44 protein-coding genes and 2 riboswitches (2 of these 46 cut by a window edge) are annotated in these 57671 nt (G+C 63.2%); of the genes, 15 read left to right on the top strand and 29 right to left on the bottom strand.

The features are described from left to right. The 9 genes from FME97_RS08785 to FME97_RS08825 form a co-directional block, all read right to left on the bottom strand. Positions 1-495 carry the 5' portion of a TonB-dependent receptor gene (locus tag FME97_RS08785; protein ID WP_141429066.1) on the bottom strand. It extends 2331 nt beyond the left edge of the window, so only the first 495 of its 2826 coding nucleotides appear in the window; its start codon is at positions 493-495; its stop codon lies beyond the left edge, outside the window. A 267-nt stretch (positions 496-762) separates the two neighbouring features. Continuing rightward, entirely contained in the window at positions 763-2823 is a 2061-nt protein-coding gene (locus tag FME97_RS08790) for an SUMF1/EgtB/PvdO family nonheme iron enzyme (protein WP_162502071.1), read from the bottom strand. 112 nt (positions 2824-2935) lie between these two features. After that, on the bottom strand, positions 2936-5113 hold the full coding sequence (locus tag FME97_RS08795) for an SUMF1/EgtB/PvdO family nonheme iron enzyme (protein ID WP_141429069.1): 2178 nt from the start codon (positions 5111-5113) through the stop codon (positions 2936-2938). Positions 5114-5165: 52 nt separating this feature from the next. Next, on the bottom strand, positions 5166-6509 hold the full coding sequence (locus FME97_RS08800; protein WP_141429071.1) for a DUF4302 domain-containing protein: 1344 nt from the start codon (positions 6507-6509) through the stop codon (positions 5166-5168). Between the two features lie 20 nt (positions 6510-6529). Further along, positions 6530-7432 carry a zinc-binding metallopeptidase gene (locus tag FME97_RS08805; protein WP_141429073.1) on the bottom strand — a complete coding sequence of 301 codons (903 nt, stop codon included), beginning with the start codon at positions 7430-7432 and terminating at the stop codon, positions 6530-6532. A gap of 19 nt (positions 7433-7451) precedes the next feature. Then, positions 7452-9137 (bottom strand): RagB/SusD family nutrient uptake outer membrane protein, encoded by a 1686-nt coding sequence (locus tag FME97_RS08810; RefSeq protein WP_141429076.1) that lies wholly within the window; start codon positions 9135-9137, stop codon positions 7452-7454. Between the two features lie 20 nt (positions 9138-9157). After that, positions 9158-12490 (bottom strand): SusC/RagA family TonB-linked outer membrane protein, encoded by a 3333-nt coding sequence (locus FME97_RS08815; protein ID WP_141429077.1) that lies wholly within the window; start codon positions 12488-12490, stop codon positions 9158-9160. 698 nt (positions 12491-13188) lie between these two features. Then, a complete protein-coding gene (locus FME97_RS08820) occupies positions 13189-14541 on the bottom strand; it encodes a TrpB-like pyridoxal phosphate-dependent enzyme (protein WP_141429080.1) in 1353 nt (450 codons plus the stop codon). 301 nt (positions 14542-14842) lie between these two features. Then, positions 14843-15415 (bottom strand): DUF2284 domain-containing protein, encoded by a 573-nt coding sequence (locus tag FME97_RS08825; RefSeq protein ID WP_141429082.1) that lies wholly within the window; start codon positions 15413-15415, stop codon positions 14843-14845. Positions 15416-15501: 86 nt separating this feature from the next. After that, positions 15502-15698, top strand: a riboswitch (cobalamin riboswitch). Between the two features lie 435 nt (positions 15699-16133). Between FME97_RS08825 and FME97_RS08830 the strand changes: the two genes are divergently transcribed. Then, the gene (locus FME97_RS08830; protein ID WP_141429084.1) at positions 16134-16505 is read left to right on the top strand and encodes a hypothetical protein; all 372 of its coding nucleotides are present in this window, start codon (positions 16134-16136) and stop codon (positions 16503-16505) included. Further along, a complete protein-coding gene (locus FME97_RS08835; RefSeq protein WP_141429086.1) occupies positions 16502-17038 on the top strand; it encodes a cob(I)yrinic acid a,c-diamide adenosyltransferase in 537 nt (178 codons plus the stop codon). The genes FME97_RS08830 and FME97_RS08835 overlap by 4 nt, the downstream gene beginning before the upstream one ends. Before the next feature lie 11 nt (positions 17039-17049). Here FME97_RS08835 and FME97_RS08840 read toward each other — a convergent pair whose 3' ends face one another. Genes FME97_RS08840 through FME97_RS08855 form a run of 4 tightly spaced genes read right to left on the bottom strand, consistent with a single transcriptional unit; the run spans position 17050 to position 22099 of the window. After that, entirely contained in the window at positions 17050-17760 is a 711-nt protein-coding gene (locus FME97_RS08840; RefSeq protein WP_141429088.1) for an adenine nucleotide alpha hydrolase, read from the bottom strand. A gap of 12 nt (positions 17761-17772) precedes the next feature. Further along, complete coding sequence (locus FME97_RS08845; protein WP_141429090.1) at positions 17773-18924, bottom strand: ABC transporter substrate-binding protein; 1152 nt, start codon at positions 18922-18924, stop codon at positions 17773-17775. Further along, positions 18921-21017 carry a TonB-dependent receptor gene (locus FME97_RS08850; protein WP_141429091.1) on the bottom strand — a complete coding sequence of 699 codons (2097 nt, stop codon included), beginning with the start codon at positions 21015-21017 and terminating at the stop codon, positions 18921-18923. Before FME97_RS08850 ends, FME97_RS08845 begins: the two co-directional genes overlap by 4 nt. Before the next feature lie 14 nt (positions 21018-21031). Continuing rightward, positions 21032-22099, bottom strand: a complete 1068-nt coding sequence (locus FME97_RS08855) for a DUF5074 domain-containing protein (RefSeq protein ID WP_141429093.1) — start codon at positions 22097-22099, stop codon at positions 21032-21034. Positions 22100-22217: 118 nt separating this feature from the next. Then, a riboswitch (cobalamin riboswitch) is annotated at positions 22218-22429 on the bottom strand. Positions 22430-22447: 18 nt separating this feature from the next. Here FME97_RS08855 and FME97_RS08860 point away from each other — a divergent pair. Together FME97_RS08860 and FME97_RS08865 are read left to right on the top strand one after the other, a co-directional pair. Further along, positions 22448-24202: an ArnT family glycosyltransferase gene (locus FME97_RS08860; protein ID WP_232522861.1), complete on the top strand. Its 1755-nt coding sequence runs from the start codon at positions 22448-22450 to the stop codon at positions 24200-24202. Between the two features lie 74 nt (positions 24203-24276). Beyond that, positions 24277-24648 carry a GtrA family protein gene (locus FME97_RS08865; protein WP_141429095.1) on the top strand — a complete coding sequence of 124 codons (372 nt, stop codon included), beginning with the start codon at positions 24277-24279 and terminating at the stop codon, positions 24646-24648. Between the two features lie 10 nt (positions 24649-24658). Here FME97_RS08865 and FME97_RS08870 read toward each other — a convergent pair whose 3' ends face one another. Genes FME97_RS08870 through FME97_RS08880 form a run of 3 tightly spaced genes read right to left on the bottom strand, consistent with a single transcriptional unit; the run spans position 24659 to position 27030 of the window. Beyond that, on the bottom strand, positions 24659-25384 hold the full coding sequence (locus FME97_RS08870; protein WP_141429096.1) for a polyprenol monophosphomannose synthase: 726 nt from the start codon (positions 25382-25384) through the stop codon (positions 24659-24661). 37 nt (positions 25385-25421) lie between these two features. Next, positions 25422-26132, bottom strand: coding sequence for a DNA alkylation repair protein (locus FME97_RS08875; RefSeq protein ID WP_141429098.1), 711 nt, complete (start codon positions 26130-26132; stop codon positions 25422-25424). A 13-nt stretch (positions 26133-26145) separates the two neighbouring features. Beyond that, entirely contained in the window at positions 26146-27030 is an 885-nt protein-coding gene (locus tag FME97_RS08880; protein ID WP_141429100.1) for a hypothetical protein, read from the bottom strand. 167 nt (positions 27031-27197) lie between these two features. Here FME97_RS08880 and FME97_RS08885 point away from each other — a divergent pair, with 167 nt between their 5' ends. Continuing rightward, positions 27198-27782 (top strand): GNAT family N-acetyltransferase, encoded by a 585-nt coding sequence (locus FME97_RS08885; RefSeq protein ID WP_141429103.1) that lies wholly within the window; start codon positions 27198-27200, stop codon positions 27780-27782. A 3-nt stretch (positions 27783-27785) separates the two neighbouring features. Continuing rightward, the gene (locus FME97_RS12465; protein WP_179954803.1) at positions 27786-28703 is read left to right on the top strand and encodes a LysO family transporter; all 918 of its coding nucleotides are present in this window, start codon (positions 27786-27788) and stop codon (positions 28701-28703) included. A 5-nt stretch (positions 28704-28708) separates the two neighbouring features. On the opposite strand, the gene FME97_RS08895 is transcribed toward FME97_RS12465, so the two are convergent. The 5 genes from FME97_RS08895 to FME97_RS08915 all read right to left on the bottom strand — a co-directional run bounded on the left by FME97_RS08895 (position 28709) and on the right by FME97_RS08915 (position 31185). Beyond that, positions 28709-28993, bottom strand: a complete 285-nt coding sequence (locus FME97_RS08895) for a winged helix-turn-helix domain-containing protein (RefSeq protein ID WP_141429105.1) — start codon at positions 28991-28993, stop codon at positions 28709-28711. Between the two features lie 79 nt (positions 28994-29072). Then, positions 29073-29663: a hypothetical protein gene (locus FME97_RS08900; RefSeq protein WP_141429106.1), complete on the bottom strand. Its 591-nt coding sequence runs from the start codon at positions 29661-29663 to the stop codon at positions 29073-29075. 33 nt (positions 29664-29696) lie between these two features. Then, entirely contained in the window at positions 29697-30155 is a 459-nt protein-coding gene (locus tag FME97_RS08905) for a DUF2141 domain-containing protein (RefSeq protein ID WP_141429108.1), read from the bottom strand. A gap of 12 nt (positions 30156-30167) precedes the next feature. Then, positions 30168-30407, bottom strand: coding sequence for a 2TM domain-containing protein (locus tag FME97_RS08910; protein ID WP_141429110.1), 240 nt, complete (start codon positions 30405-30407; stop codon positions 30168-30170). 478 nt (positions 30408-30885) lie between these two features. Then, entirely contained in the window at positions 30886-31185 is a 300-nt protein-coding gene (locus FME97_RS08915) for a GNAT family N-acetyltransferase (protein WP_141429111.1), read from the bottom strand. A gap of 70 nt (positions 31186-31255) precedes the next feature. On the opposite strand from FME97_RS08915, the gene mutY reads away from it, so the two are divergent. Then, positions 31256-32308: an A/G-specific adenine glycosylase gene (gene mutY, locus FME97_RS08920; RefSeq protein WP_141429113.1), complete on the top strand. Its 1053-nt coding sequence runs from the start codon at positions 31256-31258 to the stop codon at positions 32306-32308. Here the strand turns inward: mutY and FME97_RS08925 are convergent. The 8 genes from FME97_RS08925 to FME97_RS08960 all read right to left on the bottom strand — a co-directional run bounded on the left by FME97_RS08925 (position 32284) and on the right by FME97_RS08960 (position 44009). After that, a complete protein-coding gene (locus FME97_RS08925) occupies positions 32284-33237 on the bottom strand; it encodes a calcium/sodium antiporter (protein WP_141429115.1) in 954 nt (317 codons plus the stop codon). The genes mutY and FME97_RS08925 overlap by 25 nt on opposite strands. Before the next feature lie 51 nt (positions 33238-33288). Continuing rightward, the gene (zupT, locus tag FME97_RS08930; protein WP_141429117.1) at positions 33289-34089 is read right to left on the bottom strand and encodes a zinc transporter ZupT; all 801 of its coding nucleotides are present in this window, start codon (positions 34087-34089) and stop codon (positions 33289-33291) included. Between the two features lie 164 nt (positions 34090-34253). Then, a complete protein-coding gene (locus FME97_RS08935) occupies positions 34254-35120 on the bottom strand; it encodes an HAD-IIA family hydrolase (RefSeq protein WP_141429118.1) in 867 nt (288 codons plus the stop codon). Beyond that, the gene (locus FME97_RS08940; protein ID WP_141429120.1) at positions 35117-36052 is read right to left on the bottom strand and encodes a glycerophosphodiester phosphodiesterase family protein; all 936 of its coding nucleotides are present in this window, start codon (positions 36050-36052) and stop codon (positions 35117-35119) included. The genes FME97_RS08935 and FME97_RS08940 overlap by 4 nt, the downstream gene beginning before the upstream one ends. A 13-nt stretch (positions 36053-36065) precedes the next feature. Next, positions 36066-37274: a purple acid phosphatase family protein gene (locus FME97_RS08945; protein ID WP_141429122.1), complete on the bottom strand. Its 1209-nt coding sequence runs from the start codon at positions 37272-37274 to the stop codon at positions 36066-36068. Between the two features lie 53 nt (positions 37275-37327). Then, on the bottom strand, positions 37328-38893 hold the full coding sequence (locus tag FME97_RS08950; RefSeq protein ID WP_141429124.1) for a calcineurin-like phosphoesterase C-terminal domain-containing protein: 1566 nt from the start codon (positions 38891-38893) through the stop codon (positions 37328-37330). A 21-nt stretch (positions 38894-38914) separates the two neighbouring features. Continuing rightward, positions 38915-40687: a RagB/SusD family nutrient uptake outer membrane protein gene (locus FME97_RS08955; RefSeq protein ID WP_141429125.1), complete on the bottom strand. Its 1773-nt coding sequence runs from the start codon at positions 40685-40687 to the stop codon at positions 38915-38917. Positions 40688-40700: 13 nt separating this feature from the next. Next, a complete protein-coding gene (locus FME97_RS08960; RefSeq protein ID WP_141429127.1) occupies positions 40701-44009 on the bottom strand; it encodes a SusC/RagA family TonB-linked outer membrane protein in 3309 nt (1102 codons plus the stop codon). A 573-nt stretch (positions 44010-44582) separates the two neighbouring features. Between FME97_RS08960 and FME97_RS08965 the strand changes: the two genes are divergently transcribed. The 8 genes from FME97_RS08965 to FME97_RS09000 form a co-directional block, all read left to right on the top strand. Further along, on the top strand, positions 44583-47525 hold the full coding sequence (locus FME97_RS08965) for a fibronectin type III domain-containing protein (protein WP_162502072.1): 2943 nt from the start codon (positions 44583-44585) through the stop codon (positions 47523-47525). 123 nt (positions 47526-47648) lie between these two features. Continuing rightward, positions 47649-48989 (top strand): sn-glycerol-1-phosphate dehydrogenase, encoded by a 1341-nt coding sequence (locus FME97_RS08970; RefSeq protein WP_141429131.1) that lies wholly within the window; start codon positions 47649-47651, stop codon positions 48987-48989. Positions 48990-49095: 106 nt separating this feature from the next. Then, positions 49096-50457, top strand: a complete 1362-nt coding sequence (locus tag FME97_RS08975; RefSeq protein WP_141429132.1) for an MFS transporter — start codon at positions 49096-49098, stop codon at positions 50455-50457. Positions 50458-50506: 49 nt separating this feature from the next. Further along, entirely contained in the window at positions 50507-51280 is a 774-nt protein-coding gene (locus FME97_RS08980) for a DeoR/GlpR family DNA-binding transcription regulator (RefSeq protein WP_141429134.1), read from the top strand. Positions 51281-51577: 297 nt separating this feature from the next. Further along, positions 51578-52840, top strand: a complete 1263-nt coding sequence (locus FME97_RS08985; protein WP_141429136.1) for a dihydroorotase — start codon at positions 51578-51580, stop codon at positions 52838-52840. 122 nt (positions 52841-52962) lie between these two features. Further along, the gene (gene carA, locus FME97_RS08990) at positions 52963-54054 is read left to right on the top strand and encodes a glutamine-hydrolyzing carbamoyl-phosphate synthase small subunit (RefSeq protein WP_141429138.1); all 1092 of its coding nucleotides are present in this window, start codon (positions 52963-52965) and stop codon (positions 54052-54054) included. Further along, positions 54047-57229, top strand: coding sequence for a carbamoyl-phosphate synthase large subunit (gene carB / locus FME97_RS08995; protein ID WP_141429140.1), 3183 nt, complete (start codon positions 54047-54049; stop codon positions 57227-57229). Before carA ends, carB begins: the two co-directional genes overlap by 8 nt. A 177-nt stretch (positions 57230-57406) precedes the next feature. Beyond that, positions 57407-57671: the start of a dihydroorotate dehydrogenase electron transfer subunit gene (locus FME97_RS09000; RefSeq protein WP_141429142.1), read on the top strand. It continues 476 nt past the right edge of the window; 265 of the gene's 741 nt are visible here — the first part of the coding sequence; its start codon is at positions 57407-57409; its stop codon lies beyond the right edge, outside the window.

The following is a 57671-nucleotide window of genomic DNA, read 5'->3' on the forward strand; positions in this document are numbered from 1 at the left end:
CGGATCCGACGCCCTTCCGCCGGGGAGCAGTTCGAGCAGGTCCTCGAAGCTCGACGGCTGGAGGTGTTGCATCGCCTCGCGGCCGATGTGCACGGCCGAGACGGGTCCCCGGACTTCGGTGGCCGTGATGACCACGTCGCGGATTTCCGTCGATACGGCCCGAAGCCTTACGACCCGGTAGATCGCGCTTCCGGACGGGACGGTGAGCGTCGTGCGCTGCGTGGCGTATCCGATGTAGGAGACCGTGACCTCGTAGCTTCCGGCGGGGAGCGCGAAACCGCATTTGCCGGCCGCGTCGGTCGTGGCGGCGTAAGGCGGCTTTCCCGCATCGGGAACGGCCTTCAGCGCCACGGTGGCGTACTGGAGCGGATTTTTCAGCGAATCGGTTACCTCGAACGTGATTCCCGCGTCATTGGCCGGGCGCCGCTGCGCTCCGGCGGCGAGGGAAAGGAAGAGGCCCGGAAGGATCAGTAGATATTTCGTCTTGCACCACATAATTCCGAGCACAAAGGTAGAGGGAGGCCGAAAAAGCGGCAATCCCCAATAATAGGTAATTTGCGTCGGAAACCTACTCCGAAAGAGGGAGCCGTATTTTGGGATGCCCTTCCGGTTTTCCGGGGCGGGTGCTGTCCGTCCGCCGGTCCGTCCGTCGGTCCGGACCTTTCTCCGGAAACCTGTTCCGGACCCGGAAAGAGGCGGATACGAAAAATCCGGGATCCCCTCGGAAGGGAATCCCGGACGCCCGGTAAGAATGTGAACTTTTTATTTTTTGGTGAGGGCGATGCGGAATCCGATGCCGTCTCCTTTCGAATCCGGCGTATTGATACGGCTGTAGATGTAATAGATCGACGAGTCGGAGCATTTGAAGTCGCCGCCCCGCTGGTAGCGGTAGTCCTCCCACGAAGGAAGCCCTTCGGGACCCGGAGCTCCCGTGGGGTCCGTTTCCGGTCCGGTCGGTTCCTTTCCGTACGGCCATTTCCAGTCGTACACCCATTCATAGACGTTGCCGCTCATGTCGTGGATGCCCAGCTCGTTGGGTTGCTTGGTCCCCACGGGGTGCGGCTGCTCGTCCTTCGCGTTGTTCCGGTTCCAGGAGACTTCGTTGGCGTCGTCGCCGCCGGCATACACGTAGTTTTCCGACCTGTTGCCGCCGCGTGCCGCGAACTCCCATTCGGCGTCGGTCGGCAGACGGTAGCCCGCGGCCGAGGAGTGGTCGTAAACTACGACGGCCGAGGAGATGCGTCCGCTTCCCTGCTTGTAGGTGACCTGTTCGAACCGGTAGGCCGGTTCGAGCCCCTTGATTTCGCTCAGCCGGTTGCAGAACTCCGCAGCGTCGTACCACGTGACGCCGGTCACCGGAAGGTCGTCACCCATGACCGTCGATTCGTTGAATCCCATCACTTTGGAGAAAACGTCCTGCGTCATTTCGTATTTGCCGATGGCGAAATCTTTCGTCAGCGTCACTTCGTGCTTGTTCTCTTTGGGGGATTTCGGGTGATCGCCGAGGATGAAGCTGCCGGCCTCGACATCGACCGTCTCCACCTGTACGTCGGTCAGTTCGACTGCCGTGGCGGTGTATTCGACCGTGGTCTGGCCGTCCTCGGAGGTGACGGTGTATTTGACCGGCGAGGAGAAGTTCTGGGCCGTACCCGAGGCGGGCGTGAGTTCGGCGTTGGCCGAACAATTGATCGTCGGTGTGAGCGACGAGCGGTCGAGGTCCGGTCTGACGTAAATGGTGATCGTCTTGGCTTCGGCGTCGAGCAGGGCGCTGTAAACGCCCGGGGTCGGTGCGGAGGTCTCCGGGTCGAGGAAGAGCATCCGGGTGATCTCGGCATTCGGGTTGGGCAGCATTTCGGCCATGATCGTATAGGTCACCTGCGTTACGCCGTCTTCGGCCGTGATGGTGATGGTCGCCGGGTCCTTGAAGGAGCTGTCCCACGAATCCACGAACTGAATCTCTCCGGCGGAGGCCCCTTCGGAGATTTCGTATTCCTGATAGGTGTAATACCAGGGCCATTGGTCGGAGTAGGGGACTTTGAGCAGCACGGTGTGATTCTCCTCGTCGATGATGCCTTCGACCACCGGTTCGGTCGTCACCCTGAACGACAGCAGCCTGGCTTCGGAACTCTTGGCGACCGAAACGGTGACCGTGTATTCGCTCCGCGACTTTCCGTCCTCGGCCGTCACGGTGTACTTGACCGGCTGGGAGAAGTCCTGCTCGGCGCCGCTGGCGGGAGAGACGGTCGCGCCTTCCGATACCTCGATGGTCGGAACGAGCCTGGTGACGTCCGTGCCGCGGGTGACCGTGACGGCGATCGTCAGGGCCTCCTGGTCGATCGTCGCCGGGCCGCTCTGCTCCTCGAACGAGAAGGCCGTGATGGAGGAGGCGGTCAGCTTGGGCTGCGCCTTCTGTACGACCGTCAGCGAGACGGGCGTGACGTAGGTGGCGTCGGAGAACACCTCGACGTCGGCCGTGCGTTCGGTCTCCTTGTCGGTGTAGGGGTCGATCGCAAGGCGGAGCTTGCCGGCCTCCACCGAGGCCTTGCACCAGGCGGTTTCGCCCGTCCCGGAGACCTTCGCCGCCAGATTGAGGTTGCTGATCGCACCGCCCTCCTCGTCCGTGAGGCCGATCGAGACCGTCGCGCCGGAGGCGGTGACGGTGAGCTTGTTCTGAGAGAAGACGACGTTTTCGACACCGGAAAGCGGTGCGAATCCCAACGTCACGGGGTCGGGGGTGTCGGGGTCGTCGCTGCATGCGGCGAGGGCCGCCGCGGCGAAAATCCCCATGGCGAAGATTCGCCGGATATTGCGGAATTTTTTCATGGTCGTTTTTTTGATGGATGATGGGGAAGGGAGCGCCTCCTCGGCTGGAGGCGTGAAGAACGGAAGGGGCCGCATGGACCCGACCCCTTCCGTCGAGGGCCGGCAGGACGGATCAGCGGCGGATCACGACGCGGAATCCGATTCCCGACTGGCGGCACATGTTGTTGGGATTCATGTCGATACCGCCGGCTTGCAGACTCCAGTAGGTGATACGCAGGTTCCATTCGCTCGACGTGTCGTAGTCGCCGCCGCGGATAAATGCCAGGTCGTCCGCATCGCACGGCTCGTCAGGCCCGAACGGATCGGTCACCTCGTCGGTCGAGGGGAAGTCGCTCATGTAGGGGCGCTCGTACCAGTCGTGGTTCCACTCTCCGACGTTTCCGCACATGTCGTGGATTCCGATCGGATTGGCCGGTTTCTCGCCCACGGGGTGCGTCTTCTCGCCCTCGTTCTCGCGCCACCAGCCCATTTCGAGCGGGTTGTCGCCTCCGGCGTAGAGATAGCTGTATTGGGCGATTCCCTCTGCGCCGCCCTTGGCCGCATACTCCCATTCGGCCAGCGTCGGCAGGCGGTATCCCGTCGCGCTCATGTCGCAGTTGCGCGTGGCCGTGAGGATGCGGCCGCTGCCGTCCTGTCCGTACTGGATGTCGGAGAGGTTGTAGAAAGTCGTGTAGCCTTCGCGTTTGCTCAGTTCGTCGCAGAACTGCATGGCATCCCAGATGGAAACGCTTTCGACCGGGTGGGTGGCTCCTTCCTTCTTGAACTCCGAGGGGTTGAAGCCCATCACCTCCTCGAACTGCGCCTGCGTCACCTCGTATTTGCCGATCGAGAACGACGTGAGGTTGCAGTAGCGGGCGTTCCCGATGACGCTTGTCGGATCGGGGCTGTCGCCTTGCAGGAAACGGCCGCCCGGAACGTCTATGAGCTCGATGAGTTGCGCGCCGACCTTGGTTCCGTCCTGCGAGATGCCGACCGAGCCGCTGCCGAAAAGCTTGGCTCCCGAGTTGTCGGTGCACGATACGGCGATCGTGGCGCGGCGGGCGTTCTCATCGGTGTTGGGATCGACCGTGAAGGTGAATGCGCCGGACGCGTCCACCTGGCTGACCTTCACCCAGGCGGCCGCTGCGCCGGACTTGGCGTCGGTGGCCTCGACCGCGAAGGTGTAGCCCGTCAGGTCGGCGATCGGGCTGCCCGAATAGGTCAGCGATACCTTGACCGTCGTGGCCGCTGCGGCGCCTCCCGCCACGACCGTATAGTTGTTGCCCGAGAGGGTTACGCCTGCGGCGGGCTCTGCGGAGGTGTCGAGCACCACTTCGCCGCCGACGGTCAGCGTGACGGTGTATTCCCGGGTGGTTTTGCTGTCTTCGGCCGTCACGGTGTATTTCACCGGCTGGGAGAAGTCCTGCGTGCTGCCGCTGGCGGGGGATATCTTGGCGCCTTCCGAAACCTTGATGACCGGAGCCAGCGACGAGAGGTTCGTACCCGCCTTCATCACCGCCTTGACGGTGTTTTCGCCGATTTCGGCCTTGCCGATCTGTCCGGGAACCGTGAACTCGAGGATCTCGGCTTCATGGCTCTTCTCCTCCTCGACCACCACGGCGGCCTGGTATTCCTGCCTGGTGATTCCGTCTTCGGCCGTCACGGTGTATTTCACCGGCTGGGAGAAGTCCTGCGCCTCGCCGCTGGCCGGCGACACGCTGGCTCCGGCCGAAATCTCGATTTCGGGCGTCAGGGCCGTGACGTCGGTTCCGAACGGCACGTTCACCGTGATCGTCATCTTCTCGTAGTCGATTTCGGCGGGCTGGGTCTGCTCCGGGATCGAGAAGTCGAGGATGTGGGCTTCGGCGCTCTTGGGTGTGGGAGCCTGCACGACCTTGAAGGTGAACGGGTTGATCGAGACGCCGTTGCCCGATCCTGTGAGGCGCACGTCGATCGAACGGGCCGCTTCGCCGCCTTCGTAGGGCTGGACGGTGAATTGCAGCGCATTGTTCTTCGGTTCGATCTGGCACCACTCTTCGGAGGCGCTGTTGTTCGACAGTTCGACCTGGAGCGTTACGCCGCTCAGGGCCGAACCGTCGGCCTTCTTGACGGCGATCGAGGCCGAGGGATAGATGCCGTTATTGCTTACGTTGAGCGTGTTGGCCGAGAAGCTCACGCCTGTCAGAGAGGTCGAGGGGGAGAGAGTCACATCGGTCTTGACACCGTTTTCGCCGGTGTCGTCGTCGCTGCACGCCGCGAAGGAGCACGCCGCGAGCGCGAGGGCGAAGCCATACTGGAAGATACGTTTCATAATGCGATTGTTTTTAAGGGTTTTCGAATGGATGTGTCCGTTGGCCGGGGGCTCAGAGCAGGGCGCCGGGCATGTAGTTGGCCGGGTCCTTCGTGTCCGTGAGCGCGCCCATCCGGTAGGTTCCGAACGACTGCTTGAGCCAGGTCTTGCGGAAGGTCTTGCCCGTGAGGTAGTCGCAGAGCTTCTGTCCGCAGCCGTTGTCGAGCAGGGTCTGGGAATTTCCCACCGGATCGTAGTCCGTGTTGTAGCGGAGCAGTTTGGTCGTGCCGTTGGGATTTTCCAGGATGTCGAACGTGAAGACCGCCTGATAGAGGCCGAACTCCACCTCCATGTCGATATAGGGCCGGCCTTCGAGCTCGCCGAAGCGCATGTAGATATCGCCCAGCGTCATGCGGAACACGGTGGAGATCTCCTTGCCGAAATTGACGAGCTGCTGCGCGATCTCGCACGACGTGTCGCCGCCGTACATGGACAGACGCACGGCCAGCGCGGAGTATTTGTAGCCGCTGCCGGCGCCCAGCATCGCGTCGAGCCCGATGATGGCCTCGTCCTGCCGCTGCACGGGAATCTGCTGCGAGGAGACGGCCGTGTAGCTTTGCGTGGCGTCGTTCCAGAGGAATCCCGAGATGATCGACCCCTGCATGACGAGCGGCTCCTGCAGTACGATGTTGTGTTTCAGATCGACATAGGACGACGCGGTGGCCGAGATCACCGTGTTGGTGCCCTGCACGTAGCTCAGCGTGACGGAACGCAGGTCGAAATCCACGGCGACCTTCCCGCTGCTCAGCGCGACGTAGCAGTAGCCGTCGCGGTTGATGAATTGCTGGAGGTCCTCCTGCACCTGCATCAGCGCCCCCTGCTGCACGAGGTTCTTCTCTTCGGCCGAGGCTCTCGTCAGCGTGGCCTCGACGCGGTTGCGGCGGCCGAGCAGCGAGAAGGTGTCGCCGTCGAACGAGGCGATTTCGAACTCGAAGTCGGTTTCGAGGCCCTGGTTGTCCTCCGCGCTGCCGCCGCTGATGTCGGAGTTCGGGTCGTTGATGATGGCCAGGTAGCTGTACGTGTCGAAGATCAGCGTCGGACGCTGCAACCCCTGGATGCGGTAGCTGCTTTCGTCGGGCGTGGTCCGGAAGTCGGGGTACATCAGGTTGTCGGTGTACATCGTCACGCGATTGTCGTCGGTGAAATCCATCCAGAACCGGTAGATGCCCTTCGATGTGGGAATGTTGGCGATCCAGCCGTTTTCGGCCGCGGAGAGCTCCCCGTAGTAGGAGGAGATGGCCTCGTCGAGGCGCTGGTCCACGTCGCCCATCGTCGTTTCGTAGTCGTTGTCGTTGCAGGCGGTCGCAGCCAGCAGCACGACCGGGAGCAGGAATATGCGATAGAGGTGTTTTTTCATCTTTCTGCCGTGTTATAGGGTTATTGATTGTCCGCGACCACCTGGGCGATGGCCTCCTGTACGCAGGTCACCAGTCCTTTTTCGCCCGCCGTGTCGTAGAACTCGATGCCCCAGGTGTTTTTCAGGTAGTCGATCACGATCTGCTCCTTCTGCTGCAACAGGGCCGCGCCGGTCGTCCCGGCCTCGGTCAGCACCGTCTCTTCGTACCATTCGCGGCCGTAGACCATGATCATCGAGATCATCTCCACGAAATCCTCGTCCTTGCCCGACATGGCGTAGGGGGTGATGAAGCCCAGTTGGCGCGCCTCCGAATCCGAGACGCTCGTCCATCCCGAGGGAAGGTAGTTGCCGGCGCTGATCTTTTCGTAGTTCTTGTCGAAGAGCACCGTCTGGTGCAGAATGTGCGCGAACTCGTGCTCGATGGTGTGGAGGAATTCCTTGACGTTCGCGGCATCCGATGGGTCGAACCCGTTCACGTTGAGCAGCAGAATCTTGCGGCCGCCTTCGGCCTGTCCGAGCTTGATGGCTCCGAATTCGTACTCGGGACTGCCGACCAGCACGACCTTCTTGGGCGTGATCTCCTTGACGAAGTCGAGTCCGGCCGTCTGCTCGTAGGGCGAGAACCAGACGTCGTACATCACCTGCATGAACGGGATGACCAGCTCCTCATCGACGGGCACTAACTGCTTGTCGATCGAAGGCATCATGTCCGTGGCGTCCCACTTGTATTCGACGTCGATGTTGAACGGCACGACGTAGTTTTCGTAGAGCCACCGGTCGGTCTCCGTCTGGACGGTCTCTTCGCCGCCCAGGCCGGGAATGTCGGCGTTGGGGTCGATGGGGTCCTCCTCGTTGCAGGCCGTGAAGGCTGCTCCGGCCAGGAGCGCGAAGAGGCAGAATTGGATATGACGTAGTGTTTTCATCGTATTTTCAGCTTTTGAATTACCACGGATAGGGGATGTTTACCATGTCGTTGAGTTGAATGCCCGAGGCGGTCGCGATCTGCGGGATTTGCAGGATGCGGCGGTCGTCGTCGGGCGTGAGGGTGCTGGTGGCGCCGTCGATGGTCGTGTGCGTCACGGGAATGTTCCAGCGCAGCACGTCCCAGTAGCGTATGCCTTCGTAGAGGAACTCGATGCGGCGGAAGTCCAGTACGGTCAGGATGAGCGCCTTCTGCACGTTGCCCTCGTCGCCCGCCTTGAAACGGCCGGCGTTGTAGGCGCTGTTGATGAAGTGGTCCGGAGCATTGAGCTGGGCCGTGTAGTAGTCGGTCAGCTTGTCCTTGTAGAGGGTGTTCGGTCCGTAGGCGTAATCGTCTATGCGGCAGGCGGCGAACATGTTCAGATCGTCCAGCGCGCCGTCGTAGTTGCCCAGCATGGCGTAGGCTTCGGCGCGGGCGAGCAGCACCTCCTCCAGCCGCAGCAGCGCGCACTTCGAGTAGGGCACTCCGGTCTGCGCCACGGGATTGTCGATCTTGAAGTCCTCGTAGAACTTCGGCAGCCAGTAGGTGCGTCCGCCGTTCCACTGGTAGGCTACGTTCTGGAAGATCCACGGGTCGCCCGTGACGTTCTCGGTCAGCAGCGTCACCATGGCCGTGCGCTCCATCGCGTGACGGACGTAGGCCGTTCCGACCATCTCCCGGTAGGCCAGCGTCACGCACTCGGTGAGGAGCAGGTTGGCGTTGGCGCTGGCGCTGGTGAAGTCCGTGCCCATCTGGTCGGGATTGCCGCTCTTGATATAGGTGCGCCAGTCGTGGAGGTTGCTCCGCATGAACTGGTCGGCCGCGTCGTTCGGGTCCACGCCCTGTGCCGGCGACCCGTCGGCGTTCAGTACGGGCGTGTCGTCGGTGTAGGAGAGCGCGAAGTGCTGTGTCGGCGTGGGCAGCAGCATGTTGGCGTAACGGATCACGTCGTTGTAGTTGCGCGAGAAGAGAGCGATGCGGGCGCCGAGCGCTGCGGCGGCATCCCGCGTGAAGTGGAATTTGGGCTGGTCGTAGTCGCTGCTGCCGCCTACGAGCTGCATTCCCTCCTCGAGGTCCTTCAGGACGTGTTCGAGCGTCTGGGCGGCCGTTTCGCGGTCGTAATGCTTGATGACGACCGTCTCCGGTTCGGTTACATAGGGGATGCCCGGATTGGCCGCGAGGTTGTTCGTGTCGAAAAAGTCGGCGAAGAGGGTCAGCAGGCAGAAGTGCGCGTAGGCGCGGGCCAGCAGCGCTTCGCCCTTCTGCAAGGAGGCCGCACCGGGATCGGGCAGTTGTTCGATGGCTTCGAGCGCGTGGTTGGCCACGGCGATGGCGTTGTAGGCCGAGGTCCAGTACTGCTCGTTGGTGTCGTTGCCCGATTCCGAGCGGGTGAACTCGTCCCAGAGGAAGGCGCTCACGACGTTGTCGAACGCCGCGTCGGGCTGCATTCCCTGGAAGGTGCTGCCGAAATCGGTGTATCCGTCGCAGCGGTGCTCGATGAGTGTCATGTAGGTTCGGTCGGGGTAGGCCGTGGCGAGCAGTTGGCTGATCTTTTTCGGCGTGTCGATGGTGGTGCGGTTGTCGGGCACGGTGTCCAGGAACTCGCTGCATCCCGCCGACAGCGCCAGGCCCAGCGTTACGAGGAATATTTCGATGATTCTTTTCATGATTGCTTGCGTACTTTATGTTAGAAACCTAAATCGAGCGAGAGCACGAACTGCGTCTGGACGGGCATGGCCACGCCGCCCGTGTTGAAGAACTCGGGGTCCTGACCGTTGAGGGCCTTGTCCGAGTACATCAGCCAGAGGTCCTTGGCTGTCAGCCGCACGGCGGCGCGCTTGAACACGCGGCTCTTGCGGACGAGCGCCGAGGGCAGCTCGTAGTTGATCGAGAGCGATTTGAGGCGGATGAAGTCTCCCTTGGCCACGCGCGCCGACGAGTAGTTATAGTTGTTGTACGGGTAGGCGCTCGAGAGGTAGAGCTTCTGCATGAGGTTGTCGGCGATGGCCGGGATGTCGGTGCGCTGCTCGTCGCCGCTCATGATCCAGCGGTCCTTGAACTCGTTCGGGAGAGCCGTGATGTCGCTGTAGCTGGAGCTGAACACCGGGTTGAGCCGGATGACGTTGCCCGCCTGGAACGTGAAGAAGAGGTTCATCGAAAGACTCTTCCAGCGCAGCGTGGTGTTCAGTCCGCCCGTGTATTTGGGGTCGATCTGCCCCTCGTACTTCAGGAAGTCGGTCTCGATGCCCTGCATGTAGCAGTCGTATCCGATCTCGCCCTTCTCGTTGTAGAACATGGGGATGCCCGTCTCGGGATTCAGTCCCGCGAAGGGAATCGAGAAGAGGCTGTTCACCGGGTAGTTGTTCTTGTTGCCTCCTTCCTGGCGGACGAGCTCGAACACCTCCGGACTGTTCTTGGCGTTGCGGATGATGTTCTTCGAATAGCCGAAGGTGAAGTGCGCCGACCAGGTCCAGTCCTTGGTGCTTATCATCTTGCCGCCGAGCGTGATGTCCACGCCCTGCGAGTCGAGATCGGCGTAATTCGCGTTCTTCCACATGAAACCGCCGATACCCGCCACCTTGATCTGCGAGATCAGGTCGAAACCCTGCCGGTTGAAGTAATCCACGTTGAAGTCGAGCCGTCCGCCGAACAGCGTCAGGTCGAAGCCCACGTTGAGCTGGTAGTTCTTCTCCCACGTCAGCTCGGTGTTCTGCAAGTCGGCCAGCGTGATGCCCACCTCGGCGTTTCCGGGCCGGTAGAGCTCCTGGTTGTAGTAGAGCGCCATGGCGTTCGAGGCCGAAGGCGGGATGTTGGCCGTCAGTCCGTAGCTGGCGCGCAGGCTCATGAAATCGACGATGCGCGAGGCGTTCTCCATGAAGGCTTCGTTGGAGATGATCCACTTCCCGGCGAAGGTCCATGTGGGCAGCCACCGCTTCGCGGCGCCGCGTCCTAACTGGTTCGAACCGTCGTAACGCGCCGAGGCCGAGATCGAGTAGCGGCGGTCGAACGTGTAGTCGGCGTTGGCGTAGAAGGCCGCATTGCGCTCGTAGGTGTCCTCCATCATGTAGTAGGGCGACTGCCGGTAAACGAGCATCTCCATCAGTTTGGGATCGAGCGACACCACGCCGCCGCCGTCGTACTGGTAGCCGTATCCGGTCGTGGAATTGACGCGCCGGTCGGTGGAGCGGATTTCCATGCCGCCCAGCACGCTCAGCTCGTGCGTGCGGTCCGTATCCCAAACCTTTGTGTAGCTGAGCGAGTTGCGGACGACGTAGTTGAGCATCTTGTTGGTGGCCGTGTTGTAGAAGCCGCCGTAGGGGAGCACGACGACCGGTTCGGCCGAGAGGTCGTTCGGGTCGCGGTAGAGGAACGGGTTGAGGCTGCGGATGGTCGAGTTGCCCGCCGCGCGGTAGGCGTTGGCGGCGTTGGCGTGCTCGGTGATTTCATGCTCCTGCGTGGTCTGCACGTAGCGCAGCGCCCCGGTGAAGTTGTAGCGCAGTCCCGGGACGATCGTGTAGTTCAGCTCGCCCTGCAACTTCACGTCGGCCACCGTCAGGTGGAGCTGGTTGTTGCGCAGCTCCGAGAGGATGTTGAACGGGGCGTAGTTCATCGTGATGTACTCCAGGTTGCCCTCGTCGTCGTAGGGGCGCAGGGCGCGGCTGGTGTTGAGCGCGTAGCTGAAGGGGTTGATGTCGAAGTCGCGCGAGAAGCTGCCCGTCACCACGTCGGACTGGCGGGTGAACGAACCGGGGGCGTCCTGCTGGCGCAGCGATCCCACGACCTGAACCGACGTGCGGATTTTGCTGCTGACGTCGAAATCGTTGCGGAAATTGACCGTGTAGCGGTTCACCTTGTCCGCGATGCTCCAGCCGTTGTCGCCCAGGAAGCCGATCGAGGCGTAGGTGCGCGACTTCTCGGAGCCGGACGAGATGCTGAGCGAGTGCTCGTGCATGAGGTTGTAGGTGAACAGCTTGTCGAACCAGTCGGTGTTGGCCCTGGCGTACTTCATCAGGAAGTCGTGGCGCGCCTGCCGCGTGTTCTCCAGCCCGAATTTGCCGCTGCTGGCGTTGTAGGCGTTGATCTGGTTGTACATGATGCCGTAAACGCCCGAGTTCGCGGAGTTCACGATGTCGGGTCCGAGCAGCCCCTTGCGCTCCATTTCGGAGAAGACCGACATCTGGTCGTAGGAGTTCATGATGTTGTACTGCGAATAACGGGGCTTGGTCCGCAGCGTGAAGTTGCCGTTGTAGGTGATGATCGGGGCTCCCTGTTTTCCCCGCTTGGTGGTGATGACGATCACGCCGTTCATGGCGCGGGCGCCGTAGAGCGCCGTTGCGGCGGCGTCCTTCAGGATGTCGAAGGTCTCGATGTCCGAAGCGTTGATGCCCGCCACCGAGGAGCCGAGCAGCGTGGTGGGGTCGCCGCTCGAAAGCTGGTCGTTGGAGATGTCCACGACGTCCTCGAGCACCATGCCGTCCACTACCCACAGCGGCTTGTTGTCGCCGTTGATCGACGTGACGCCGCGGATGCGGACTTTGGGGGCCGCGCCGAACGTTCCCGAGACGTTCTGCACCGAGACGCCCGCCACCTTGCCTTCGAGCATGCGGCTCACGTCCGTCACGCCGGCCATGTTCAGGTCCTCGGTCTTGAGTTTGACGGACGATCCGGTGAAGGTTTGCTTCTTGATGTCCTGGAATCCGGTCACGACGACCGCGTCCATTTTGAGGGAGGATTTCTGAAGGGAGACGTCGATGTGCCGGCGCCCCTTGATCTCCACCTCCTGCGTGTCGTAGCCCACGTAGCTGACCACCAGCGTCGTCGCGCCTGCGGGCAGGGCGAGTGCGAATTTGCCTTGTGCGTCGGTCGCTATGCCGACGGTCGTGCCCTTGACGGCCACGCTCACGAAATCCAGCGGTTTGCCGTTCTCGGCATCCCTGACTACGCCGGAGAGTCTTGTCTGGGCGACGGCTGCTGCGAAGCCCGCACAAAAAAACAGAAACAGGAGTAGTGTTTTTTTCATTTCATAATGTGTTGGGTTAATAATTGATGAGGGTAGGGAGTTCGCGGTTTTCAGGGGCCCGGGCGCACAAAAAAGCCTGACATCCGGAGCGGATGCCAGACTTGACGGTATGATACGGGCGCAACGAAGGCTGCCTCCGAGTCCTTCTGGGGCACGGGGATCAGCGTCCATACATTGTTAAGCGTCTGATAGAAAATGCGTTCCGTGGATATGGAACGCCGGAGAACCTTACCGGAGTCCGTGTTTGAAAGTTCCCCCCCCCTTCTCGGTCCGGCGGCTTCCGCAGCGGCTCCCGCCGGGCGGGTGGTCCGTCCGGTGAGGCAGGGGATTATCGGCTGGCGTCGTGACATGCGTTCGGGTTTGCGGGTGCGTTTCGGGGGAGGTTCGGTAGGCGTATGTTACGGTTTGGTATTGTTTTCGGTGCGAAAAGCGTCGGGTTGTAATCCGTATTTCGTTTCTAAGTTGCGGTTATTAGTCTATTCTTGTTAAAAATACGACGATCTGAAATTTTGCATTGAATTAACTGGATGCAAGATATAAAAGATTTTTCGAAATTCATAATATTTTTTAATTTTTTAGCAGAAAAACGGATGGCTCTGTTTCCTATGTGATTCCGGATTGTAAGCGGAAACCCTGCGCAGGAGGGTGCAGGACCGTGAAACGGGGCATTTCCCTCCCGTTTCACGGCCTTTCCCCTGTCAGGCGATCCGGTCCAGCGAACGGCGTATCTCCGCATCGGTCGGGGTATAGTCCTTCAGCGCACCGGAGAGGTATTGTTCGTAGGCATAGAGGTCGATCACGCCGTTGCCCGAGAGGTTGAAGAGGATGGTCTTCTCGCGCCCCTCCTCCCGGGCTTGCAGGGCCTCGCGGACGGCGGCGGCGATGGCGTGCGTCGATTCCGGCGCGGGGATGATGCCTTCGGTCTTGGCGAACAGGATGCCGGCGCCGAGCGTCTCGGTCTGCGGAATGGCGCAGGCTTCGACGAACCCGTCCTTGAGCAACTGGCTGACGATGGCTCCCGCACCGTGGTAGCGCAGTCCGCCGGCGTGGATGTCCGAAGGCTGGAAGTCGTGCCCCAGCGTGTACATCGGGATCAGGGGGGTATATCCCGCCACGTCGCCGAAGTCGTACCGGAAGGCTCCCCGCGTGAGTTTCGGGCAACTGGCGGGTTCGACGGCCACGACGCGGACCGGGTTGCCGCCGGTCAGCCTCTTTCTCAGAAACGGGAAGGCCAGCCCTGCGAAGTTGCTGCCGCCGCCGAAGCAGCCGATCACCACGTCCGGCTCGGCATCGGCCATCTCCATCTGCGCGACGGCTTCCTGTCCGATGACGGTCTGGTGCAGCAGTACGTGGTTCAGTACGCTGCCCAGGCAGTAGCGCGTGTCTTCGGGGTGTTGCAGCGCCATCTCCACGGCCTCCGAGATCGCCAGTCCGAGGCTGCCCGAGCAGGCCGGGTCCTTCGCCAGCGCGGCGCGGCCCGAGGCGGTGCGGTCCGAGGGCGAGGGGAAGCACTGCGCGCCCCAGGTCTGCATCATCAGCCGCCGGTAGGGTTTCTGGTCGTAGCTCACGCGGACCATGTAAACCTCGACGTCGATGCCGAAGTGCCGTCCCGCGAAGGCGATGGCCGAACCCCATTGTCCGGCGCCCGTCTCGGTCGTGAGGCGGCGGATGCCCTGCTTGTAGTTGTAGTAGGCCTGCGGTACGGCCGTGTTGGGCTTGTGCGAGCCGGCGGGCGAGACGCTCTCGTTCTTGAAGTAGATTTTCGCCGGCGTGTCGAGCGCCTTCTCCAGTCCGGTGGCGCGTACCAGCGGCGTCGGCCTCCAGATGCGGTAGATCTCCTGTACCTCCTCGGGAATGTCGATGAACCGTTCGACGGACATTTCCTGTTCGATCAGCTCCTCGGCGAAAACGGCCGACAGTTGCTCCCGGGTGACGGGTTCCCGGGTGACGGGGTGCAGCGGCGGCAGCGGCCGGTTGGGCATGTCGGCTACGATGTTGTACCATTGGGCGGGCATCTGACGCTCGGTCAGGCAGAATTTCTTCGTTTTCATTTATCGTGGATTTTTAAGGGTTTTGTGCAAAAGAAAAGCCCGCTGTTCACTTTCGTAAACAACGGGCTTGTGGCTCGGGATTCCTGCTGACCTATACATACGCCGGACCGCACTCATTGTTCACGAGAGTCAATGAGCGCCACCACCAGGCCTGTATGTTCAGATTTCGGATCATGTTTTCGCAAATATAGGGAATCGGTTCCGGAAATGCAAATTTTCCGGCAGGATTTTCGCTGTTTTCTCCGAAAAGGGTTTCCCGGCGATTCCGGTTGCGCCGTGCGGCATTATATATAGGTGGCCGTCACTCCTTCCACGCGACATGCCCGGCGTCGTGGAAAAGACCGCATACGAGCGTCAGGTATTCGGGCAGCTTTCCCTCCGCGCCCCATTTCAGTTCGATGCCGAACAGTTCGGAGGTCGTGCGGCCGATGTCGAATCCGCACGCTTCGAGCGACGGCCTCACCCGGTCGGGATGGCGGCAGGGGAGCCCTTCCGGCCGGGTGCAGCTTCCTTCGGGGCAGTAGAGGCAGCTTCCGACGTAGGAGAATGCCCGTCCGCCGTAGCGGCGCTCCAGCGCGAGGAGCCTCCTTTCGATCTGGATGCGCTCGGGGCGGAGCAGCCTCCCGGCCTCGGCGAGGGGGAGTCCCTCTTCGCGGGGCGTGATCTTCGCGGCGACGAGCAGCGCCGTGCCGTACCGCAGCCACTCCTCCGCGGGGTCCTTCGCGAAGGGCGGGCAGCCCCAGCTGCGGCCGTAGTTGGGGCATCGGCGGCAATAGGCGGCGATGCGTTCCGCGTCGCGGAAGCGGGCGGCGTATTCGGCGGCGGGAAGCTCGACGGCGAATTCCTCGGCCGTATAGCGGACGGATGCGTTCATGCGGCAAAATTAGTCGTTTCCGCGGGCATCGGTGCGCGGAGCGAAAATTATTTTCCTGCCTTTTGCCTTTTTCGCGGGAAACCGCTATCTTTGTCTCCGGATCTGGTGTTCCGCTCCTCCTGCGGAGGACGGAATGAAAAGGGAATCGGGTGCAAATCCCGGACAGTCCCGCTGCTGTGATGCTCCGTGAGTTCCGAATATCTTCGGCCACTGACCCGCGAGGGGTCGGGAAGGCGTCGGGACGGGAGCGAGTCAGAAGACCTGCCAGATCGATTCGATGCCGGTCGCTCTCGTGGGTTAGGCCTCCGGTTTCGGCGAAGAATTGACATTCGTATGTGTTTCGTTCGGTCTTCGGACCGTCGGCCGCGGGTCGTGCCGATGCCCGTTTCGGGCGGTTATGTCCGGATCGCCTGCGGAGCGCCGGCCGCCGTCCTGCCGCTGCCGGCCCGACTGCTGCTCGCCGATCGGCGTGCTGTCCGGGTGTTTCGATCCGCCGGCACGGGCCTGTCCGACCGGGCGGACAGCCTCCGACGGAACGTGGGAGGACCGTGCCACGGTCTGCACGCTGGCCGGGTCCATCCGGGTGCAGGCGGCGCAGCTTTTGGTACTGGCTTCGGATGAACCCGAAAAGGCGCGGCGGGGGAAAACGGACGCGTTACTGCCATAACGGATCGGTTCGGGAGATTGGTCGCCGCGCCTTTTTTTAAATGCGATGATTATGAAGATCGTTTTCTATGGAATTCCCGAAGAGGAGGTCCGGCGTCTGGCCGGGCGGTACGGGTTCGGACTCTGCCGTTCGTTCGGGGAGTTTGTCGCGGGCGGCGGGCGGAAGATGCTGTTGCAGCCGCTTCTGCGCACCGACGGGGAGCGGCTGGACTTCTTCGGACGTATGGCGCGGTACGGGGCGTCGGTCGATGCCGTCGTGGTCTCCTGCGCCGACGATTTCAGCGCCGTGCACTACTGCTCGCAGCCCGGGAGGTTCTTCTCCGTGAGCGGCGAAGCCGGGGAGGAGGCATTGGAGTACGAACTGACCCGCATCGTCGAGACCCGCCTGGGACTCGTCTGCGCGCACGAAGGGGTGGAGCCATGACGCGGGGGCAGGTCCATGTCTATACGGGCGACGGAAAGGGGAAGACCACGGCGGCCTTCGGCCTTGCCGTGCGTGCCTTGTGTGCCGGGAAGAACGTGTATATCGGGCAGTTCGTCAAGTCGATGGCTTACAACGAGACGAAGATCGCACGGCTGTTCGACGGTACGGACTCCGCATGGGGGCGCGTGCGCATCGAGCGGTTCGGCCGCGGCTGTTTCATCGGCCGGCAGCCGGAGGCGGTCGATGCGGAGCTGGCCCGGGAGGGGCTGAGGCGGTGTGCCGAAGCGCTTTCCGGCGGGGAGTACGGGGTGGTCGTCCTCGACGAGGTGTCCATCGCCCTCGACTGCGGCCTGCTGTCCGTCGGCGAAGTGCTGGAGGCGCTCGCCGCCCGGGCGCCGCAGACCGAAGCGGTGCTGACGGGGCGCTATGCCCCGCAGGAGCTGATCGCCGCGGCCGATCTGGTGACCGAGATGCGCGAGGTGAAGCACTACTATGCGCAGGGCGTCCTTTCGCGCGACGGCATCGACCGCTGACCTCCCCGCCGTCATTCGGCCGCCTGGAGGTCGGCGAACCAGTAGCCGTAGGTGCGTACCGATCCGTCGTCGAGGCGGATGTCGTAGCTCTGTGCGAAAGGCTTTCCGAGCCAGAACGGGACGGCTTCGCGGAAGATCGGGCCGTCGTAGCAGAAGGTGTGGTATTCGCCGTTCTCGCCGTTGGGGTCGGTCCCTGCGGGCAGCGAAGCGACGAAGGCGGCGTCGATCTCCCGGCCGATGGCTTCGGCTCCCAGCCCGTCGGCCATCGTCGTCACGACGACGGTCCTGAGTCCCGACGAGAGGAAACCGCGCATGACCTGCTCCGAACTCTCGCCCCAGAGCGGTTCGACGACCTCGATGCCCGCAGGGGCGAGCCGCTCCTCGCGGTAGCGGCGCACGTCGTGCAGGAAGATGTCGCCGAAGATGAAGTGCGTCACGCCCTCTTCGCGGTAACGGCGCACGGCGCGGTCCATCGCCGCCGAATAGTCCTCCATGTCGCCCTTCGGCGTGAGATCGACCGTGTGGAGCGGAATGCCGATGCGGTCGGCCTGCGCCCGGAGCAGCTCCGTCGGGATGCCGTGCATCGTCGAACGGAGCGTCGAGCGATTGACGGTGGTCAGCAGCGCGACGATTTCGTAGCGCTCCGACCGTATCGCCCGCCAGAGGGCGTGCGCCGAGTCCTTGCCGCCGCTCCAGTTGAAGACGGCCTTGTGTCTGGTCATTTCGGTCGGGAGTTATTCGAGTTTCCGATAATAATGCATCTCCCGGTCGGCGGCATCGAGCGCTTCGGGATGGAATACGGCGATCAGGTCGTGCAGCACCACGTCGGGCCGCACGACGCCCGATTCCCAGTAGTCGTTGCCTCCGGCGGCGTTCGTGCGCCGGTCGCAGTTGTAGATCTCGCCCCGGCGGACGCAGGGAACGCCGGCGAATTTCGGCAGCCGTGCGCGGAATTCCGCGAGCGTCCGGAAACTGCCGGCATTGATCCATACGTCGGCTCCGGAGGCCAGCAGGTAAGCCTTCTCGAGGTCGATGGGCAGCGAGCGGTTCGACGTGTTCTCCCTGTAGATGTAATCCCCTCCGGCATCGGCGATGAGGCGTGCGACGTAGCTTTCGGCCGAGGCCATGAACCACGAATCGCCGTAGGGGGTGTTGATCATCACCTTCGGTCTGGCGGCGGACTCCGCGACCTTCGCCTTCAGCGCCTCGTACCGCTCCGGGATGGGGGCGAACGCCCGTTCGCCCTCCTCGCGCCGGTCGATCGTCTCCGCCACGGCCACGAGCCACTCGGCCTTGCCGAGCGGCGACTCCTCCAGATACTCCCCGATATAGCAGAACGGGATGCCCAGCTCGCGCAGCTTGGGTTCCATCGGGCTGGCGCCGTTCACGCCGAACAGCAGCACCAGGTCGGGACGCAGCGACAGGAGCCGTTCGTAGTCCATGTTGCCGTCGTAGCCCACGTCGCCGACCCTGTCGGGGTGCGCGGCGACGTATCCGTTGGCGATGCTCTCCCGGCCCGAGACGCCGACGATGCGCGGTGCGGCCCCCACGGCGTCGAGCATCGCCACGTGGGTCGAGGACATGCAGACGATGCGCTGCGCCCCGGCCTCGACGGTCTGTCCGTCGAATCCCGCAGGGGGAGTCTCCCCGTTGCGGGCGATGAAGAGCGCCGTGGCGGTCCCTTCGGCGGCCCCCTGCCACGGGGTCCGGGTCCGTAGGATCGTGCTTTGCAGGCCCTCGGCCCCGACGATTTCGAATCCTGCGGCGTAGGCGGGGCGGTAGACGGTCGTGCGGAACTCCTCGAGCGAGGTCCCCGGACGGGCGCCGCAGGCGGCCAGAAGCAGCGCGGCGGCGCAGAGCGTGAAGCGGCGGAGCGGTCGTATCATTTCGCGGTTCGGTTTTTCTTTCCCCATTTGGGTTTGACGTTGATGAAGAATTCGCAGTTCATGCGGGGCATGGGACGCGAGAGGACGGAGAGGTACTCCTCGTTGAAGAGGTTGTTGATCGTCGCCTTGAGCGAAAGGTCGGCCCGGCGGAACGCGAAGCCCTTCTCGAGCGAGAGGTTGTTCATCACGTAGGGCGTGAGCCGTCCGGTGAGCGTGATGTCGTTGCTCGACATGGTGTAGCGTTCGCTGTAATAGCAGAACTGCCAGAGCAGCCCCCACGAGCGCCATGCGAGGCGTCCGGTCGCCGTGCCCGAGAACTCCGGTTCGTAGGGAAGCTGCTTGCCCACGGACTGATCGGCCGGGCTCATCGGTTCGCCTACGTTGATCGACGGGGACCACGAGAAGGTCCCGTCGAGGTCGAGCTTCAGTCCGCGGGCCAGCATGACGGACAGGTCGGCCCGCACCTCCACGCCGTAGGCGTGCACCTCCTTGATGTTCACCGGCGAGAAGAATCCTTTGGTGGTCGGCAGCCAGAGAATCCAGTCGTCGATCCGCTGGTCGTACCACGAGGCCGAGCCCGAGAGCGTGTAGATCGCGTCGCGTCCCACGGCGAACGACAGCCCGGCTTCGTACTGGACGCCGGTTTCGTTCTTCAGGTCGGGATTCCCGCCCGGCAGGAAGTAGAGGTCGTTCAGCGTCGGGAAGCGGAAGTTGCGCGACACGGAGGCTTTCGCCACGACGTTGCCGCGCTTCGAGAGCAGGTAGTCGGCGAAGAGGGCCGGAACCGTGGCCCATTTCGTGCCGTAGAGCTGTTCGCGCAGGACGGCCGACAGGCCGAGCCGCTCCGCGGGCCGCCATTTGGCCGACACGGCGGCGTCGATCTCGACGCGCCCCTGGTCGTAGCCCACGATCGCCTTGTCGCCCTGCTGCAGGACGATGTTCTTGTCGGCGCTCCGGACGAAGTGCTGGTGCAGCGCGATGTCGGCCGTGAAGAGCCACTCGTCTCCCACGGCGTATTCTCCCGCCGCCTGCCCGTAGAAGGTGTCGATCCTGCTTCGGGAGCGGGTCATGGAGGTCATGATGCCGTTGCCCGGGTCGCGGCGGTAGTCGTAGGCCATCCATGTATGGATGTATCCGGCCTTCGCGCCGACCTTCCAGTCGCGGCGCAGGCGGTCCCACGAGAGGACGCTGCGGAGCGTGTGCTCCCGCTGGCGGTTCTCGAACCGGGTGTCGTCGGCGTAGTCGGTCGTCAGCAGCGGCAGTTCGCGGTTCGAGTTGATGTACCAGGCATTCAGTCCGAAGCGGTCGCCGCGGCCGGTGTTGTAATAGATCTCCTGCAGCACGTGCACGTCGTCGAACGCGCCGCTCTTGTTCCGCTCCACCGGATAGTACGACCCGACGATGTTCATCTCCTCGTCGTAGATGTTCTCCTTCTTGTCGCGGTTGCGGTATTTGTAGTCGTTCCGCGAGGACTGGTAAACGGCTCGGGTCGATACCTGCCAGTGCTCGTCGCCCCACGTGAGACGCAGGAACTCGTCGAAGGTGCGGTACATGCCGATTCCCTGGATGTATTGCAGGCCGAATCCGTCGGCGGCGGCCGGTGCGGTCGAGAGCTTCACCACGCCGCCCAGCGCCCCGCCCGCCTCATTGACCGACGACGTGCCGTGCAGCAGCGAGGCGTCGTCGATGAAATACGACGGGATCATCGAGAAGTCGGTCATGCCGAGCATCGGGTTGTTGATGCGCATTCCGTTCCACGTCACCTGCGTATGCGAGGGTCCTGTGCCGCGGAACGAGACCGTCGAGAGCGTCGCCCGGCCGTACTGCTTGACGAAGAGCGGGGAGTTGAACGTCAGCACGTCGGCGATCGACAGGGCGATGTTCTCCTTGAGTGTCACCGAGTCGAACGTCGTCCGTTCGACGCCGATCTCCTTCATCGGCCGCCGGCCCCAGATCGGAACCTCGCGGATGGCTATGTTCCGCTCGGGCCGGGCCTCCGCGGCGGCCTCCTGCGGCGGCTGCGCGCCGCCCTGGGCATGGAGCGCCGCCGGAAACAGCAGCGCCGCGACTATCCGAACCGTCGTCTTTCTCATACTTCCTGTATCCGTTATTTCCAGCAGAATGCGCCGGGGATGATTCCCACATAGAACCGGTCGATCTGTTCGCCCTCGGCCGTATAGCGATAGACGATACCCTGCTGCTGGTAGTCGATGGCGTCGGCCACATAGACGTCGCCGTTGTGCGGATCGACCGTCAGTCCGTAGTATTTCGTGTCGCGGTACTCGATGAAGGGGCGCACCGGCACGCGCTCCTCCTCCACCTGCATCCGCCAGATGTCCCTGTTGATCCAGTAGAGCGTGTCGCGCGTTCCGTTGAGCTGCACCTCCGAGGGCCAGTCGCCCAGCTTGAACCGGAACTGCTTCTCGACCTCGAACGTCGCCGCGTCGATGCGGTAGAGCGACGGGGCTTCGTAGCCGTAGGGCGACCCTTCGTAGCCGCCGTCGGTGATCGTCCACAACTTGTGGTTCTTGTCCATCACGAGCGACGTGGGCTGGATGCCGACCGTCAGTTCGTCCACCACCTCGTCGGTCTCGGTGTCGATCTTCAGGATGCGGTTCTGGTACGACCAGCAATTGACATAGACGTACTTGCCGTACTGCACCATCTGCTCCGTGGAGCCCGATTCCATCGTCATTCCGGGGCACTCGATGTAGCCCGTGATCTCGTAGCGTTTGGGATTGACGATGAAGATGCGGTTGTCCCAGATCTGCGTCACGTAGGCCTTTTCGTCCGAAAGGAAGTGGATGTAGCGCGGCGAGGTGAGGTCCGTGATGCGTCCCACCTCCCGGAAGGTGTCGATGTCGATGGCGAAGATGACGTGCGAATTGTTCACCACGATCCAGCCCACGCCGTCGCGGACGGTCATCGACTGCGCCACGTCGCCCAGCTTGAAGCCGTTGGCGCGGAAGAAAACCTCGTTCTCCACCCGTTTGGTCTTGGGGTCGTAATAGGAGAGCGTGGCGTTGCCGTACTGGAAATTTCCCTCGTTGGTGACGAACAGTCCCCGCCCCGAGGCCGAGAACTCCTCCGTCGTGCCGTAGTCCCACTTCATGCAGCCCGTGAGCAGCATGAGGCAGCCTGCGGCCGGGAGTGTGTATCGTATGATCCGTTTCATGTTCCGCAAACCGTTCGTTCGGTACGGCGGCGCGCCGGCGGGGCGGCGGGACGGTAGGGAGGGGAGACCGGAGAACGGTGCGCTCCGACGATCCGATTCCGACCCGAAACCCGCGGGTGCAAATCCGTACGGCAAGGCAGGTCTTCTGACTCGTCCCGTCCGCCGCGCCTTCCCGGTCTGTCCCAGTGGCAAAGAGTGCGGCAAAACAGTTTCTCCCCGCAGGGGAGGGGACTTACAGCAGCGAGCACTGCTCCGGATTCTCACCGGATTCCCTTTTCATCCGCGCCGCGGAGAACGGCCGGCGCGAAAACCTTGCGACCGCAAAGGTAGGGAAAAATTCGGAATATTTTGCTACCTTTGCGGTCCGATATGAAGGAGTCGCTCAAAAGATCGTTCGCCTCGCTCGGGGCCGACGGGCTCGTTGCCCTGTGGCTCGGGGTGTGGTGGTGCGCCAACCTGATCGAGGCGGGCTGCACGGAGCTGGCCAACGACGAGGCCTATTACCACATGTTCGCCCAGCGGCTCGCATGGGGCTATTTCGACCATCCGCCCGTGACGGCGCTGCTCGTGTGGCTCGGGGAGCGGCTCTTCGGCGGCGAGCTGGGCGTGCGGTTCTTCTTTACCGTGTTGCAGCCGCTCTATCTCTGGGCGTTGTGGAGGCTCGTCCGTCCGGCGGATGCCGTGCGGCGCGATGCGACGCTGTTCGTCATGCTTTCGGCCTCGACGCTCCTGTTGCAGCTCTACGGCTTTATCGCCGTGCCCGACGGGCCGCTGCTGGCTTCGTCGGCGGTTTTCCTGTGGACGTTCCGGAACTTCTCGGAGGGCCGCCGCCTCGCATGGCTCTGGATGGGTGCGGCGATCGCGCTGATGGCTTACAGCAAATACCACGGCGCCCTGGTGCTGCTCTTCGCCCTGGCGGCCAATCCGCGGCTCTTCGCCCGCCCGGCGCTCTACGCTTCGGGAGCGGTCGCCGCCGTGCTGCTCGTGCCGCACCTCGTGTGGCAGTACCACCACGACTGGGCTTCGTTCATCTACCACCTCTCGGCGCGCAACTCGGTTTTCCGTCCGGGCTACGTCGTCGAGTTCCTCGCCAACATGCTGGTGGTTTTCAATCCCTTCCTCGTGCCGATCTACGTGCAGGCATGGCGGAAGACGCGGCCGCAGTCGGCCGTCGGCCGGGCGCTGAAACTGCTGCCCGCGGCCTTCATCGGCTTTTTCCTCCTCTCGTCGCTGCGCGGCTACGTGCAGCCGCAGTGGGTGATCGTCTCGGTCTTCGGACTGATCTATGTCGCCTTCGCCTATGTCCGCCGCCATCCCCGCACGCGGCGGTACGCGATGGCAGCCGGCGGTGCGACCCTGCTGCTCGTCGCCGCCGTGCGTGTCGAGATGATCTTCAATCCGCTGGGACTCCGTTTCGAGGTCTTCGACAATTCCGAGAGCTACGGCGCCATCGCCGCCGAGGCGCAGGGCCGTCCGGTCGTTTTCCGCCACGGCTACGCCGTCGCGGCCAAATACGCTTTCTATACGGGCGGCGAAGCCTATTGCCAGCCCAATATCCGCTATCGTACGCACCAATGGCAGTTCCGCGACGACGACTCGCGTTTCGCGGGCCGCGAAGTGCTCGTCGAGTGTCCCCCCCCCGGGATAGCCGACACGACCGGACGCGTGCGGACCGTCCGGCTGGCGAACGGGCGCAGCTTCACGTGGTTCGTCGATCCGGATTTCCGCCCCGTGCGCAAGGTCGGCGTCACGATCGGAGGAATGCCCCGGCGCGTCGCTGCGGGCGATACGCTGCGGCTCCGGCTGTGCTTTTCGAATCCTTACGATTATGCGATCCGTGTGGGCATGGAGCCGCAGGGCGTGCGGCTGTCGATGCTCTGGAAGCACGGCCGCTTCCGCGTCGAGGAGTTCCCGCTGGAGGACCGTTTCACGATTCCGGCCGGCGGCGAGGTGTCGCACGAGGTGATCTTCCCCGTGCCGCAGCGGCTCTCCGGCGCGCAGTTCGAGGCGGGCTTCGCCCTGTGCCGCGAGGGCTATACCAACTGGTTCAACGGAAAACCCGTCCGGACGGAGGTCGCGGCGGCGGAATCCGGTAAAGAATGAAACCCGTCCCCCGGGAGGGACGACAATATGAGAACGGCGGGCGGTGTGCCGTCCGGTGAGAGAGTCAGTCAGTTATGATCGAACAGTTTTTGAAATTCTGCGTCGTGGGAGGTTCCGGTCTCTTCGTGGACTTCGGAATCACCTATCTTTGCAAGGAGTGGCTTCGCCTGAACAAGTATGCGGCCAATTCGCTGGGATTCCTTTGCGCCTCGACGACCAACTATGTCCTGAACCGTCTCTGGACGTTTCACAACGAGAATCCCGACATCGCGGGGCAGTACCTGCGTTTCCTGGGCATCGCGGCCGTGGGCCTGGCGATCAACAACGCTACGATCTATCTGCTACACAATCGTTTCCGTCTGAATTTCTACCTCGCCAAACTCTTCGCTACGGGCGTGGTGACCTTCTGGAACTTCTTCATGAACTACTTCTTCACGTTCCTGTAGGGGCGGGCGTTCAGCGGGCGGCTTTTCTCCGTATCTTCCGCAGCGGCAGTCCCAGCACGCCGAAGAAGGCTTCGCGGAAGATGCCGCCCGACATCTTCGATACGCCCTCGCGGCGTTCGACGAAGATGATCGAGACCTCCTTGAGTTTCAGCCCCAGCCTCCAGGCCGTGTATTTCATTTCGATCTGGAATCCGTACCCCTTCATGCGCACCGCGTCGAGGTCCATCGTCTCCAGTGCGCGGCGCGAGTAGCAGACGAAGCCCGCCGTGGCGTCGCGCAACGGCATGCGCGTCACCAGACGCACGTAAACCGAGGCGAAGTAGGACATCAGCAGACGCGACATCGGCCAGTTCACCACGTTCACGCCCTGCACGTAGCGCGAACCCACCACCACGTCGTACCCTTCGGCCGCCGTGCGGGAGAGGCGCACCAGATCGTCGGGATTGTGCGAGAAGTCGCAGTCCATTTCGCAAATGTAGTCGAATCCGTGTTCGAGTCCCCAGCGGAATCCCGTGAGGTAGGCCGTGCCGAGCCCCTGTTTTCCGGAGCGTTCCAGGAGGTGGAGCCTCCCGGGGAACTCCTGCTGGCGTTCCCGGACGATGGCGGCCGTGCCGTCGGGCGACCCGTCGTCGATGACGAGCATTTCGAACGCTTCCTCGAGCGAGAAGACCTTCGAGATCATCGCCGAGATATTCTCCTTTTCGTTGTAGGTCGGAATGATTACGAGCTTGCGCATGGGCGGGACGGTTTTGGTTTCGGGGGCAAATATACGATTATTTTGCCATTCCACCCCTCTCCGCCCTGCTTTTTCCGGCACGTTTGAGCCGTCGGAGCGCCTTTTTGTCCGCATCGCTCACCCGGTAGGACTCCGCGATTTTCCGCAGCGACCTGTTGAACGTCCAGTCGTCGAGCGGGCAGTCCCGCTCCAGCCACCGGCGGGTGATTTCGGGGCATTTCACGAAGCAGACCGACACGGCCCACGCCACGCCCATCCGGGCGTAGTACCCTTCGTGGCGGACGGCGCCCAGCAGTCCGAGCAACTGCCCGATATGTTCCGCATCCGCGAAATTGCCCAGCGCCATGACGACGGCGAACCGTATGTCGTACTCCGCTCCGGAGCGGAAATAGGGCCGGATGAAACGCCACATCGGTTCGCGTTCGGCCGCTTTCAGACGCCAGCAGAAACAGTCGCATACGGCCCAGTTGTCGATCTTCGGCACGAAGCGCGCGACGTGGCGCAGCTTCTCCTCCGGCGTGCATTTCGCGCAGGCGATGACGAGCCCTTGCAGCAGCCGCTCCTCGAAGTAGAACCCTTCGGCCGTGTCGAGGTAGGCGCGCCACTCCCCGCGGGCGATTTCCCGGGCGATCCGCCGCAGTTGCGGGATGCGGATGCCGATGACGTGCTTCTCGCCCGGCATCAGCGGCGAGATGAACTCCCGGTAGCGGGGTTCGGCCATTTCGAGCAGTTGTTCGCGGACGGTCATCGTGCGGCGCGGGTCATTCGCGGCGGGTGACGGTGCGGTAGCAGCCGATGCCGCACACCTCGGTCGAAATTTCGCCCACGCCGTTTCCGGCCTTGGCGTTTATGCCCGTCTGCACCTTCACGTAGTCGATCTGCGGCAGGTCGGCCGGTTGCCCGTCCGCATCCACGGCGTCGGCGATCCGGAAGCGGTTCTTCGCTCCCGTGCGGTCGGTCGCGGACCAGTTGTCGGCATAGCCCCATCCGAAGGCGGTCATGATGTATTTGTTGGCGGCCTCGTCGAAGGTCACGTTGTCGGGCAGCCGGATGCCGCGGTAGGTGAGCGACGGAACCCATGCCGGAACATAGCTTGCCTGGGAGTGCACGCCGATGCGGTCTATGGTTCCCTTTCCGTCGCGGTTGTCGTGCCATTCGGCCGCGATGCCCTCCTCGTCCGACGGGGCGTAGGTCGCTTCGTAGTCGTAGATCGTTTCGTCGTTGTCGTCCTCGCTGCCGCGCAGCCGGTACCATGTGCCCGGTGCGCCGTTCTCCCGCACGGCGACCCAGACGACTCCCGGCTCCGAGGAGCCGTCGAAGGCGTTGCCCGTCACATAGAGGTCGTATCCGCCCGTGTTAGCGACCGGTTCGTCGAATTCGGCGACGATATATCCGCCCCAGCCGCCCAGCGAGACGTAGAGTCCCCGGGAGAGCCGCTCTTCGGCGTATGCGACGGCCTCTTCGGGCGTCGTGATCGTCCGGTCGCCGAATCCGGCGTCGGTGCTGTTGATGAACTGTCCCGGTGCGGGAGTGTACTCCGTGACGGCGGAGGCCGGTTCCTCGACCTCGACGGTCGAGGTCTTCTCGCTCGTGTTGCAGGCGGCCGCCGCTGCGGCCAGCAGAAGCAGGCAGGCGTATTTTCCCATGCTCTTGTCTTTTTATGGTGCGTTTCGTCCCGGCGTGCGCGGACGCTCCGCCGGAATCCGGTTCTCGCGGGCGCTTTCGCCCCGCCGGGGCAAAAATACGCTTTTTTCCGCGATTGCCGTCCCTGTTGCCCGGGAAAAAAGGTTACCTTTGCACAAATATCGGAATTATGGCGGATTTCTGCATTCGGGAGGTTCGGGAGACGACGCCTCCGCTGCTCGATGCCTTCGCGGCGCTGATGCCGCAGCTCTCTGCGGGGCTGGAGGCCCCCTCGGCGGCTGCGCTGGAGCGGATCGTGCGCTCGCCTTCGGCGGCGATGTTCGCGGCCTGGCGGGACGGTGCGGCGGTCGGGGCGCTGACGCTCGTGTGGTACGACGTGCCCTCGGGCCGCAAGGGCTGGATCGAGGATGTCGTGGTCGATGCCTCGGCCCGCGGGGCGGGCGTGGGAGAGGCCCTCGTGCGCGCCGCTCTGGAACGTGCCGCACGTGAGGGCGTCGAACGCGTGATGCTCACTTCGCGTCCTGCGCGCCGGGCGGCCCGGGCGCTCTATCGCAAGGTCGGATTCGAAGAGGCGGAGACTTCGGTCTTCGTCCGCAGGACGACGGGGCAGGTGCTGGGGCAGACCGGAAAGATCGCCGTCGGGACGGCGGGGAACGAACTGGCGGAGGAGGCCGGGGAACAGGCGGCCGGCCTTCTCTCCGAAGCCGGCCGGCAGATGGAAAAACCGAAATCCTCCGCCTCGGACGAACGATAATCCATGCTCACCGTTTTCGCCGTCATTCTGTGCGGTATCCTGACAGGACGCCTGCTGCGCGGCCGGCGCCTCGCCTTTCTGCCGCGTCTCATTACGGCGGTCATCTGGCTGCTGCTGTTCCTTCTCGGTGTCGAAGTGGGAGGCGATCCCGCCGTCGTGGGGGGATTGGCGACGCTCGGCGTCGCGGCCTTCGTCCTTTTCGGCTGCTCGGTCGCGGGCAGCGTCGCCGCCTCGTGGCTCTTGTGGCGCCGTATCCGACTGCGGACGCAGCCTTCCGAGACTGCCGGCGGGCCGGCGGAGAAGTCTCCTTCGTCGCTTTGGTCGGCTTTGAAAGGCAGCCTGGTGATCGTGGCCTTCTTCGCTGCGGGGTGTCTCGTCGGGCTGTTCGCACCGTTCGATCCTGCGGAGTCGCAGGTCAGCGTGCTGGTGCTCTACGCGTTGATGTTCTTCGTGGGCACGACGCTGGGACACGATGCCACGCTCGCCTCCCGCGTGCGGCGGCTCGATCCCCGGCTGGCGCTGCTGCCCGCGGCCACGGCCGCGGGAACGCTCGCGGGAGCCGCACTCGCCGCGCCGTTCATACCCTGGTCGCTGACCGATTCGCTGGCCGTCGGGGCGGGATTCGGCTACTACTCGCTGTCGAGCATCTTCATCGCCGACCTCCGGGGACCCGAGCTGGCGACCGTCGCGCTGCTGTGCAACGTCATGCGCGAAATCTTCACGCTGCTCGCCGCACCGCTCGTGGCGCGGCGGGCCGGACCGCTGGCCGCCGTGTCGATCGGCGGGGCCACGACCTTCGACACGACGTTGCCCGTCATCACCCGTGCGGCGGGTGCGCCCTATGCCGTGGTGTCGATTTTCCACGGCTGCGTGCTGGATTTCAGCGTACCGTTTCTGGTGACTTTCTTCTGTACCCTCTGACGGGGCTATCGGCCGATGTAGCTCCTGAGCGCCTCGACGTATTCGGCGAAGGCGTCGCGGCCGGCATCGGTGATGCGGCAGACGGTGCAGGGCATCCTGCCCCGGAATGTCTTCTCGATGGCTATGTACCCCGCTTTGGCGAGTTTGTCGAGCTGCACGGAGAGATTGCCTGCCGTGGCTCCCGTCTGGCGGCGTATGAAGACGAAGTCGGCGCTCTCGACCCCTATGAGTATCGACATGACGGCCAGCCGCAGCTCCGAGTGCAGCAGGGGATTCAGTTCCTTGAACATGACTTGCGGTCGAAGATGCGGACGATGGGTTCCGATGCCTCCTTTTCTCGGAGATTCTTGTCGTTTTCCTCCATGCCGGTCACTTTTTGGGGTGGTTCGAGCGGTAATTGAGGATGTGTCCCGGGACGATCATCATGGCGAGGAATCCCGCGGCGAAGAGCGCCGGCTGCCAGTCGTTGTGCACGATCAGCATGCCCGGGGCGAGCAGGATGGCCGCCGCGCCGCAGCATGCGGCGGGCCGGAAGCGCAGGATCAGCCCCGTCGCGGCCGTTCCCATGCCCATCGTGAGCAGGATGACGAACAGGATCGGCAGCCGGATCGGCGTGAACAGCGCGACGAGGCTGAGGAACGAGGCCGTGAGACCGGCCACGAGCCATACGCTGCCGAGTACGCGATCTACGAAGGTGTGGACCCTCCCTTCGGTCCGCTTGCCGCGCGTGAAGTACGTAAGCGTGCCGCCCAGCAGGGGAATCAGCAGCCAGAGGAGATTCCACCGCGGCTCGCCGGTCTGTACGACCGTGCCCCAGACGAGCAGCGTCGTCAGCAGGGTGACGTATCCCCATACGAGGAACGGCCTCCCGGCGTTGCGTTCCATGTCGTTGCGGGTGTTTTCGATCATGCGTCCGATCAGCGCCAGGCTTTCGGCCGCATCGAGTCTCTTCTCTTCCATGTTCGTGTGTCTTTCCATTGCAAAGGTATGAATTTATTCCGATCCGCGGTCCAGTTCGTCGGGCGTTCCGGCCGGCGACGTTGCCGCCGGGATCTTTGCACGGGCCGGTGTTTCCGCGGCCTCTCCCGCCGGTTCTTCCGGAAATTCGTAGCGCAGCCGGACCCGGATTTCGTTCTTTTCGGCGGAGAGGACGATGGCGCGGGTGCAGCACCCTTCGGCCGGCTTGCCGTCGTCGCGCCTGTCGAGCCGGTAGTTGCCGTTTTCGTCGTGGAAGAGGTAGAGGGTGACCGAATCGGCCGTGAAGTCTTCCGCGCTGAAAGCGACGCTTCCCGATTTGGGCTTTTCCATACCTTGCCGGGGGCGTGCGTCGCCGTGGATATACCATAGGATGCGGCCTTTGTCGGAGCGCAGGTCGGATACCGTGATTTTCAGATTCCGGGTGGAGGCCGTTGCGCAGAGCAGCAGGGCGGCCGATGCGATGATCGTTTTCATGGTTCTATCGTTTTAGCGGGTTTCGCAGGTGTCGTCTTCGTCCGTCAGACGCCAGATGAGCGACAGCAGGAGATTGAGGCCCCATCCGGCCGCGACCCATGCGACCCACCAGTATTGGGGCGATGTCCGGTAGTTGATTACGGCGAGAAATGCGCAGGTCACGGCGTAGTGGACGATACTGCGGGTGAACGTGCGGGTGAAAATCCGGCGCTTTGCGGTCGTGTCGCGGTTTTTTTCCGATGTGTTTTCCATTTTCCTGAGAATTCGTGGCCGTTGGTTTCGAGCTGTATTGCAAATATAAAGTAGTTTATAATATAAACCAAATTTTCGAGGAGGAAATCGTCGGAAAAAAGCGATACCGTGATTAATAAAGAGGAAATCCGACTTGGAGAAACCCCGATTTGTCGGAAAGGAGCCGATCCGGTTTCCTTCGGAGCGGGACCGTGATGCGTTGGGCTGCGATGCGGCGGAACAGGCCGGAGGCGGGATATGGCGGGAGAGAACGGGGCCGGGAATCGCAAAACGGCGGATTCGGGGGAGGCCGTAGCGGAAGCGGCAGCCCCCTTTGCCGTGCCGGTTGCGGCTGCGCGGATTGCAGTACTGCGAACGCGCATTTTCCCGGGGCGTTCCGGCGGCATGAAACGGTGTTATTCCCGGGAGCCGATTCCGGAGGACCGGAGATAGCGGGCGGGACGGCTGTCCGGCGATCCGTCCGCCTGTTCGTCCGGGGCTACCTGCGTACCGTCTCCCGGAACACCAGTTTTTCCCATTGGGGATGGCGGTCGATATACTGCGCGACGAAACTGCATTGGGGAATGACCTGCAACTTTTTGTCGCGGAGGTCTTCCAGCGCGGCGGCGACCAGCTCCCGGCCGATGCCCTGTCCTTCGAATTTCGGGGGAACTTCTGTATGCGTCAGAATCCGGTAGCCCGGCCCCAGAATGTACTCGATCACGGCCTTGTCGCCGCCCAGGTCGAACTCGTAACGTCGGAGCGCGGTATTGTCCGTCAAAGTGTGTCTCTTCTCCATAATCCCGTTTTTTTAATTGTTTTCGGTTTCAAACCTCAAATTCGATTCCGAAGTTGTATTTTTGCAGACGATGACATACCGTATCGCCGACATATTGCTTGACTGGTACTCGCGCGAGGGGCGCGATCTGCCGTGGCGCCGCACCCGCGATCCCTACCGCATCTGGCTCTCCGAAGTGATTCTTCAGCAGACCCGCGTGGCGCAGGGAACGGAGTATTACCTCCGTTTCGTCGGGCGTTTTCCCGACGTCCGCTCGCTGGCGTCCGCTTCGGAAGACGAGGTGCTCAAACTCTGGCAGGGGCTGGGTTATTACAGCCGTGCCCGGAACCTCCATGCCGCCGCCCGGCAGGTCGTGGACGACTTCGGAGGCCGCTTCCCGACGACCTTCGCCGGGGTGCGTTCGTTGCGCGGCGTGGGCGACTATACGGCCGCCGCGGTCTGTTCGGCGGCCTACTCGCTGCCTTATGCCGCCGTGGACGGAAACGTTTACCGCGTCCTGTCGCGTCTGTTCGACATCGCCGAGCCGATCGACACCGCCTCCGGCCGGCGTCTCTTCGCCGAACTGGCCCGCTCGCAGCTCGACGAGCGCGATCCGGGGCGTTACAATCAGGCGATCATGGACTTCGGAGCCCTTCGGTGCACGCCCTCCCCGCCCCGTTGCGGCGAGTGTCCGTTCGGCGACCGCTGTCTTGCCCTCGCGGCGGGCACCGTCGTCTCCCGCCCCGTCAAGCAGGGGCGGACGCAGTTGCGCGACCGCTGGTTCCATTACCTTCATATCACCTCGGGCGGGCGGACCCTGTTGTGCCGCCGTTCGGGACGCGACATCTGGCAGGGTTTGTACGAGTTTCCGTTGCTCGAAACCCCGGAGGCCGCGGATTTCGGGGCGCTGTTGCGGATGCCGCGTTTCGCGGAACTGCTGGGCGATGCGCCGTGGCGGCTGCTCGGCAGTATGCCTGTTGCGCGACACCAGCTTTCGCATCAGACGATCCATGCGGTTTTCCACCGCATCGAGACCCCTTCGCTTACGCCTGCCGCCGAAGCGCTGGCTGTTCCGACCGGGACGTTGGGCGATTATGCCGTACCGCGGCTTATCGACCGCTACCTGATGAGCTGCCAGAGGTAGAGGGCGTAAGCGGCCAGGAACAAAATGCCCTCCGCTCGGTCTATGGCCTTGCGGCGGAATGTGAAGGCCGCGAGGAATAGCACCAGCGAACTCAATGCCGCCATGCCGAAATCCAGAGCCGTGATGCCGCCCGGCGTCAGCGGCCGGATCGTCGCGCTCAGTCCCAGAATCAGGAGAATGTTGGCGATATTCGAACCGATGACGTTGCCCAGCGCCATGCCGGCCTTGCCCTTCAGGAGCGACACGACCGACGAAGCCAGCTCGGGCAGCGACGTTCCGCCCGCCACGAGAGTCAGGGCGATCACCGAGTCGCTCACGCCCAGCCGCCGTGCGACGGCCGTCGCATTGTCAAGGAACATTTCGCCGCCGAAGATCAGTCCCGCGAGCCCTCCGAGAATCATGACGGCCATGATCCAGCCCTTCGTCGGGGACTTTGCCCCGCTTTCGGCCGGAACCGCATCGGTGCGGCCCGTGCGGCGGATCGTGTAGCCGATCAGCAGTACGTAGAGCGCGAGCATCGCGATGCCGTCGATACGGCCGATCCGGTCTGTCGCCCCGGCGCTGAAGAGCGAGTCCGACGCCAGCGCGACGAGCAGCAGCGACACTACCATACCTAACGGAATGTCGCGGCGAATATTGCCCGCCGTGAGCGGAAGAGGGCGTATGAGGGCGCAGACGCCCAGAATGACGAATACGTTGAAGATGTTGGACCCCACGACGTTGCCGATCGCCACGTCGCTCTTTCCAGCGACGGCCGAGAGCATCGATACGACCAGCTCGGGCGTCGAGGTTCCGACGGCTACGATCGTGAGTCCGATGATGAACTCCGGGACGCGGAGCCGTTTAGCGAGCGCCGCCGAGCCGTCCGTCAGAAAACTTGCGCCGGCGAGAATCAGGCCGAGGCCGGCGAGCAGGAGGAGGATTTCCATAGAAGAATGCGTTTTTCCGGTCCGGGACCGCCGTACGGCCGCCGCGCCGGATCAGGACAACAGAATCAGGCTTGCGGCCATGACGGCCATTCCGGTCACCACGCCGTAGATCGAGATATGCGCTTCGCCGTATTCGCGGGCTGCGGGCAGCAGTTCGTCGATCGAGATGAAGACCATGATACCCGCCACGCCGGCCAGGATGCAGCCCATGAGCGTCGGCGACATGAAGGGCATGAGCACCAGCCATGCCAGCACGGCTCCCACCGGCTCGGCCAGTCCCGAGAGCAGCGAGAGGCGGAACGCCTTGCGCCGGTCGCCCGTGGCGTAGAAGATGGGGATCGAGACGGCGATGCCCTCCGGAATGTTGTGGATGGCGATGGCCACGGCGATCGCCACGCCGAGGGCCATGTTGTCCACCGCCGAGGTGAAGGTGGCGATGCCCTCCGGGAAGTTGTGGATGCCGATGGCCAGCGCCGTCATCACGCCCATGCGCATCAGGTGCGGGTTGCGGGGCTGGTTGTCCATCTCCTCGACCATGTGGGCCTCGTGCGGATTCTCGAACGAGGGGACCAGCCGGTCGATGACGCCGATCAGGAGGATGCCGGCGAAGAAACTCGCCACGGTGACCGCCGTGCCCGTGCGGACGCCCCATTCGGCCGTGAGCGAGAGGTTCGCCTGCTGGAACAGTTCGACGAACGAGACGTAGATCATCACGCCGCCCGAGAGACCGAGCGAGAACGACAGCAGCCGCTTGTTGGTGCGGCGTGCGAAAAAGGCGATGGCGCTGCCGATGCCCGTCGCCAGACCGGCTCCGAGCGTCAGCAGCAGCGGCAGAAGTATGTTCGTTTCCATTGTAAGATGCGTTTTTGCCTGTCGTTGCAAAGATAGTGCATCATCCGGAATAAACCGCTCCCGAGGATTCGGTATTTCTTATGGCGCTATAAGCGGAACGGGCCCCGGACTGTCGGTTATGACTTGTCCGGGACCCGTTCCGTCGTCGGCGCCTGCGCTCCGGACTACGCCCGGCGGGCTTCGCGGAGCAGTTCGCCCAGCGTGCCGATGTGTTCGGCGATGAGATCGGGCCGGTGCTCGGCCGCCTCGGCGACGTCGAGCGTCGTCTCGCCCGAGAGCACCAGCACGCCCAGCGCCCCGGCGTTGCGGGCCATTTCGACGTCGGTGTAGATGCGGTCGCCGACCATGGCGATCTGTTCGGGCCGGAGACCGTGCCGGGCGAGGATGCCCGAGAGCATGTTCGGGTCGGGTTTGCCCAGCGTGACGTCGGGGCGGCGTCCCGTGGCGTGTTCGATCGCGGCGCAGATCGACCCGCAGTCCACCAGCACCGTAGGAAGGTCGGTCGGGCAGACGCGGTCGGGGTTCGTGGCGATGTAGGGAAGCCCTTGCTTCGCCCACCAGGCCGCGCGGCACAGACGGCTGTATTCGAGCGTCATGTCGAAGGCCGCGACGACGGCGTCGGGCACGTCGTCCGCCGAATCGGCCGTCGGAACGTATCCCGCGGCCTCGAACTCCGAGACCATCGAAGGGGTGCCGAGCAGGAACAGCCGCCGGGCTGCGGGGTAGTGCTCCCGCAGGTAGTCGATGGTGGCCAGCGTCGTGGTGTACATCTCTTCGCGTGTGGCCGCGATACCCAGCGAAGCGAGCTTCGCGAGGTAGTCGGCGATCGACTTCGAGGGGTTGTTCGTCAGGAACGAGTAGCCTATGCCCAGCTCCCGCAGCTCCGAGAGGAACGCCCCGGTCCAGGGAAACAGCGATCCGCCCATGTAGATCGTGCCGTCCATGTCGAGCGCCACATGGCGGATCCGGCCGAGGCGGCCGAGCAGCTCTTCGTGCTCCCAGGCGGAGCGGTAACGGTGGAATTGCATCATTGGTCTGTTTTTTTCGTTGATCGTTCGGGGATGTGTCGAGTGCGGCGCAGGTCGAGGTCCCGGAACAGGTAGGGGTAGTCGGTCTCTATGACGTCGCAGCCGCTCGGGATTTCGAGTTCGTAGCCGCGGACCCGCTCGTCGTCCGAAGCCCGCCGGTCGTGGGTCGGCGCGACGGAGATCATGCACATCACGCCGTTGGCATGGAGGCTGTCGTAAAGCTCCTGCCGGGCGGGAATCATCATCGGACCGACGTAGGCCTGCATCTGCGACCACGGGATCCGGGCCTCTTCGTAGGCGCGGTATTCGTCCATGTCCTTGCACCAGGCCGAGAACATGGCGTCGGGGTCGCGGTCGAGCAGCATCCGGGCCTGTCGGGCGTCGTGCACCGTATATATGACGTTGGGCGGGTCGAGGCAGTTGATGAACGCCGACATGACGTCGAGCGGCACGTCCTTTATGTCGAGGTTGAGGACCGTCTTGCCCCGGCTCCAGCGGATGCACTCCTCGAGCGTCGGAATCCGGAACTGCGTGAGGTTGCCTTCGCGGTCCCGGAGGCGGAATCGCCGCAGTTCGTCGTAGGTGTAGTCCGAGACGCGGCCCGTACCGTCGGTGGTGCGGTCGATCGTGGCGTCGTGCATCAGTACGATCACGCTGTCTTTGGTCAGCCGGGGGTCGATTTCGAAGAACGACGGCATCATCGAGAGGGTCTTCTCGAACGATTCGATACAGTTCTCGGGATAGCCCGTGACCATGCCGCCGCGGTGTCCGCTGACGACTATGGGACGGTCGGGCGAGTAGCGGAACCATTCGTGCAGTTCGGCGCGGGTCCGGATGTCCGTGTAATGAGGTCCTTCGGTTCCGGAAGCTCCTCCGGAACAGGCTGCGCAGGACAGTGCCCCTGCGCAGAGAAGCGCGTATGGAACGATTTTCATGGCGTAGCGGCGTTTAGGGGCGTCGGTCCGGCGCGGTGTCCGCGCTCCGGCTGTCGATGCGGTGGCGTTTGAGCGTCGTGCCCGCCGGGTCGATCACTTCGAGGTCGATGCCCCGGCGGTCGGCCTTCACGACGAGTTTGTCGCGGTTCGAGTTGATGAGGATGGGAAAGTTCGTGCCGCGGCTTCCGTCGTCGATCCAGCCGTAGCGGTGGTAGTGCCCGCAGAGCATGACATCGACCTCGGCCTCGTTGAGAATCGGCACGAACAGCCGGCGGATCTCCTGTTCGCCGTGCCAACTGCTCTTGCCGCCCGGGACCATGTGCAGGAATACCACGTGCAGCGGAGCTTCGCGGTAGGCGTCGCTGGCCACCACCTGCCGCAGCCATTCGGCCTCCTGCGCGCGGTAGGCGTCCGTGGCGGCCAGTCCGTAGTAGCGGATGTCGCTGTCGGGTTTGTCTTCGCCGCAGTCGAGCATCAGGAAGAAGACCGGACCCTGCCGGAAGGCGTAGTAGGCTTCGCCGGTCGGGGTGGGGAAGTAGTCGAGGTAGCGGTGCGACGCCGACCCGCGGTTTTCATGGTTGCCGCGCGTGGCGAAGATCGGGATGCCGGCCGGCGAGAGCAGCTCCGCGGCCGTGTCGAGGTATCCGTCGAATAGTTCCGACACGGATTCGATCTGCGTCAGCATGTCGCCGTTGAAACAGACGAAGTCGGGCCTGCGTTCCGGAGCGTCGGCCAGAAGCTGCCGCAGGATCGAGTCCCGCCCGTGGATGTCGTTCACGACCCAGCATTCGATCCGCTCCCTGGACGGGTCGAGCGTCGTGGCTCTGTACGGTTCGTGTTTGAGTATGTCGCTGCCGTACCCCTCGCCCAGTATGACGCGCTTGTTGCCCTCGTCGCGGAGCACGGCCTGCTGCATGATTCGGTAGCGGTAGGTCGTGCCGGGGCGCAATCCCCCGACGCGGACGCGGTGCAACTGCCCGGTGCGGCGTTTGCCGATGTGGGTGTCGTAGTATTTCGGGCGTTCTTCGGCGTAGAAGTGCGTGCCGTCGTCGGGCGCCACCTCGACCCATGCCGCGGCATCGACGGTTGTGGTCCATACGACGGTGAAACCGTCTTCGGAGACCTGTTGCAGATAGGGCCCGTGGGCGATGCGCACCGAGGGTTGCCCGCAGGCGGCTGCTGCGAGCAGCGATGCGGCGCACAGAAAAAGAAAGCGTTTCATGCGATCATTTTTCGTTTATCGTTCAAAGATACGAATAATTATCGGGCTGCGCGTCATTCGTAGGCCGGGTAATCGGCGGCCGAGCCTGTCGTGAGGTGCGATTGCGTGTAAACGTTGCCGAACGGATCGGTCGCGCGGACCTCCGTTTCGGCTGACGGGTTGCGGAGCGTGTAGTGGAACAGATGCGAGGTGTTCGTGCGGTCGTAGTTGTCCGGATTGCGTCCCAGCACGCCGCAGTGGTAGCCCGAGGCCCATGCGTCGCGTTTGGTCGCGTCGTCCCCGAAGGGTTCCATTTCGCCTGTCCGCACGCCGTTCTCGTACACCTCGATCTTCCATGTCTCGTCGGCGTTCCAGACGTTGGCTACGATCTGCCCCTCCTCGGCGTAGGAGAAACGGTAATTGGGCGTGTAGCCCTCCATGAAGAGGTCGCCGGCACGGTAGAGCCGGATCTGGCAGCCGATGTCGAGCCCCGTGCCTTTGTATTTCCACGAGGCGATCGAAGGCCCTTCGATCCGGTAAACGGCGTATCCGTTCGGCGTGCCGTCGGTGTTGATCGTCGATTGCCACCATGCGCCGCACACGGCTCCGTGGACGTGTTCGTAGATGCCCGGATGCCGGTCCGCGTAGATCAGGTTCTCGGCGTAGTGCGTGTGGCCGGTCATGACGTGCACCTCGGCATAGCCTTCCAGCAGGTCCAGCACCGCCTGCACGTTCTGCGCCGTTCCGTCGCGCAGCGGCATGTGCGTGCAGAGAATCACCATCTTCTCCTTCGGTACGAAGCTCAGATCCGCGGCGAGCCATGCCACCTGATCGTCGCGGAATCCGAGCGCGTAGTCGTCGTGGTTGCGGAAGATCATGTCGTCCATCGCCACGATGTGTACGTCGCCGCGGTCGAACGAGTAGTTGATCGGGCCGAAGGCGTATTCGAAGTTGCGCTGCGCGGCGATGTCGTGTGCGTCGGTGTACTCCTCCTTCGACACGGAGATCACCTCGTAGTCGTGGTTGCCCATGAGCTGAAAGAGCGGCAGACCGGTCTTTTGAGCCTGCATGGCGCGCTTCATCAGCGGGAACACGGCGTTGGTGTAGTCCGTGTTCGCCGTGTTGTAGCCGATGTCGCCCAGCGTGATGCCGTAGCAGGGGAGGTCCGATGCGGCCGCCTGTCCGGCGATGTCGGGCACGGTCTCGTTTTCGAAACGCGCGATGTGCGAGTTGTTCTGACACTGCGGGTCGGCTACGCAGAAGAGGTTGAAGGCGCTCTCCTTGCCGCCGGCCAGCGGCGTGAGCGTGAAGTCGTAGCGTTTGCGGCCTGCGGCGATCTGCTGCCAGAAGCGCGGCAGCCCTTCGCCGAGCGGAATCTCGTATTCGGCCGGAACCGAGACGTAGATCTGATAGGAGTGTTCGCAGCCCGTGAGCTGATAGACGCCGTTTTCGTCGGTCGCCGTGCAGGAGTAGCCGTCGCTCACCACGACGCCCTGCAACGGGCGTCCGTGGTTGTCGGCGACTACGCCGTAGAAGTCCGTTTCGGGGCCGATCGGGCTCTTCACCGGACGGTCGTCGTCGTTCGCGCACCCCGGCGACAGCAGCGCGACGGCGGCGAGAAGTGTTATGATGCTTTTCATGTGACGTTGCGTGTTTGCGGGTTATTTCCAGTAATGGTTTTGTCCCAGGTCGGGATTGATGTTCAGCGCCGTCTGCGGCACGGGACGCAGGTAGCGTTTCTCCTCGAAGTTGCGTCCGACGGAGTAGAGCAGGCGTCCGCTGGTGTCGTTCTCGAGCGAGTAGAGCGACGATCCGCCTACCTGGATGTAGCTTACGCCCGGTTCGTTGCCGGCCTCGCCCTTCGTGAAGCAGACGTCGTTCGTCCCGTCGCCGTTGAGATCGTAGGGCGTGTCGAGCGCCGGAACGTAGATTCCGTACCACTGTTTGTTGAGCTTCTCGCCCAGATGCCAGCGCATCAGGTCGTCGTAGCGGCGTCCCTCGAGCAGCAGCTCGATGGCACGTTCGCGGCGGATCTCCAGCAGGTCGCAGTCGTCGATGCCGTAGTAGGTTTGCAGGAAGGGATCGGCCGAGGAGGGCCGGTCGCCCCTGACCCCGGCGCGCTCGCGCAGCGGGCGGATCGTGGCGTTCCATACCTCGTCGCCGAATTCGTTCAGCTCGGCCTTCGCCTCGGCGTAGTTGAGCAGCACCTCGGCATAGCGGATGATCGGCAGCGAGTTGTAGGAGACCTTGGCCGATTCGTAGTTCTTGTCGTCGATGTTGTACTTGATGATCTGGTAGCCGGTCAGCGTGACGGTGAAATCCGGCGGCGTGGGGGTCGCCGTGCCGCCGACGAGTTTCTCGTAGCCCGGCGTGATGATGCTCTGCCCGAGGCGGTAGTCGCGGTTCTCGACCTCGCGGGCGAACTCCTCGCCGGTGGCCGTGTGGCGCGAACCGTCGAGGTTGAGGTAGGTCTTCACGAAGTCCTGGTCGAGCGACCAGCGCTGTCCGTAGCTGCCCGACGTGTAGCGCCACGTCAGGTCGTGGAAGGTGGTCATGCCGACGCTCATTTCGCGGGCCCAGATGATCTCCGTGCGGTCGATCGCCTCCTCGGTGAAGAGTTTGCGGTACTGCGTCCGGACGTTGGCCGGGTTGTTCACGATCGAGTAGATGCCGGCCTGCATCAGTTCGTAGGCGGCTTCGGCTGCGGCGCGCAGGAAGCGTTCCGAGGCCTGCGTGTCCTCCCACGGTTTGCCGGTCGAAGGATCGACGGAATGGTACTTCCGGTAGGTGCCTTCGAACAGGCATACGCGGGACTTGTAGGCCAGCGCGATGTAGCGGTTGATCTGGGCCGAGTTGATCCAGGCGCCCGAATCGTAGCAGTGTTCGCAGGCGAAGTCGAGGTCCTCGAGCACGCGGTCCATGACGTATTCGCGGCTGTCGCGCGGTTTGTAGAGGGCCGCCATGTCCTCCGGGTCGATCGGTGCGTCGTACCAGGGGACGGCGCCGAAGGTTTTCACCTTTTCGAAGTACTGCCATGCGCGCCAGAACCGCGCCGTGCCTTCGTAGTGGGCGTACACCTCCTCGGAGAGTCCCTGCGCTTCGCGCATGTGCGCGAGGAAGTAGTTGATGTTGTAGATCGGCGTCCAGTCGCCGATCGACCAGCCCGATTGCAGGTCGGGTGTCCACGAAGCGTTGGTCAGGAAGGTGAACGACTGTTTCGTGGCCACGATGTCCGAATAGCCGTCGCCGTAGCCCAGATCCTCGACGCCCGGCGTGTACTTCTGCAGGAATCCGTTCGTGTAGGTCAGCAGCGACGTTTCGTCCTTGAAGTAGTCGCCCGACCCCACCTCGGCGACCGGTTCCCGGTCGAGGAAACTCTCGCAGGAGGTCAGCGCAATGCAGGCCGAAAGCAATATGCTGATAGTCTTTTTCATAAGTCGTGCGGATTTAGAATGTTAAGGTCAGGCCGATCGTGTAGGACTTCATCACGGGATAACCGTCTCCGTCGCCGAAGTTGTCCGTGCCGTACTTGCCGGTTCCGTAGTCGGCGTCGCCGGCGTAGATGCCCTCCGGGTCGTAGTTCTTGGCGTGCTTCTTCAGCGGCGAGAAGGTCAGCAGGTTTTCGCCCGAGAAGTAGATCTTCAGCGCCTGGAGACCGATCTTGCCGATCAGCTCTTTGGGGAAGTTGTAGTCGATCGTGAGGTTCTTCAGCCGGATGTACGAAGCGTCCTGCAGGTAGCGCGTGTTGGGCTGCGAGAGGATCGTGCCCGAGTCGCAGGCCGCGTAGGCCACCAGTCTCGGCCAGTAGGCGCCGCGGTTTTCGGGCGACCAGCGGTCGGTCGTGTGCCACGGCAGGGCCATGCTGTACGGCCGGCCGTACTGTCCCCAGAAGTAGCCCGACTCCTTGGCCGGATACCAGTCGCGTTTGCCTACGCCCTGCCACATCATGCTCAGCCCGATGCCGTTCCAGCGGATGCCGCCCTGGGTGCTGTAACAGTAGCGCGGCGTCGTGTTGCCGATCTTCTCCAGGTCGCCGTGGTCGTAGATCGTGTTGTTGCCGTTGTTCACGTATCCGTCGCCGTTCAGGTCGAGGTAGCGCGGGTCTCCGGCCGACCATTTGGCCGATCGGTTGGTGAATTTCGAGTAGTTGGCGTAGGTCTGTGCCTCCTCGTCGCTTTGGAACAGGCCGTCGCACCGGTATCCCCAGATTTCGCCGAGCGTCATGCCCTCGTAGTAGTTCACCTTGTAGTTGGTCGGCAGCGTTCCGGTCTTGCTCGTGTAGCGGGTGATCTTGCTGGTGTTGTCCCACACCGACACCTTGATGTTGTAGCTCAGGGGCTTGCCTCCGACGGTGTGGGTGTTGCGCCACGAGATGCTGGCCTCCCAGCCGTCGGTGTGCATGTCGGCGTAGTTGCCTTTCGGGGCGCTGTTGCCGTAGACGGCCGGAAGCTCTTCGCCCACTACGTACATGTCGGTGGTTTTCTTGCGGTAGATGTCCGCCGAGAAATTCAGCCGGCCGTTGAAGGCTTCGAAGTCCACTCCGAGATCGTAGGTCGTAGCCGTCTCCCAGGTCAGCCCGTCGGGGATCGGCGACGGTGCGGCCGTGTAGTTGAATACGCTGCCGTTGTTGAGCAGCGACGACTGGGAGATGCTCATGGTCGAGAGATAGGCATAGGTGTCGCTGATGAGTCCGTTGCCGGCCGAACCGACCGATACGCGCAGTTTGAGGTTGTCGAGCCATTCGGCATTCCTGAGGAAGCTCTCCTCCGAAATGCGCCATCCGGCCGATCCCGACGGGAAGAATCCCCAGCGCTGGTTGGAGGGGAATTTCGAATTGCCGTCGTAGCGGCCGCTCGTTTCGAAGAGGTACTTGCCCTTGTAGGAGTAGCTGATGCGGTAGAACGCTCCGACGAGTCCCCAGTCGTAGCTGCCGTTGTCCTTGAGCGTGATGGCCTCGCCCTCGAGCAGGCTGAAGTTCGGCATGCCGGGAATGATGATGCCCTCGCGGTTCATCAGGTTGCTCTTGTAGGTGTAGTCCTCGATGTTCCAGCCGCCGAGCACCGTCAGCGAGTGGTCGTCGCCCAGGCGGGGCGTGTAGGTCAGCGTGGCGTTCGAGGCTACCTTCTGGCGGTTGTACGAACGCTCTTCGTAGAGCGATCCCGAGGGCCGTTCGGCCGAGCTGTTCGGTCCGGTGTGGAAGGTGTAGCTGTTCACGGCCTGCCGGCGGTCGGTCTGATTGAAGTAGAAGCTGACGTCGATGTTGCCCACCAGTACGTCCTTTATCAGGTCGAGGTTCACCGACGTGCGGTTGTTCATGTCGAACTTGCGGTCCTTGCGCCACGAGTTGCCCTCGACGAATCCGGCCCAGCCCGTGTAGACGGCCGCTTCGGTCCAGGAGCCGTCGGGATTGGTGACCAGCGTGACGGGGAACGCCTGGTGGTTGAGCATGCGGTTGATGTTCATCGGCGTGGACGTGATGTCGGTGTGGGCCGTCGGCTGGTGCGAATAGCGGTACATGAAGTCGGTCGTGTTCTCGATGCGCAGCCACGGTTTCACCCGGACGTCGCCTTTGGCCTTGACGTTGAACTGCTGGTACTTCTCGTCTCCGGCATTGTAGATGCCGTCCTGTTCGAAGATACGTCCCGAGACGTAATAGGAGGCCGTTTCGCCGCCGCCTGTCACGCTCAGGTTGTGCTGGTGGCCGGTCGTGTAGTCGCGGTAGAACACGTCGTACCAGTTCGTGTTGCCGAAATATTCGTAGGCGTTCTGGTTGTTGATGCGCCATTTCTCGAACGACGGGTCGCTGTTGCGGCGGGCCAGCTCGTTGTACCACGTACGGTTGAACTTGAAGACATTGTTGATGTTGGCCGGGTCCGTGCCGTAGGCGTTGGTGTAGGATTCGAGGAAGGAGGTGGTGAAGTCGTAGCCGTTGGTGACCATCTGCGGCGTCGTGGCCCGTTTGTAGAAGGTGTACGTGCCGTTGTAGGTCACCTTCGCGCGGCCTTTCTGGGGCGCTTTGGTCGTCATCAGGATTACGCCGAACGTACCCCGTGCGCCATAGACGGCCGTCGAGGAGGCGTCCTTGAGCACGGTGATCGACTCGATGTCGTCGGGGTTCACGGTGGATATGTCGGTTTCGACGCCATCTACCAGCACGAGCGCCGAACCGCCGGCTCCGATCGAGTTTTCCGCGCCGCGGATGCGGATCGTGGCGGCACGGTTGGGCTTGCCGTCGGAGAAGGTCATCGTCAGGCCCGGGATGGCGCCTTGAAGCGACCGCGAAATACTCATCGACGAGCCGTTCCGCTCCTCGAGCGTCTCGGCCGAGAGGGTCTCGACCGCACCTACGATGTCGCGGCGTTTCTGGAGGCCGTATCCGACCACCACCACCTCTTCGAGGCTGGTGTTGTCCTCCTCGAGCGTGACGTCGATGCGGGTCTGTCCGTTCACCCGGAGCATCTGCTGTTTATACCCGATATAACTGAAGTTCAAGGTTTCTCCCGTCGCGGCTTCGATCGTGTAGCGGCCGTCGGCATCGGTGGTCGTGCCGCGGGTCGTGCCCGGTACGACCACCGTGACGCCGAGAACGGGTTGTCCGTTCGGGTCTTTCACGATGCCCGACACGGACCCCCCCCCTCCGTTCTGTGCCCCGACGGACAGCGAGAGGAGAGCGAAGAGCAGTGCCAGCGCGAGGTTCCGGATGCGCGGGCGGTTCTTCTCCGCGGCGTCCGTGCTGGGCGAGTAGCATTGTTTCATTGTACTGCGTGTTTAGTGATTAATCGGTTTTCGCCGTTCCGCCGATATACCTTATTATATATACGAAGCGTCGATCGAACGGCCGTGCAGGTTGTTTCCGATTATATCCTGTGGGAAGAGGGCTGTTGAAAAATTTTAAAAATTAAGGTTTTAGTTTTGTTGGTTTCTTTTGGTTTTCAAATTTATGTTTTTATTTCTTTTTATGCAACTTTTGGTGCGAAAAATTTCTTCCGATGTGTTTCTTTATTCTTCGCCGGATCTTTTGCTTTGCAAATGGTCGTGTGTAACATATTGATTGATATGTGTTTTATTGTTTCGGTGCGAAAGTCGGAAAAGTTTGTTATAAAAGTGTTTCAGAGTTGTGTAAATGTTATTAAAGGAAAATTTTTCTTTCTAAAAGTTGTTTTTCGTATGGTTTGATTTGTGAAAAAGAAAAATAGTTTTTACTTTTGTCGTGCAGGTTATTCGATTCATATTCTTTTGCAGGGTAAAGAAGTGCCGTTCCGGGACCTTTGTCCCGCTGTTCTGTCGGCGATCGTTCTGTTTACTCTAATCGAATTGTGTATGAAACTTATGAAACGTTCTATGGGCATGATGCTCGCCCTGTCGGTCTGTTCGCTCGCGGCCTGTTCCGACGATCAGGATGCGGCGCCGCTCAGGCGCGACTCCGACGCGGTCGAGCTGGCGTATAACGCGGATGCCGCGACACGTGTCTCGGTCCGGTACGACGGGGCCTGGGAGGCGCGCGCGGAGTGTCCCGACCCCACCGGAGAGCCGGGCGAAGCCTGGTTCTCGGTCTCGCCGGCGAGCGGCGTGGGCAACGGTCGGGATTATCAGTATGTGACCGTTACGGCGCAGCGCAATCCGGGCGGCAAGCGCACCGGCTACCTTTATCTGAAATCGGCCGGCGGCGAGGTCGCCGTGACGGTAACGCAGTCCGACGGCCGCTTCTCGGTCGAGGATCCGGTGATTTCGGGATCGCTGCGCACGGGCTCGGAGTCGGCGGCTTCGCTCGATATCGTTTACGACAAGGCGTTCGGCGGCGAGCGGGTGCTCGTCGAGGCTTCGCTCGCAGGAGCCGGTTCGGACGGACTGCGGATCGAGGAGACTTTCGAGACGGAGATCGAGCGCGAAGGCAGCGGCACGATTTCGGTGCCGATCACCGGAACGCCCTCCTCGCTCGGCGACCTGGTTTGCCGGGTGAGGTTTTCACTCGACGGCGAAGTGAAGTTCGAGGGCGAGGTGCAGGGCAGCGTCAATTCGTCGAACGAGCTGTTCCGCATGGGCTTCGACCTGTTCGTCTGGGGCGGCAACTACCCCGATAACCGGAAGGGACCGGGCCCCAACGGTTCGGCGACGGCCGGCAAGGACTTCGTCGGTACGGAGCCTTCCGAACCGGATGTGATCACGGCCGGGTCGGACGGTACGAACGACGTTTTCAAGACGATGTCCGAGGAGTACCGCATCAACCGCGGCGTGGAGAAGTGGGACGGGCAGCGCGTTTACGAACACCCGGGCTATGTGAAGTTGGGTGTGACGAACAACGGCGGCTGGATCATGACGCCCGAGCTGGAGCAACTGTCGGCCGTCCCGGAGACCGTCGTCGTGTCGGTCGATTTCCTGCGTTTCGACAACGAGGAGGGAACCTACCTCGTTTCGGCCGAAGGGGCGGGCACGGTGCTCAACGGCAAGGTCGATGCCGCGGTGCTGCCGACGCAGTCCTCGGCGGCGGACAGGAAGTGGAAGACGCTGAGCTTCACCGTGCAGGACGCCACGAACAAGACGCGGATCAAGATCTGCGCCGAATCGCTCGACGGCGCAGGGTATCGCATCAATATCGACAATATCGTCGTGATGGGTTCCGACGAGACGGAGGTGACCGAGAAGCTGCCGGCTCCCGACGCCGGGTCGATCGCCTACACGCCGGGCGACACGTCGATCGCGGTCGCCTGGGAGGGCGTGAAGGGCGCCTCCTCCTATGAGATCTCCCTGGCGGCGCGCAGCAACCCGGATTTCCGCAAGACGGTGGAGACGGCCGAAGCGGGCTACGAGTTCACCGGTCTCGTCCCCGGGCGCTACCTTTTCACGGTGAAGGCGCTCTGTGCCGGCAATGCCGAATTCGATTCCGACGAGACATCGAAGAACGTGGGAACCCTCGGCTTCGCCGACGAAAAGCTGGCCGCACCGGCCGGGCTTTCGGTCGGCGGGGCGACGGCGACCGGCGCCACGGTGTCGTGGAGTGCCGTGAGCGGAGCCTACGGCTACCGGGTTTCGGCCGTTCCGGCTGCGGGCGGCGAGGCTGCGGAGACGGCTCTGGTGCGGGAGACTTCCTACACCTTCGGGAAATTGCAGGCCGGTACGGAGTACACGGTTTCTGTGGTGGCGCAGGCCGCCGCCGAGGCGGGCGAGTACGATTCGGACGCCGCCGTCGCGCAGCTCGTGACGACCGACCCGCAGCCGCTGATCGCCCCGTCGGTGCGGATTTTCGCCAAGACGCACGGACTGGCCGTGCTCGAATGGGAGTTGTCGTCCGAGGCGCTCGCGCAGCAGCCCGTCACGACGTCGGACACGTACGATTTCCGCGTGAAGAACGCCGCGGGCGAGGTGATCCGGTCGGTCGAGGCGTACAAATCGTTCAACTTCGCCAAATACAGGTACTACCGTCTGGTGTGGGGCGGGCTGGCGCCTTCGACGACCTATACGCTCGAGATGCGCCGCCGTTCGACGGCCGACGCGGAGCGTTACCTCGATTCGGAATGGGCCGCCGTGCAGGTGACGACCGATGCCGACCCCGCGGCCGATCACGCGGACTGCCTGCTTTACGCCGATTTCGAGCGAATGCCTACGGGCGGACAGCCGTTGTACGGAGCCTACGGCTTCAGCTACGGCGCGACCGAGGATTTCTCGGATCCGGACCGGGTGGACTATACGGCCCCGGGCGACAAGAACTCGATCTACTGTCAGGCCGTGAAGGCGGAACGGTCCTATTTCGACGCCTACCTGCCGGCCTGGGACCTCGACGACTGGACGAAGAACAGTTCGAATATGGGCATGGCGGCCGGGTACATGAAGTTCGGCGGCGGCAGCAAGCCTGCCTGGCTCACGCTGCCGGCGTTCCCCGGGCTGACCGGTCCCACGGAGCTGGAACTCGAGCTGGATGCCTGCTCCTACTACGAACCGAGCAGCGGCGGCGACATGATGTCGCCCTCGAATTCCGATGCGGACGCTCCGTTCTATGTGGAGATTCTCGGCGGCGGCACGATCGCCGGGGTCTCGGGCGAGACCTCCGGGCAGGCCGTGATCTCCGGCGACGGACTGACTGCGGAGCTCCGGAACGTGACGGCCGCGACGATGCGCGGCGAAGGGCGGACCGACTCCTACCGTTATACGAATCACCGGATCCGTATCTCGGGGGCTACGGCCGCGACCCGCATCCGGATCTATACGGCGCTCGAGAACGACAAGGCCCAGCACCGGATGTGGCTCGACAACCTCAAGGTCCGCAGGGCGCAGTAGCGTTCCGGACCGGTACGACGACAGGCAGCCGGGGACTGCGCGGATGCAGTCCCCGGGGCCTTTGCCGGGAACCTGCCGCAGGGCGGTTTCCCATGTTACCTGAAATCAACGGATACCGATATTATGAATAAGATCGAAAGTGCGCTCCGGCGCACGACCGACACCCGCGCGCTGGCGTTCGGGGTCGGAACGCTGCCCCGTGCGGCGGAACTTTTTGTCGAACTGTTTCCCGGGCGCCGGGCGCTGGTGGTCGCCGACCTCAATACGTGGCGCGTGGCCGGGGAGGAGGTGCACCGGATTCTCGGCGAGGCCGGAATCGGGCAGGACGAGCCCTGTGTCTTCGCCGATCCCGGGCTCTACGCCGAATGGGGCTACGTCGAACGGCTCGACGCGTTGCTCGCCGGAACCGACGCCGTGCCGGTGGCCGTGGGGTCGGGGGTGATCAACGACCTCGCGAAACTCGCCTCGCACCACAACGGGCGCCGTTATCTGGTGGTCGGTACGGCCGCGTCGATGGACGGATACACCGCCTACGGGGCGTCGATCACCCGGGACGGCAACAAGCAGACGTTCGACTGCCCGGCGCCGCTGGGCATGGTTTTCGACCCGGCGATCGCCGCCGCGGCCCCCGCCGCGCTCTCCGCCTCGGGGTATGCTGATCTGATCGCCAAGATTCCCGCCGGGGCCGACTGGATGCTGGCCGACGCCGTGGGAGCCGAGGCGATGGACGATTTCGCCTTCTCGCTCGTGCAGGACGGACTGCCGGAGGCGTTGTGCGATCCGACGGGCGTGCATGCGGGCGACGTCGGGAAGGTCGGCCGGCTGGCCGAAGGGCTTCTGCTGAGCGGTTTCGCCATGCAGGCCGCGCAGTCGAGCCGTCCGGCCTCCGGGGCCGAGCATCAGTTCAGCCATTTGTGGGACATGGAGCACCTGCGCTTCGGAGGAGCGTCGGTTTCGCACGGTTTCAAGGTCGGAATCGGCACGCTCGCCTCGACGGCCTTTCTTGAGATGCTGCTCGAGGCGCCCGTCGAACGGCTCGACGTCGCGGGCTGCGTGGCCGCATGGAAGTCGTGGGAGGAGACCGAGCGGGACATCCGGGCCGTCTTCGCCGGCGATCCCGAGCTGGTGGCCCGCGGTCTGAAGGAGACGTACGGCAAGTATGTCGATCGGCAGGGGCTGTACGAACAACTGACGCGGCTGCGGCAGGCATGGCCCGAACTCCGGGAGCGGATTCGCCGGCAGATCATTCCGTTCGGGGAGGTGCACCGCCGGCTGCGGCTCGTCGGAGCGCCCTGCGAGCCGGAGCAGATCGGAGTGTCGCGCGCCCGGTTCCGGGAGGCTTTCGCGCGGATTCCCTACATGCGGAGCCGCTACTCGGTGATCGACACGGTGTTCCGCTGCGGGTGGATGGAGGAGTGGCTCGACCGTCTGTTCGGTCCGGGCTGTATCTGGGAGATCCGCTGACGGAACCGTCCGTCGGAGGAAAATTCGCGACTTTTTTCGCTCCGGGCGCGGTTTTTTGCTTCGGAAGGCGTATCTTTGTTGAGAAACTGCTAACTTTCATTTCGTAATGACACCGGAACAGGCAAAACGGTTCAAATATTGGCAGACGCGCACCATCCTCGCCACGATGGTGGGCTATGCGCTCTTCTATTTCGTGCGGAAGAACTTTTCGCTGGCCATGCCCGGCCTGGAGGCCGACCTCGGCATTTCGAAGACGAGTCTCGGCGTCTTTCTGACGCTCAACGGGCTCGTCTATGGATTCTCGCGCTTCCTGAACGGCATCCTGGCCGACAGGATGAACGCCCGCTGGTACATGGCCGTCGGCCTGGGGCTCTGCGCACTGGCCAACTTCGCCTTCGGATTCGGCGAGGACGTCTCCTACTGGATCACGGGCGAGCACACCGGCGACCGTTTCACCAATACGATGATCCTCTTCATGGGGGTCATGTGGGTCGTGAACGGCCTGTTGCAGGGAACGGGCTTCCCGCCCTGCGCGCGGCTGCTGACCCATTGGATTCCGCCCGTGCAGCTGGCCACGAAGATGTCCGTGTGGAACACCTCGCACTCGATCGGCGCAGGGCTGGTGGTCATCCTCTGCGGATATATCATGGGATCGCTGGGCAGCGGCCCGGACCATGTCGGCGCATGGAAGTGGTGTTTCTGGATTCCTTCGGCGATCGCCTTCGCGGGCGCTGTCGGTCTGGTGGTCTTTCTGCGCGACACGCCGACGTCGGTGGGTCTTCCCGAACTCGAGGGGACGGAGACCCGCGGCGAAAAGTCCGCTCCGAAGGGGGCCGAGCACAAGGCGTTCCTCATGAAGCACGTCTTCCGCAATCCGCTGATCTGGATTCTGGGATTCGCCAACTTCTTCGTCTATATCGTCCGCTTCTCGGTGCTCGACTGGGGACCGTCGCTGCTGAGCCAGTCGAAGGGCGTCAGCATGGAGCACGCCGGATGGCTCGTGGCCATGTTCGAAATCGCCGGCATTCTGGGCATGCTCTTCTCGGGCTGGGCGACGGACAGGTGGCTGAAGGGACGCGCGCACCGCACCTGCGTCTTCTGCATGGCGGGCGCCGCGCTCTTCGTCTTCGCCTTCTGGCAACTGCCTTCCGACGCGCCGATCTGGCTGCTCTTCGCCACGCTGTGCGCCGCCGGATTCTGCATCTACGGCCCGCAGGCGCTCATCGGCATCGCCGCCGCCAACCAGGCGACCAAGCGGGCCGCCGCCACGGCCAACGGCCTCACGGGGCTGTTCGGCTACGCCTCGACGCTCGTTTCGGGCGTGGGGCTGGGCTATGTGGCGCAGCACTACGGCTGGAGCTGGGCCTATGTCGGCATTTTGGCGATGGCCGTCGCGGGCATGGCGGTTTTCCTGCTGATGTGGGGCGCGAAGGCCGACGGGTACGGTTCCGGGGTGTCGGAGGCCTGACGCCGCGCGGGAGAAGCTCGGAGTGGAATATGACTAAATAGGAGTTGTTATGTTGAGTATCGCCGAACGGCACAAATACATTCTCGACTCGCTGAACAGGCGCGGGTTCGTGCGTATTACGGATGTCGCCAACGAACTGGGTGTGACGAAGGTCACGATCCGCAAGGACGTGAAGATTCTCGAAAGCAAGGGCCTCCTTTACAAGGTCCACGGCAGCGCGCGTCCGGCCAATCCCCATGTCGCGGACCTCGACGTGCATGTGAAGGACAATATCAACCGCGAGGCCAAGCGCGCCATCGCCCGCCGGGCGGTGGAGCTGCTCGACGACAACGACTCGGTGATCGTGGCGTCGGGTTCGACCATCCACGCCTTCGCCGAGGAGATCCGCCTGCGGCCGTGGCATCACCTGAATATCGTCACGCCGTTCCTGCGGCTGGGCGTGCTGCTCAACGAGGTCGAGAACGTCGATGTGGTGCAGCTCGGCGGCGCAGTGCACAAGAAGTCGCTGTCCGTCTCGGGCAGCGAGGCGGTCCGGGCGCTCGACGACTGCATCTGCTCGAAGGTCTTTTTCGGAGTGGACGGCATCGACCTCGAGCACGGCATCACCACCTCGACGATCGAGGAGGCGAAACTCACGCGGCGGATGATGGAGGCTGCCTCGCAGACGATCGTGCTGGCCGATTCCTCGAAATTCGGACAGCGCGGCTTCGGCCGTATCGGTTCGCTCGAGGAGATCGACGTGATCGTGACCGAAGCGGAGGTTTCCGAACAGATGGCTTCGGCGCTCGAAGAGGCGGGGGTCGATCTGATCGTCGTGAAGTAGGCGGAAGCGCCGGCTGACGGCGCCGCTTCGGGGACGGGGGCGTCGGGGAAGGAACCGGATGCCGGCTGTTGAAAAAATTTCCGGAAAAGTTTTGCATGCCCGGTGAAAAAGCCCTACCTTTGTACCCAATTAAGCGACGTTCGAATCCTGGACATGAATTGCAACCGCGACATATCTTCCGCACGGGTTTTCCGGCAGCAGGACTATTGGTCGGGGTTTCATTCTCCGGCGGATCCGGGCATTATTGTTTCATTAGGGTAACTGTTTCGGTTGCCCTATTTTTTTGCGCCTGCAACCATGAAGACCGTATATACCGGCGCCCGGATTTTCCGCGGCGGCCGTTTCGAAGAGGGCGATCTGGCCGTCGAGGGGAGCCGCATCGCACCCGCCGGGGAGCGCCGACCGGACGACCGGACGGTGGATCTGACCGGACTGGTCGTCGTCCCCGGACTGGTGGACGTCCATGTCCACCTGCGCGAACCGGGATTTCCGCAGAAGGAGACCGTCGCCACGGGAACCGCCGCCGCCGCCCGCGGGGGATATACGACGGTCTGTTCGATGCCGAACCTCAATCCCGCGCCCGACACGCCGGAGACGCTGGAGCGGCAGATGGAGATCATCCGCCGCGACGCCGCGGTGCGCGTGAAACCCTACGGCACGATCACGATGGGGCAGCGCGGCTGCGGGGAGTTGGTGGACTTCGGGGCGCTGGCCCCCTGGGTCGTGGGCTTTTCGGACGACGGACGCGGCGTGCAGTCGGCCGAACTCATGGAGGAGGCGATGCGCCGTGCGGCGGCCGTCGGCCGGCCGATCGTGGCCCATTGCGAGGTGGACGATCTGTTGCGCGGCGGGTATATCCACGACGGCGTGTACTGCCGCGAGCGCGGCCACCGGGGAATCTGCTCCGAGAGCGAGTGGCGGCAGGTGGAGCGCGACATCGAACTGTCGGCCCGAACGGGCTGCCAGTACCACGTCTGCCACGTCTCCACGAAGGAGAGCGTGCGTCTGGTGCGGCAGGCCAAGGCGTCGGGACTGCGCGTGAGCTGCGAAACGGCTCCGCACTACCTGCTTCTCACGGACTCGGATCTGAAGGAGGAGGGGCGTTTCAAGATGAATCCGCCGCTGCGCGGCCGCGAAGACCGCGAGGCGCTCGTGGAGGGCCTCGCCGACGGGACGATCGAGGTGATCGCCACCGACCATGCGCCGCATACGGCCGAAGAGAAGCTGCGCGGACTGGCCCGCAGCGCCATGGGCATCGTGGGGCTGGAGTGCGCCTTTCCGCTGCTTTACAGATATTTGGTGCTGCCCGGAACGATTCCGTTCGGGCGGCTCGTCGAGGCGATGGCTCTCGCGCCTCGGCGGATATTCGGCCTCGAAGGGGGCGTGGAGCCCGGCGACGAGGCCGACTTCACGGTGCTGGACCTGGAGGCGGAGTACCGTCTCGATCCGGCGACGTTCCGTTCGAAGGGGCGCGCCACGCCTTTCGCCGCATGGCCCGTCCGGGGACGCGCCGTGCTGACGGTGGTCGGCGGGCGCGTGGCCTACGACGGGCGGAGCTGAGAGGCGCGGGGACCGGCCGGAAGCGGAGAAGGCTCCGTGCGGCGGATTCTGTTGCGGCGCGGGAAGGGGACTGCGCCCGTGCCGGGACGTTCGCGGAAACTATGAAATTCAAATAGATAAGGATGAAGCCATTTACGAAAAAAATTGTCCTGGAGAACGGCCGCGAGTTTTACGGCTACGGATTCGGGGCCGACCGGGAGGCGATCAACGAAATCGTCTTCAATACCTCGATGGTGGGGTATCAGGAGATTCTCTCCGATCCGTCCTACACCGATCAGATGGTCGTGATGACCTATCCGCTGATCGGCAACTACGGCACGGCCGAGGAGGATTACGAAACGAAATTCCCGACCATTGGCGGCATGATCGTCCGCGAGTACAACGACACGCCTTCGAACTTCCGTTACACGAAGACGCTGCACGAGGTGCTCGAGGAGCACAACATCCCGGCCGTTTCGGGCATCGACACCCGCACGCTGACGCGCATCATCCGCGACGAGGGTTCGCAGAAGGTGCTCGTCACCGACGCCGCGACGCCTTCCGGGGAGGCGATGCGCCGCCTGCGCGAATACGACCTCCCGCACGACATGGTTTCGCGCGTGAGCTGCCGCAAGCGCTGGTTCTCGCGCACGCCCAACCACCGGTGGGACGTGGTGGCCGTCGATTGCGGCATCAAGTACAACATCATCCGCAAACTCAACGAGAAGGGATGCAACGTCACCGTCGTCCCGTTCGACGCCTCGGTCGAGGAGATTCTCGCCTTCCGTCCCGACGGCATCTTCCTCTCGAACGGTCCGGGCGATCCCACGGATGTCCGGCCCGTGATCGAGAAGGTGCGGGCGCTTCGGGGACGTCTGCCGATCTTCGGCATCTGCATGGGCCATCAGCTCATTTCGCTGGCTTACGGCGCGCGGACCTTCAAGATGAAATTCGGCCACCGCGGCGGCAACCATCCCGTCAAGTGCCTGGCCACGGGCAAGATCGAAATCACGAGCCAGAACCACAGCTTCGCCGTGGACATCGAGTCGCTGAAGGGTACGCCTCTCACGCTCACGCACGTCAATCTGCTGGACGGCACGGCCGAGGGCGTCGAGTGCGCCGCCGACCGGGTCTTTTCGGTGCAGTACCATCCCGAGAGCGCGCCGGGTCCGCAGGACAGCGCCTATTTGTTCGATAAGTTCATTAAAATGATGGAGGAGTACAAAAATGCCTAAGAGAAAGGATATCAACAAGGTAATGGTCATCGGCTCGGGGCCCATCGTCATCGGGCAGGCCGCCGAGTTCGACTATGCGGGCACGCAGGCCTGCATGGCCCTCAAGGAGGAGGGTTACGAAGTGGTGCTGGCCAACTCGAACCCCGCGACCATCATGACCGACACGCATATCGCCGACAAGGTTTACATGGAGCCGCTGACGCTCGAGTACGTCGCCAAGATCATCCGCTACGAACGTCCCGACGCCATCGTTCCGGGGCTGGGTGGCCAGACGGGTCTGAACCTGGCGGTGCAACTGGCCAAGAAGGGCATTCTGAAGGAGTGCCAGGTCGAGATTCTGGGCACGTCGTTCGAGTCGATCGAGCGCGCCGAGGACCGCGAGCTGTTCAAGGAGCTGTGCGAGGAGCTGGGCGAGCCGGTGCTTCCCTCCGAGGTGGCCTCGTCGATCGACGAGGCCGTCGGGATCGCCGCGCAGATCGGCTATCCGGTGGTGCTGCGTCCCGCCTTCACGCTGGGCGGCACGGGCGGCGGCTTCGCCGACAACGAGCAGGAGCTGCGCGAGATGATGCGCAACGCACTCTTCCTCTCGCCCGTGCATCAGGTGCTCATCGAGAAGAGCATCAAGGGCTACAAGGAGATCGAGTACGAGGTGATCCGCGACAGCAACGACACGGCCATCGCCATCTGCAACATGGAGAATATCGATCCCGTAGGCGTGCACACGGGCGATTCGATCGTCGTGGCCCCGAGCCAGACGCTCACCAACCGCGAGTACCAGATGCTGCGCGACTCGGCGCTGAAGATCATCCGCGCCCTCCGGATCGAGGGCGGCTGCAACGTGCAGTTCGCGCTCGACCCGCTGTCGTTCAAATACTACCTGATCGAGGTCAATCCCCGCGTGTCGCGCTCCTCGGCCCTCGCGTCGAAGGCGTCGGGCTATCCCATCGCGCGGGTGAGCGCCAAGATCGCCGTGGGCATGACCCTCGACGAGATCCGCATCGCCAACACCCCGGCCTCGTTTGAACCGACGCTGGACTACGTGGTGACGAAGATCGCCCGCTTCCCGTTCGACAAGTTCTCTGACGCCTCGAACAAGCTGGGTACGCAGATGAAGGCCACGGGCGAAGTCATGTCCGTGGGCCGCACGATGGAGGAGTCGCTCCTGAAGGCCGTGCGGTCGCTCGAGACGGGCGTCTGCCACATCCACCACAAGAAGTTCGACACGTGGTCGAACGACGAGCTGCTCGACTACATCAAGGACGGCACGGACGACCGGCTCTACGCCATCGCGCAGTTGATCCGCGGCGGCATCGACCTCGTGCTGATCTACAACCGGACGAAGATCGACATGTTCTTCCTCGAGAAGTTCAAGAACATCGTCGAGTTCGAGAGCGTCGTCCGTGCGCATCCGATGGACGTCGAGACGCTGCGCGACGCCAAACGCATGGGCTTCAGCGACAAGTATATCGGGCAGTTGTGGGGCCTCTCGCAGCACGACATGTACCGTCTGCGCGAGAAGAACGGCATCTTCCCCGTCTATAAGATGATCGACACGTGCGCCAGCGAGTTCGCCTCCTACGTACCCTATTTCTACTCGACCTACGAGCTGGAGAACGAATCCGTGGTGAGCGGCAAGGAGAAGATCGTGGTGCTCGGCTCCGGTCCGATCCGCATCGGGCAGGGCGTCGAATTCGACTACTCCACGGTGCACGCCATCTGGTCGATCCGCGAGGCGGGCTACGAGGCCATCATCATCAACAACAATCCCGAGACCGTCTCGACGGACTACACCACCAGCGACAAGCTCTACTTCGAACCCCTCACGGTCGAGGACGTGATGAACGTCGTGCACCTCGAAAAACCCAAGGCGATCGTCGTGTCGCTCGGCGGCCAGACGGCCATCAATCTCGCCGAGCCGCTCGCCGAGCTGGGCGTGCCCATCATCGGCACGGACTGCGCGGCGATCCGCAACGCCGAGGACCGCGGCTGTTTCGAGCGGATCATGGAGGAGCTGGGCATTCCTCAGCCCGAGGCCGAGGCCGTGACGGACATCGAGGCCGGCGTGCGGGCCGCCGCGCGTATCGGCTATCCGGTGCTGGTGCGTCCGAGCTACGTGCTGGGCGGCCGCGCCATGCAGATCGTCTCGAACGAGGAGCGGCTGCGCCACTACCTCCAGACGGCCGTCGAGGTGAACGAGGATTCGCCCGTGCTGGTGGACCGTTACATCATGGGCAAGGAGCTGGAGGTGGACGCCATCTGCGACGGCCGCGACGTCTTCATTCCCGGCATCATGGAGCATGTCGAGCGCACGGGTATCCACTCGGGCGACTCGATCAGCGTCTATCCGACCTTCAGCGTGAGCCGGAAGGCCAAGGAGAAGATCATCGACTACACGGTGCGGCTGGGTCTGCGCATCGGCATCGTGGGTCTCTACAACATCCAGTTCATCCTCGACGGCGACGACGAGGTGTATGTCATCGAGGTCAATCCGCGCTCGTCGCGCACCGTGCCTTTCCTCTCGAAATCCACGGGTGTGCAAATGGCCCACATCGCCACGCAGGTGATTCTGGGCCGCTCGCTGCGCGAGCAGGGCATCACGGAGGTCTATGGCCGGGAGAAGGAGCGCTGGTACGTGAAGGCGCCGGCCTTCTCGTTCGCCAAGATCCGCGGCATGGACTCCTACCTCTCGCCCGAGATGAAGTCCACGGGCGAGGCGATCGGCTACGACGACAAGCTGACCCGCGCGCTCTACAAGGCGTTGCAGGCCACGGGCATGAACGTCTCGAACTACGGCACGATCTTCGTCACGATCGCCGATCAGGACAAGGAGCAGGCGTTGCCGCTCGTGCGCCGTTTCTACGATCTGGGCTTCAACGTCGAGGCGACGACCGGCACGGCCGAATTCCTGCGCGAGCACGGCATCCGCACCCGCACGCGGCGCAAGCTCAACGAGGGCAGCTCGGAGATCATCGACGCGCTGCGGCAGGGGCATGTGAGCTACGTCATCAACACGATCGACATCAACCAGCACAACACGCGTCTGGACGGGTACGAGATCCGCCGCACGGCCGTCGAGAACAACGTGACGGTCTTCACGGCGCTCGAGACGGTGAAGGTGCTGCTCGACGTGCTGGAGGAGATCACGCTGCGCGTTTCGACCATCGACTCGAAATAGGGATGCCGGCGGGAGGAGGGAACCGTAGGCGGTGTGTGGCCTGGACGTGCGGAGAACGGGGGCGGTTTGCCTGCGGACCTGCGGACAGGTGTCCGTTCGCGGACCGGGTCGCACGGAGCAGGCGGCCGTCCGGTTCTGCGGCGCTTTTGCCGGGCCGAAAGCGATTTGGAAGATTATATGTATAAGAAAGCAGTTTACAGAATCCGTGCGAACGAGCCGCTGACGGCCGCCGTGTGGCGCATGACGCTGGAGGGCGACACGCGGTGGATCGCAGCGCCCGGGCAGTTCGTCAATATCGCGCTGGAAGGACGGTATTTGCGCCGTCCGATTTCGGTCTGCGACTACGACGAGGATTCGATCACGTTGATTTATAAGGTAGTAGGTGGGGGAACCGCGCAGATGAGCCGTATGCGGCCGGGCGAGTGCCTCGACCTGCTCACGG

Origin of the sequence: Alistipes dispar (assembly GCF_006542685.1) — a bacterium.
Lineage (GTDB): Bacteria > Bacteroidota > Bacteroidia > Bacteroidales > Rikenellaceae > Alistipes > Alistipes dispar.

What these genes read in the sequence shown, in the direction of transcription:
- FME97_RS08790 (WP_162502071.1), bottom strand. Translation starts at nt 2,823, where the DNA reads ATGAAAAAATTCCGCAATATCCGGCGAATCTTCGCCATGGGGATTTTC.
- FME97_RS08795 (WP_141429069.1), bottom strand. Translation starts at nt 5,113, where the DNA reads ATGAAACGTATCTTCCAGTATGGCTTCGCCCTCGCGCTCGCGGCGTGC.
- FME97_RS08800 (WP_141429071.1), bottom strand. Translation starts at nt 6,509, where the DNA reads ATGAAAAAACACCTCTATCGCATATTCCTGCTCCCGGTCGTGCTGCTG.
- FME97_RS08805 (WP_141429073.1), bottom strand. Translation starts at nt 7,432, where the DNA reads ATGAAAACACTACGTCATATCCAATTCTGCCTCTTCGCGCTCCTGGCC.
- FME97_RS08810 (WP_141429076.1), bottom strand. Translation starts at nt 9,137, where the DNA reads ATGAAAAGAATCATCGAAATATTCCTCGTAACGCTGGGCCTGGCGCTG.
- FME97_RS08815 (WP_141429077.1), bottom strand. Translation starts at nt 12,490, where the DNA reads ATGAAAAAAACACTACTCCTGTTTCTGTTTTTTTGTGCGGGCTTCGCA.
- FME97_RS08820 (WP_141429080.1), bottom strand. Translation starts at nt 14,541, where the DNA reads ATGAAAACGAAGAAATTCTGCCTGACCGAGCGTCAGATGCCCGCCCAA.
- FME97_RS08825 (WP_141429082.1), bottom strand. Translation starts at nt 15,415, where the DNA reads ATGAACGCATCCGTCCGCTATACGGCCGAGGAATTCGCCGTCGAGCTT.
- FME97_RS08830 (WP_141429084.1), top strand. Translation starts at nt 16,134, where the DNA reads ATGAAGATCGTTTTCTATGGAATTCCCGAAGAGGAGGTCCGGCGTCTG.
- FME97_RS08835 (WP_141429086.1), top strand. Translation starts at nt 16,502, where the DNA reads ATGACGCGGGGGCAGGTCCATGTCTATACGGGCGACGGAAAGGGGAAG.
- FME97_RS08840 (WP_141429088.1), bottom strand. Translation starts at nt 17,760, where the DNA reads ATGACCAGACACAAGGCCGTCTTCAACTGGAGCGGCGGCAAGGACTCG.
- FME97_RS08845 (WP_141429090.1), bottom strand. Translation starts at nt 18,924, where the DNA reads ATGATACGACCGCTCCGCCGCTTCACGCTCTGCGCCGCCGCGCTGCTT.
- FME97_RS08850 (WP_141429091.1), bottom strand. Translation starts at nt 21,017, where the DNA reads ATGAGAAAGACGACGGTTCGGATAGTCGCGGCGCTGCTGTTTCCGGCG.
- FME97_RS08855 (WP_141429093.1), bottom strand. Translation starts at nt 22,099, where the DNA reads ATGAAACGGATCATACGATACACACTCCCGGCCGCAGGCTGCCTCATG.
- FME97_RS08865 (WP_141429095.1), top strand. Translation starts at nt 24,277, where the DNA reads ATGATCGAACAGTTTTTGAAATTCTGCGTCGTGGGAGGTTCCGGTCTC.
- FME97_RS08870 (WP_141429096.1), bottom strand. Translation starts at nt 25,384, where the DNA reads ATGCGCAAGCTCGTAATCATTCCGACCTACAACGAAAAGGAGAATATC.
- FME97_RS08875 (WP_141429098.1), bottom strand. Translation starts at nt 26,132, where the DNA reads ATGACCGTCCGCGAACAACTGCTCGAAATGGCCGAACCCCGCTACCGG.
- FME97_RS08880 (WP_141429100.1), bottom strand. Translation starts at nt 27,030, where the DNA reads ATGGGAAAATACGCCTGCCTGCTTCTGCTGGCCGCAGCGGCGGCCGCC.
- FME97_RS08885 (WP_141429103.1), top strand. Translation starts at nt 27,198, where the DNA reads ATGGCGGATTTCTGCATTCGGGAGGTTCGGGAGACGACGCCTCCGCTG.
- FME97_RS12465 (WP_179954803.1), top strand. Translation starts at nt 27,786, where the DNA reads ATGCTCACCGTTTTCGCCGTCATTCTGTGCGGTATCCTGACAGGACGC.
- FME97_RS08895 (WP_141429105.1), bottom strand. Translation starts at nt 28,993, where the DNA reads ATGTTCAAGGAACTGAATCCCCTGCTGCACTCGGAGCTGCGGCTGGCC.
- FME97_RS08900 (WP_141429106.1), bottom strand. Translation starts at nt 29,663, where the DNA reads ATGGAAGAGAAGAGACTCGATGCGGCCGAAAGCCTGGCGCTGATCGGA.
- FME97_RS08905 (WP_141429108.1), bottom strand. Translation starts at nt 30,155, where the DNA reads ATGAAAACGATCATCGCATCGGCCGCCCTGCTGCTCTGCGCAACGGCC.
- FME97_RS08910 (WP_141429110.1), bottom strand. Translation starts at nt 30,407, where the DNA reads ATGGAAAACACATCGGAAAAAAACCGCGACACGACCGCAAAGCGCCGG.
- FME97_RS08915 (WP_141429111.1), bottom strand. Translation starts at nt 31,185, where the DNA reads ATGGAGAAGAGACACACTTTGACGGACAATACCGCGCTCCGACGTTAC.
- mutY (WP_141429113.1), top strand. Translation starts at nt 31,256, where the DNA reads ATGACATACCGTATCGCCGACATATTGCTTGACTGGTACTCGCGCGAG.
- FME97_RS08925 (WP_141429115.1), bottom strand. Translation starts at nt 33,237, where the DNA reads ATGGAAATCCTCCTCCTGCTCGCCGGCCTCGGCCTGATTCTCGCCGGC.
- zupT (WP_141429117.1), bottom strand. Translation starts at nt 34,089, where the DNA reads ATGGAAACGAACATACTTCTGCCGCTGCTGCTGACGCTCGGAGCCGGT.
- FME97_RS08935 (WP_141429118.1), bottom strand. Translation starts at nt 35,120, where the DNA reads ATGATGCAATTCCACCGTTACCGCTCCGCCTGGGAGCACGAAGAGCTG.
- FME97_RS08940 (WP_141429120.1), bottom strand. Translation starts at nt 36,052, where the DNA reads ATGAAAATCGTTCCATACGCGCTTCTCTGCGCAGGGGCACTGTCCTGC.
- FME97_RS08945 (WP_141429122.1), bottom strand. Translation starts at nt 37,274, where the DNA reads ATGAAACGCTTTCTTTTTCTGTGCGCCGCATCGCTGCTCGCAGCAGCC.
- FME97_RS08950 (WP_141429124.1), bottom strand. Translation starts at nt 38,893, where the DNA reads ATGAAAAGCATCATAACACTTCTCGCCGCCGTCGCGCTGCTGTCGCCG.
- FME97_RS08955 (WP_141429125.1), bottom strand. Translation starts at nt 40,687, where the DNA reads ATGAAAAAGACTATCAGCATATTGCTTTCGGCCTGCATTGCGCTGACC.
- FME97_RS08960 (WP_141429127.1), bottom strand. Translation starts at nt 44,009, where the DNA reads ATGAAACAATGCTACTCGCCCAGCACGGACGCCGCGGAGAAGAACCGC.
- FME97_RS08965 (WP_162502072.1), top strand. Translation starts at nt 44,583, where the DNA reads ATGAAACGTTCTATGGGCATGATGCTCGCCCTGTCGGTCTGTTCGCTC.
- FME97_RS08970 (WP_141429131.1), top strand. Translation starts at nt 47,649, where the DNA reads ATGAATAAGATCGAAAGTGCGCTCCGGCGCACGACCGACACCCGCGCG.
- FME97_RS08975 (WP_141429132.1), top strand. Translation starts at nt 49,096, where the DNA reads ATGACACCGGAACAGGCAAAACGGTTCAAATATTGGCAGACGCGCACC.
- FME97_RS08980 (WP_141429134.1), top strand. Translation starts at nt 50,507, where the DNA reads ATGTTGAGTATCGCCGAACGGCACAAATACATTCTCGACTCGCTGAAC.
- FME97_RS08985 (WP_141429136.1), top strand. Translation starts at nt 51,578, where the DNA reads ATGAAGACCGTATATACCGGCGCCCGGATTTTCCGCGGCGGCCGTTTC.
- carA (WP_141429138.1), top strand. Translation starts at nt 52,963, where the DNA reads ATGAAGCCATTTACGAAAAAAATTGTCCTGGAGAACGGCCGCGAGTTT.
- carB (WP_141429140.1), top strand. Translation starts at nt 54,047, where the DNA reads ATGCCTAAGAGAAAGGATATCAACAAGGTAATGGTCATCGGCTCGGGG.